Origin of the sequence: Cellulomonas massiliensis JC225 (assembly GCF_000312005.1) — a bacterium.
In the GTDB taxonomy this organism is placed as follows: Bacteria; Actinomycetota; Actinomycetes; order Actinomycetales; family Cellulomonadaceae; genus Cellulomonas; species Cellulomonas massiliensis.
Map to the genome: position 1 here is coordinate 2,931,286 of NZ_HE978588.1, position 42,132 is coordinate 2,973,417.

The following is a 42,132-nucleotide window of genomic DNA, read 5'->3' on the forward strand; positions in this document are numbered from 1 at the left end:
CGGCCACCCCGACACCCGCCGCCGCCGCGCCCATCCGGCGCCGGGTCTCCGCGGCGTCGGGGGCCCTCCAGCAGCACCCGGACGTGCGTGCGCAGCCAGTCGGCGTCGAGCGACGCGTCGTCGACCAGCAGGCCGCCGCCGGCGGCGACGACCGGCCCGGCGTTGAGGCGCTGCTCGCCGTTGCCGATCGGCAGCGGCACGTAGACCGCGGGCAGCCCGAGCGCGGCGAGCTCGCACACCGTCCCGGCCCCCGCGCGGCCGATCACGAGGTCGGCCAGGGCGAGCGCGTGCTCCATCTCGGTGAGGTACTCCCGCACCTGGTAGCGCTCGGCGCCGGGGACCCCGGCGACCGCCTCCCGCACCGCGTCGGCCTTGCCGCGGCCGGCCAGGTGCAGCACCTGGGCGCCCGTGGCGAGCAGGTCCGCCGCGGCGGCGGCCACCGCCGTGTTGATCCGCAGCGCGCCGAGTGAGCCGCCGGTGACGAGCAGCGTCACGCGCTCCGCGTCGAGCCCGAGCTCGCGCGCGGCGAGCGCGCGGCGGCCCGCGGCGTCCGTCCGGCGCTCCTCGACGAGCCGGGCGACCGGCGCCCGCAGGGGCAGCCCCGTGACGACCGCCCCCGGCAGGCGCGTGCCTGGGAAGGTGACGGCCACCGCGTGCGCCCAGCGCGCCCCGAGCCGGTTGGCGAGGCCGGGGCGGGCGTTCTGCTCGTGGATCACCACGGGCACCCCGCGGCGGCGCGCCGCGAGGTAGGCGGGCGTCGAGACGTAGCCGCCGAAGCCGACGACGACGTCCACCCCCTCGTCGATCGCCGCCTCCGCCGCCGCGACCGCGTCGCGGAGCCGGCCGGGCAGGCGCAGGAGGTCGACGGAGGGGCGCCGGGGCAGCGGCACGCGCGGCAGGACGCGCAGGTCCAGGCCGTGCGCCGGCACGAGGTCCGCCTCGAGCCCCTCCGCCGTGCCCAGCACCGTGAGCCGGGCGTGCGGGTGCCGGCGGCGGACCTCGTCCGCGACGGCGAGCAGCGGGTTGACGTGGCCCGCCGTGCCGCCGCCGGCCAGCAGGACGTGCAGCGGCTCAGCCACGGGCCCGCCCGATGACGGCGAGCGAGCGGCGCAGCACCGAGGGCCGCGCGGCGAGCGCCTCGGCCGCCCCCGGCTCGGAGCGCGCGAAGGCCACGACGACGCCGAGCGCCGCCAGCGTCATGATGAGCGCCGACCCTCCGGCGGAGACGAGCGGCAGCGGGACGCCGGTGACGGGCGCGAGGCCGATGACGACGGCGATGTTGATGAGCGCCTGCCCCACGATCCAGAACAGGATCGCGCCGGTGGCGATCTGCACGAACGGGTCGGGGTGGCGGCGGATCACGCGGATCATCGCGAACGCCAGCAGCCCGAACAGCGCCAGCACCAGCACCGTGCCCACCAAGCCCAGCTCCTCACCGAGGATCGCGTAGATGAAGTCGTTGTGCGCCGCGGGCAGGTAGGACCACTTCTCGCGGCTCTGCCCGAGGCCGAGGCCGCCCCACCCGCCGGACGCGAGCCCCCACCCGCCGTGCAGGGTCTGGTAGCAGTCGTCCTGGGGGTTGCAGCTGGAGGAGTCGAGCCACACGGCGATGCGCGCCATGCGGTTCGTCGAGCTCTGCGCGAGGGCCACCGCGGCGGCCGCCGCGAGCACCGCCGCGATCCCGAACAGCCGCAGCGGGACCCCGGCGACGAACAGCGCGCCGGTCACGAGCAGCATGAGGACCAGGCTCGTCCCGAGGTCGTGGCCGTACAGGACGGCGGCGATCGCGAGCCCCGCGACGGGCACCGCCGGGATGAGGGCGTGCTGCCAGCGGTGCAGCAGGCGCTGCTTGCGCGCCAGCACCGCCGCGAGCCACAGCGCGAGCGCCAGCTTGATCGCCTCCGAGGGCTGCGCGGTGACGCCCCCCGGCAGGCAGATCCAGTTCATGTTGCCGCCCGCCGCGGCGCAGCCCAGCCCCAGGAACACGAGCGACTGCGCGACCACCGCCCCGAGCAGCGCGGGCCAGGCGAGCGACTTGTACAGCCGCACCGGCAGGCGCGAGAGCAGGAACGCGATCGGCAGGCCGACGAGCGCGAACTTCGCCTGGTCGAGGAACACCGCGTACGGCGAGTTGCCCTTGTCGAGCGACTCCACGCTCGAGGACGAGAGCACCATGACGAGCCCGACGACGAGCAGGAGGGTGGTCGCTCCGACGAGCACGTAGTAGCTCGTCACGGCGCTGTTCCACTGGCCGAGGGCGGAGCCGCGCCGCGGCTCGTCGGCCGCGGTGAGCTCCCCGGGGGTCGTCGCGGTCACGGTCGTCCCCCTTCTGCTCGCTCCTCGTCCGCCCGCGCCCCTGCCCGCGCGGGCGCCGTCACGCCGTCGCGCCCAGCGCGCGCGCCGCCGCGGCGAACTCCTCGCCGCGCTGCGCGTAGGACCGGAACTGGTCCCACGACGCGCACGCGGGGGCGAGGAGCACCGTGACGGGGCCGCCCTGCTGCTCGAGCGACGCCCGCGCGACGCGGTACGCCTCGGCGACGGCACGGGTCATCACCGTGCCAGTCTCACCGGGCTCGACCTCGGAGACGGGGATCTCGGGTGCGTGTCGGGCGAGCGCGTCGCGCATCGGCTCCTGGTCGACGCCGACGAGGACGACCGCGCGCACCCGGTCGCGCCGGGCCTGCACCAGCTCGTCGAACCGCTGCCCCTTGGCGTCGCCCCCCGCGACCCACACGACGCTGCGCTCGGGGAAGCCGCCGAGGGCCGCCGCGGCCGCGTGCGCGTTGGTGGCCTTCGAGTCGTCGACGAACGCGACGCCCTCGAGCGAGCCGACGACGGCGATGCGGTGCGCCGCCGGGGTGAACGCGCGCAGCCCGTCGCGCACGTCGACCGGCTCGACGCCGTGGGCGAGCGCCAGCGCCGCCGCGGCGAGCGCGTTCTCGACGACGTGCCGGGGCACGCTCCCGTCGGGCCCTGCCGTCGCGGCGAGGTCCGCGAGCGTCGCGAGCTCGGCGGCGTGGGTGTGCCGCAGGCGCGCGAAGCCGCGGTCGACGAGCACGTCCTCGACCAGGCCGACCTGGCCGACGAGCGGGGTGCCGGCGGTGAAGCCCACGGCGACGCAGCCGTCGACCACGTCGGCGTCCCGGACGAGCTGCTCGGTCACCGGGTCCGCGCTGTTGTACACGCACGCGACCTGGGCCCGCTCGAACACGCGCCCCTTCGCCGCGACGTACGCCTCGTAGGAGCCGTGCCAGTCGAGGTGGTCGGGCGCGATGTTGAGCACCGCGGCCGCCTGCGCGGACATCGAGCGGGTGAAGTGCAGCTGCGGCGAGCCGAGCTCGACCGCGAACACGTCCCACTGCGGGTCGGTCGCCATCAGGGTGATCGGCACGCCGACGTTCCCGACCGCCGCGGAGCGGCGGCCGGCCGCCTGCAGGATCGCGTCGAGCATCCCCGTCGTCGTCGTCTTGCCGTTGGTGCCGGTGATCGCCAGCCAGGGCGCCGGGCCGTCGCCGGACGCGCGCGGCACGCGCAGGCGCCAGGCGAGCTCGACCTCGCTCCACACGGGCACGCCACGCTCGCCCGCCGCCACCAGCAGGGGGTGGTGGGGCGGCAGCCCGGGCGAGGCGACGACGAGGTCCGTGCGCGCGAGCGCGTCGCCCGCGAGCAGCTCGTCGGTCGCCATGACCTCGTCGGAGCGGTCGTCGACCGGCACGACGCGCGCCCCCCGTGCGGCCAGCACCTGCTCGGCGGCGCGCCCCGACATCCCGTACCCGGCGACGACGACGCGCGCGCCGTCCAGGTCCTCCTGCGGCCCGGCACCCACGGTCAGCCCGCCACCCACTCGGCGTAGAAGATGCCGACGCCGAGGGCGACGAACAGGCCGGCGATGATCCAGAAGCGGATCACGATGGTGACCTCGCCCCAGCCGCCGAGCTCGAAGTGGTGGTGCAGCGGCGCCATCTTGAACACGCGCCGGCCGGTCAGCTTGAAGAACCCGATCTGGATGACGCTCGAGGCGACCTCCAGCACGAACAGCCCGCCGATGATGACGGCGAGGATCTCGGTCCGGGTGAGGATCGACAGCCCGGCGAGCGCGCCGCCCAGGGCCAGGGAGCCCGTGTCGCCCATGAAGATCTTGGCCGGGCTCGCGTTCCACCACAGGAACCCGAAGCAGGCCCCCGTGATCGCCGCCGCGACGACCGCGAGGTCGAGCGGGTCACGCGTCTCGTAGCAGCTCGGCCCGGCCGACGCGAGGATCTGGCACGACTGGTTGAACTGCCACACGGCCACGACGACGTACGAACCGAAGACGATGAGCGACGTCCCCGTCGCCAGCCCGTCGAGCCCGTCCGTGAGGTTCACCGCGTTCGACCACGCGGTGATGAGGAAGTTGGCCCAGACGACGAACAGGATCAGCCCGATCGTGGCCCCGGCGAACGCCAGGTCGATGTTCGTGTCCCGGATGAACGAGATCCGGGTCGAGGCCGGCGTGCGGAACAGGTCGTTCGGGAACTGCAGCGCCGCGACGGCGAACGTGATGCCGACCAGCCCCTGGCCCACGATCTTCGCGGTCGGCGTCAGGCCCAGGCTGCGCTGACGGGAGATCTTGATGTAGTCGTCGAGGAACCCGACGAGGCCGAGCCCCACGAACAGGAACATGACGAGCAGGCTGGAGACGGACGGCCGGGTCCCCGTGACGAGCAGCGCCCCGAGCCAGCCCACGACGCTCGCCCCGATGATGACGACGCCGCCCATCGTCGGCGTCCCGCGCTTGGTGTAGTGCGCCGTCGGGCCGTCCTGGCGGATGAACTGCCCGTACTGCTTGCGCACCAGCAGGCGGATGAACAGCGGGGTGCCGAACAGGGCCAGGACGACGGCGATGCCGCCGGAGATGAGGACCGCTCTCACCCGGTCACCTCCGCCGCGCCGGTGAGCCGGTCGCCGAGGCGCCACAGCCCCGACCCGAACGACGACTTCACCAGGACGACGTCGCCGGGACGGACCTCCTGCTCCAGGAACGCGGCCGCCGCGTCGACGTCGTCGGCGAGCACGACCTCGTCGCCCCAGCTGCCCTCGTGGTTGGCGCCGTCGCGGATCGCCCGCGCGCCCTCCCCCACGACGACGGTGAGCCCGATGTTGAGCCGGACGACGAGGCGGCCGATCGCGTCGTGCGCCTCGCGCGAGCCCGGGCCGAGCTCGAGCATCTCGCCGAGGACCGCGATCGAGCGCCGGTCGCGGCCCGCCAGCACGGCCAGCGCCTTGAGCGCCGCGCGCATGGAGTCCGGGTTCGCGTTGTAGGAGTCGTCGACGACGGTCACGCCGTCCGGGCGGTCGACGACGTGCATGCGGTGCGGCGACAGCGCGTCGGCCGCCGACAGGCCCGCGGCCACGTCGGCCAAGTCCAGCCCGAGCGCGAGGCAGGTCGTCGCGGCGGCGAGGGCGTTGTGCACGTGGTGCTCGCCGACGAGGCGCAGCTGCACGGGGGCCGTCCGGCCCTGCGCGGCCAGCACGAAGGACGCGCGCCCGGCGCGGTCGAGCGTGACGTCGAGCGCCCGGACGGTCGCCGACGGGCTCGTGCCGAACGTCAGCACCTCGCCCGGTGCGAGGTCCGCCATCGCGAGGACGCGCTGGTCGTCGGCGTTGAGGACGGCGACCCCGTCCGGCAGCAGGCCCTGCACGATCTCCGACTTGGCACGCGCGACGGCCTCGATCCCGCCGAAGCCGCCCAGGTGCGCGTGCCCGACCGCGAGCACGACCGAGACGTCGGGCGGCGCGATCGAGGTCAGGTAGTCGAGGTGGCCGGGACCGCTCGCGCCCATCTCCAGCACGAGGTACTCGGTCTGCTCGTCGGCGCGCAGGACGGTCAGCGGCATGCCGACCTCGTTGTTGAACGAGCGCACCGGCGCGACCGTCGGCCCGGCGGCGGCGCACAGCTGCGCGAGCAGGTCCTTCGTCGTCGTCTTGCCCACCGAGCCCGTCACGCCCACGACCCGCAGCGGCGTGCCGCCCGGCTCGACCGCCGCCTCGCGCAGGCGCGCGAGCACGTCGCGCGCGAGGTCGCCGAGCGCGCGCTGGACGTCGTCGACGACGACGGCGGGCAGCTCGGTGCCGTCGGCCGCGTGCACGGGACGAGCCGCGAGCACGAGCGCGGCGCCGCCCTCGACCGCGGTGGCCGCGTAGTCGTGCCCGTCGACGTGCTCGCCGGGCAGCGCGACGAACAGCCCGCCCCGCTCCACGGCACGGGAGTCCGTGACCACCGCGCCGTGCACGAGCACCGGCTCGTCGCCCTGCGCGCGCAGCGCACCGCCCGTCGCGGCCGCGATCTCGGCCGCCGTCAGCGCGATCACGCGCTCAGCCCGCTCAGACGCTCGTCACGCACGGCCCGCAGGACGTCACGGTCGTTGTAGGGGTGGAACACGCCGGCGATCTCCTGGTGCGGCTCGTGGCCCTTGCCGGTGACGAGGACCGTGTCGGCCTCCTCCGCCATGGCGAGGGCGTCGCGGATGGCCTGCGTGCGCGTGGTGGCCTCGACCACGTCCTGCATCGAGGGCCGGCTGCGGCGCACACCGGACAGGATCTGCCCCCGGATGTCGGCCGGCACCTCGGAGCGCGGGTTCTCGTCCGTGACGATGACGACGTCCGCGAGCCGGCCCGCGATCTCGCCGAGCACGGGTCGCTTGGTGGCCTCACGCTCGCCGTCGGAGCCGAAGACGAGGAACAGGCGCCCGGGGGTCATCGGACGGACCGCCTCGATGGCCAGCACCATGGCGTCGGGCGTGTGCGCGAAGTCGACGAGGCACAGCGGCATGCCGTCGCCGCGCTCGACGACGCGCTCCATCCGGCCCGGCACGTCCCCCGCCTGCGCCACGGCGCCGATCGCCGCGTCCAGCGGCACCCCGGCGGCGTGCGCGAGGACGATCGCCAGCGCGGCGTTCGAGACGTTGAACTGCCCCGGCAGCGGGGCGGTCGCCCCGTGCCGCACGCCGTCCGGCGCGCGGAGCACGAAGGCCGAGCCGGCACCCGAGGGCACGATCGACTCGACGACCCAGTCGGCCGTCGCCGAGGCGTCGGAGCCGACGTACGTCGACACCGTCTCCACCGGGATCGCGGACTCGACGGCCAGCCGCCGCCCCCACTCGTCGTCGACCAGGACGACGCCCCGGCGCGCCTGCTCGGGCTGGAAGAGCCGCTTCTTGTCGCGGAAGTAGCCCTCCATGTCCCCGTGGAAGTCGAGGTGCTCCTTCTGGAGGTTCGTGAAGCCCGCGACGTCGAACACCGTCCCGCGCACGCGCCCGAGCACGAGCGCGTGCGACGAGACCTCCATGGCGACCGAGCCGGCGCCGAGCTCCAGCGCGCGGGCGAGCACCGCCTGCAGGGCCGGCGCCTCGATCGTCGTGCGCTTGGCCGGCAGCGACTCGGTGCCGATCCGCGCCTCGACGGTGCCGAGCAGCACGGTCGTGGGGTGGACGGCGCGCAGCGCTGCGTCGGTGAAGTACGTCGTCGTCGTCTTGCCGTTGGTGCCGGTGACGCCGACCGTGACGAGCCGCTCGGCCGGGTGCCCGTGCACCTGGGCGGCGAGCGGGCCGACCACGGCGCGGGGGTCCGGCGCGACGAGCACGGGGACGCGCGCGGACACGCCCTCGTCGGCGAGCAGGGCGGCCCCGTCGGGGTCGGTGAGCACGGCGGTCGCGCCGGAGTCGACGGCGGTGGCGGCGAACCGGGCGCCGTGGGCCTTCGCACCGGCGAGCGCGGCGAACAGGTCGCCCGGCTCGATGTCGGCGCTGGTCAGGCTCACGCCGGTGACCTCGACCCCGTCGGGCGAGGCTCCGGTGAGGTCCAGCGCGAGCTGGTCAGCGAGGTCGGCGACCCGGTGGGCCGCCGGACGCGTCGGGCGCATCCGGGCAGGCGAGGTCATGGGTGAGAATCTACCCCGGTCCGCCCCGCGCCCCCGCCCGGTCACCACGTCGTCGGGTAGAGCTTGGTGGCCTTGCCCGACGGCGCGACGCCGAGCTCGCCGAGCGTGAAGCCCGCGACGTCGCTGAACACGGGGGCGGCCACGACGCCACCGAAGATCGACGACTCGGGGTTGTGCAGGATCACCGCGACCACGATCTCCGGGTCCTCGGCCGGCACGGCCCCGATGAACGACGCCGTGATGCCCTTGTGGCCGTTGACCCAGTTCTCCGCGGTGCCCGTCTTGCCGGCGACCTGGTACCCGGGGATGGCCGCCTTGCTGCCGGTCCCGTCGTCGACGACCGAGTTGAGCATCTTGAGCACCGTGTCCGCGGTCTTCTCCGACACGACCCGCGTCGTCGCCGGCTTCTCGGCGGGGTGGTAGGTGCCGTCCGGCGACGTCCACCCCGCGATGATGTGCGGCTGGACGCGCACGCCGCCGTTGGCCACCGTCGCGAAGACCTGCGCCGCCTGGATCGCGGTCACCGAGACCGACTGCCCGTAGAGCACGGCCCACTTCGAGCGGCCGTCCCACTCCTGGTAGGGGTTCAGCAGACCCGCCGACTCGGCCGGCAGCTCGATGCCCGTCTCCTGCCCGAAGCCGAACCGCTTGAGCCACTGGTGGCGCTGCTTGACCGTCAGCTGCTCGCCGATGTCGATCGTGCCCACGTTCGACGACCGGGCGAGCACGCCCGTCGCCGTCAGGCGCTCCACCGGGTGGGGCTCCGCGTCGTGGAACGTCTGGTTGTTGTCCGTCGTGATCGTGTCGGGCACCCGGAAGCGCGTCGTCGGGGTGACGAGCCCCTCCTCGAGCGCCGCGCTCATCGTGATGACCTTGCCGGTCGAGCCCGGTTCGAAGACGTCGGACACCGAGCTGGTCAGCGAGCCCGTCGAGGTGCCGGGGTCGTTCGGGTCCACGGTGCCGGAGTCCGCGAGAGCGAGCAGCTCGCCGGTCTTGACCTTCCACACCACGACCGAGCCGGAGTCGGCGCCCGTCTTGTCGAGCGCCTCCTCCAGGTCGGACTGGGCGCGCCACTGCACGTCCGACAGGAGCGTGAGCCGCACGCTGTCCCCGTCCCGCGCGGCCGTGCCCTGCTGGTAGCCGCCGGGGATCGGCTGCGCCTTGGCGCCGCCCTCGTAGACCTCCTCGCCCGGCTTGCCGGCCAGGCGGTCGTCGAGCGTGGCCTCGAGCCCCGCGAGCCCGAGGCCAGCCGAGTTGACGAAGCCCACGACGTTGCCCGCGAGGTTGCCGTTCGGGTACACCCGCTCGGCGACCTTGTCGACGTTGATGCCGTCGAGGCCCAGCGCCCGCACCTCGCGCGCGACCGACGGCTCGACGCCCTTCTTGAGGTACTTGAAGCTGCGGGTGCCGACGAGCAGACCGCCGAGCTCCTTGACGTCCATGTCGAGCACCGGGGCGAGCACCTGCGCCGCGCCCAGCACGCCGTCGGGCCGCTCGCCACGGCCCCGGTACAGGTCGATCCGCTGCTGGTTGACCGAGATGTCGTAGCGCTCGACGGACGAGGCCAGGGCGACGCCGTTCGCGTCGGTGATCGAGCCGCGCGTGCCGAGCAGGCTCACCGACTTCAGCCGCGCGTCCCGCGCCTGCGCCGCGATCGCGCTGCCGTGCAGCCCCTGCACGTACACGAGGCGCCCGGCGAACACGGCCAGGACGACCACCAGCGCGACCGTGACGAACCGCATCCGCGCCCGGGAGCCCGAGCGGGGCGCGGGAGGCGGCACGGTCACGACCCGGCGCGCCGCCGACGTCCGTGCGGGGGGCGCCGCGTTACCGCGGCCGTCCGCCCGTCCGGCGACCGGACCGCCGCGGGTGGGCCGCGCCGCCGGGTCGGTCCGGACGGGAGGCGTCATCCCTTGGTCCCCAGCACCGTGCCGTCCGACAGGCGCACCCAGCCGACGTTCGCCGCGGGCACCAGGCCGAGGGCCTTGGCGGCCTCGGCGAGCTGGTCGGGCGAGGCCTTCGCGTCGAGCTCTGCCATGAGGTCCTTCTGGTCCTGCTGGAGGCGGCCGAGCTCGTTCGAGAGGTCGAACTTCTCGTACGCCGCGGACGCCATCTGGGTGTTGAGGAGCAGCGCCGACAGTAGCGCCGCGCCGAGCACCGCCATGCACGCCACGACGAAGGGCACGCGAGTTCGTGCCTGCTGCGGCGCGCGCACGACGCGCAGCCGCGGCGCGTCGTCCCGGCGGGGGCGCGGCGCCGGCGCCGGCGTCGTCGGGGCGGCAGGGGCTCGGTAGGCGGTGGCGGCGCTCATGCGGCCCTCCTGGTGGTGCGCAGGTGATCGGGGGTGGGTCGCACGCGCTCGGCGGCGCGCAGCCGGACGGACTGGGACCTCGGGTTGCGGGCGAGCTCGGCCTCGTCGGCCTCCTCCGCGCCGTGGGTGACGAGCCGCAGGTACGGCTGGTGCGTGTCGGGCAGGACGGGCAGGTCGACCGGAGCGCTCGGCGTGGCGCCGCGGACGAACGCGCGCTTGACGATGCGGTCCTCGAGCGACTGGTACGCCTCGACGACGATCCGGCCGCCGACGGCCAGCGCCTCGATGGACTCGGGCACCGCCCGCTCGAGCACCTCCAGCTCGGCGTTCACCTCGATGCGCAGCGCCTGGAACGTGCGCTTCGCCGGGTGCCCGCCCGTGCGGCGGGCCGCAGCGGGGATGCTCGCGCGGACGATGTCCACGAGCTCGGCAGTCCGCGTGAGCGGGGCGCGCGTGCGCGCCGCCACGACGTTGCGCGCGATGCGCGGGGCGAAGCGCTCCTCGCCGTACTGCCGCAGGATGCGCACGAGCTCGCGCTCCTCGTAGGTGTTGAGGACCTCCGCGGCGGTCAGGCCGCGGGTCGCGTCCATGCGCATGTCGAGCGGCGCGTCCTGCGCGTAGGCGAAGCCGCGCTCGGCCTCGTCGAGCTGCAGCGACGAGACGCCCAGGTCCATGAGGACGCCCTGCACGTGCGGGTGGCCGAGGCGGTCCAGGACGTCGCGGATCTCGTCGTAGACCGCGTGCACGCCGGTGAACCGCTCGCCGAACGGCGCGAGGCGGCGGCCCGCGAGCTCCAGCGCCTGCGTGTCCCGGTCGAGGCCGACGACCCGGACGTGCGGGAACGCCCGCAGGACGCCCTCCGTGTGGCCGCCCATGCCGAGCGTCGAGTCCACCATCACCGCGTCGGGCGCCTGCAGCGCGGGCGCCAGGAGCTCCAGGACGCGCTCCAGCAGGACGGGCGCGTGCCGCCGCGCGGCGTCGTCCTGCTGGTCCATGCGTCGCTCCCAGGCTGGTGGTCGGGCGGCCCCTCCGCCGTCCGACCAGATCCCCCACCGGCCCTCTGGCACCGGGGAAGTGCGCCAGGAAGGACGGGAGGAGATCTCGCCGGGCGGGAGATCGTGGCCTCGTGCTGCTGTCGTGCTCGTCGTGCTCGTCGGGTCGTGCGGGTGGTGCGGGTCGTGCGGTGCAGGTGGGGAGCTGCGAGGGGCCGGCGGGGAGCCGACAGGGTCTAGAAGGGACCGTTCGGGAAGACCTCCTCGGTGGTGTCCGCGTAGCCGGACTCCTGCTCCTCCAGGTAGGACTCCCAGGCCTGGAGGTCCCAGATCTCCACCCGGGTCCCGGCCCCGATGACCGCGACGTCGCGGTCGAGGCCCGCGTACCGGCGCAGCATCGGGGGGATCGAGATCCGGCCCTGCTTGTCGGGCAGCTCGTCGCTGGCCCCGGACAGGAAGACGCGCAGGTAGTCGCGCGCCTGCTTGCTCGTGACGGGCGCCTGGCGCAGCTGGTCGTGCATGCGCCGGAACTCGTCGATCGGGAGCAGGAAGAGGCACCGCTCCTGCCCTCGGGTCATCACCAGCCCGGGTGCGAGCTGGCCACGGAACTTCGCGGGCAGGATCAGCCGCCCCTTGTCGTCGAGCCGCGGGGTGTAGGTCCCGAGGAACGGCACGGCCGAGCCGAAGAGCGCGGCCGACGTCTCGTTCACCGCGCCTCCTTCCCCACCGGGCCGTGGTGCGGCTCCCCTCCTCACCACGTGCCTCCACGGTACTCCACTTCCCTCCACCGCGCGCCTCCGAAGGGGCGTTTTCACCCGGAAGAACGGCATGAACGTGCAGGTCAGAGGCGGTGGAGGAAGGTGGAGGGAATGTCCGGGCCGGCGTTCGATCGGCGTGTCAGCCGGGCCGCGTCGCAGTCGCGCGCTCGGACAGATCGGCACACACGGGGCGTAACCGGACACGCGTCGGGTGCCGGTGGGGACCTCGGCGCGACACGGGGTGGAGGGAAGTGGGGGGGACGCGGGTGGACGCCTGTCGGCTCGCGCGGCGTGCCGCGACGTGAACCCGCCGCGACACTGTCTCGTAGGGCCCGGCAGGGGCAGGCGGGCGAAGTGTCCGGCGAGCGGTGCCCCGGCGCCGCCCGGGACCGTAGGCTCGGAGGCCACTGCCACGAGGAGGCGCGATGCTGCAGGCTGTCCCGTCGTCGAGCGAGCTCGACGAGCTGGTCTCGACGACGACCCGGATGCGGGAGAGCATCGAGACGGTGGTGACCGGCCGCACCGAGCTGGTCCGCGTGACGCTCGCGGTGCTCCTCGCCGAGGGTCATCTGCTCCTCGAGGACGTGCCCGGCGTCGGCAAGACGACTCTGGCCAAGGCGCTCGCCCGGACGATCGACTGCTCCGTGGGGCGCATCCAGTTCACGCCCGACCTGCTGCCGAGCGACCTCACCGGCGTCAACATCTTCCGCACCCAGACCAGCGAGTTCGAGTTCCGCCCGGGCCCGGTGTTCGCCCACATCGTCATCGGCGACGAGATCAACCGCGCCTCGCCCAAGACGCAGTCCGCGCTGCTCGAGTGCATGCAGGAGGCCCAGGCCACGGTCGACGGCCAGACCTACCCGCTCCCCCGGCCGTTCCTCGTCGTCGCGACGCAGAACCCGGTGGAGATGGAGGGCACGTACCCGCTCCCCGAGGCGCAGCGCGACCGCTTCATGGCGCGCCTCACCGTGGGGTACCCGAGCGTCGAGTCCGAGCTCGCCATGCTGGACAACCAGGAGCAGTCCGACCCGCTGGCGACGCTCAAGCCCGTCACCGACGCGGTGCAGATCGGGACGCTCGTCGACCACGCACGGCGCCTGTACGCCGCACCCGGCGTCAAGCGGTACGTCGTCGACCTCGTCACCGCGACGCGGGAGGACCAGGCCCTGCGGCTCGGCGCCTCCCCCCGCGCCGCGATCCAGCTCCTGCGCGCCGCCAAGGCCTTCGCGGCCATGGAGGGCCGGGACCACGTCCTGCCCGACGACGTGCAGCGGCTCGCGGTCCCGGTGCTCGCCCACCGCCTGCTGCCCAGCACGGAGTCCCGCCTGTCGGGGCGCAGCACCGACGACATCGTGGCCGACGTCGTCGCGCGCGTGCCCCTGCCCGTGCCGACGGGGCACACGAGCCGCTGATGCGCGCGCGTCCGACGGCTCGCGGCTGGGGACTGCTCGCCGCCGGCGTGGTCCTCGTCCAGATCGGCCTCGGTCTGGGCGCGGTCGACCTCGTCCGGCTGGGCCTGCTGCCGGTCGTCGTGGTCGTCGCCGCCTTCGTCGTGGTCTCGCTGCGCGACCCGGCGCGCAGCCGGCACCGCCTGGCGGTCACGCGCGACGTCGTCCCGAACCCGGTGCACGCCCACGAGCAGCTGCACGTGGCCGTGCGGATCCGCGCGCGCGACCGCTCGGCGCGCACCCGGCTCAGCGGCCTGCGGTTCTCGGAGCAGGCGGCCGCGGAGCTGTCCGGCGGCCAGGCCCTGCGCGCGCGCGTGACGCGCGAGCTCGACACCGTGACGGTGAGCTACGGCGTGCAGGCCGCCCGACGGGGTCGCTGGCCCGTCGGCCCGCTCGTCGTCACCCACGGCGACGTGTTCGGCACCGTGCGCACGACCGCGCTGCTCGGCGAGCAGGCCGAGGTGGCCGTCTGGCCCACGGTCGTGCCGCTGCCCGCGCCGAACGACGTGCTCGTGGGCGAGCCGGACCGGGTCGCCCTCGGCGCGCGCTCGCCCTCGACGGACGACGCGGCCCTGCGCGACTACCGCGAGGGCGACGACCTGCGCCGCGTGCACTGGCGCAGCAGCGCCCGCCGCGGCGACCTCGTGGTGCGCTCCGACGAGCGCGCGGGCATGCGTCCGGTCTCGGTGCTCATGGACCTGCCGATGCGCGGGGCGTCGCTGGAGTGGACCATCTCGCTCGCCGCGTCGATGGCTCTCGCCATGCTGGAGTCGGGGCACCCCGTGCGCTGGCTGGGCTCCTCGACGACGCGCGCGGCCGCGACCATCTCCGCCCCCGGCCTGTCCTTCGTGCACGCGCGCAGCGACTCGGCGCGCGCCCGGCTGCTCGACGAGACGATCGACCTGCAGGCCGCCGGCTCGGCGTTCGAGGCGGAGGAGCAGCTCCTCGGGGCGACCCACCTGCTCGAGAACACCGACGCGGGCGGCGAGATCGTCCTGGCCGTGCTCGGGCCGCTCGGGGCGCGGGGCCAGCAGGCGCTCGCGCACGTCGCCGACACCGCCCAGGGCTGGGCGATGGTGCGCACCGACGGCACGTCGCCCCAGGCGGCCCGCGAGGCCGAGGCGACGATCCGGGCGCTGCGCCGCGCGGGGTGGCGCGCATGCGGCGTCACCCCCGGGGAGGACGTGATGCGGTGCTGGCTGCGACTGCTCGGGTCCGCCCGATGAGCGCGGCGGCGCCCCTGCGCGGCTGGCGCGCGGCCCTCGCCACCGGGCTGCTCGCGGCGGCGACCTGCGCGAGCGTGTTCGCGCTGCGCAACCTGCTCGCGCCCGGCGCGTGGGCCGTCGTCACGTGCCTGGCGGTCATCGGTCTCGCCGCGGTGCTCGCGGGGGTCCGCGCGGCCACGCGTGCCCTGCTCGCGCCGACCGCCGTCGGGCTGGTCGTCGCGGCCGCGGCGGTCCTCGTCCGCTACGGGGCGCCGCCGGGCCGCGTGCAGCTCGTGCCGGACCTCGGGTCCTGGGAGCGGACGACCGCCCTGTGGGGCGAGGCCGTGACGGCCATCAACGACTCGACCGTGCCGATGACCGTCACCCGGTCCACCGAGCTCGTCGTCGTGGTCGGCGCGCTGCTCGTGCTGCTCGCGGCCGACCTCACCGTCGCGCTCGGCCACCCCGCGTGGTCCGGGCTGGCGCTCGTCACGCTCTGGCTCCCGACCGTCCTGCTCGGCTTCCCGGCGCCCGCGCTCGCCGCCGGCGTCGCGGGCCTGTGCTACCTGCTCGTGCTCGCCGTCTCGTCCGCGCCGGCGGCCACCCGGGGAGCGGCGCGGGCGGACCGCTCACGCGTCGCCCTCGGCTCGTCCGCTGCCGTGGTGGTCCTCACCCTCGCGCTCGCGCCGATCGTCGCGCTCGTCCCGAGCTGGTCCGCGTGGGGCCTGCCCACGTTCGGCCAGGGTGCGGTCGGGCCGGTCGCCATCGACACGAGCCTCGACATGCGCCAGAGCCTGGGCAACCAGACCGGCCAGGTCGTGCTGCGCTACCGCGTCTCCGGGATCGGCGAGGACGAGCCGGCGGCGGACGACGCCACGCCCGCGCCGAGCGCCTCCGCGACCGCCGGGAGCCGGGCCGTCACGGCCGCCACGCTGGGGCCGCTGCGCGCCACCACGCTCACCGAGTTCGACGGACGCGAGTGGCGGCCGACGCCCTCGGTCGAGACGGTGCCCGTCGACACGGACGCCACGCTGCTGGGCCCGGGCGCCAGCCTCGGCCGCGAGCCGCGCGAGTCCACCGGGGCGACCCTCGCCCGCGTCGCCGTGCGCGTCGAGGCGCTCTCCGACCGCCGGCTGCCCGTCCCGACGTTCCCGCGCACGCTCGACGCGCCCGGCGCCTGGCAGTACGACTCGGCGCTGGACGCCGTCACGGGCTCCGCGCCGACGCGCTCGGGCATGCGGTACACGATGGTGACGGAGATCCCCTCGCTCACCGCCGACGACCTGGAGGGCGCCGCGATCGGCGACCCGGGCGACCAGGGCGCCTCGCTGGCCCTGCCCGCGACGGAGCACGCGCAGGACGTCGCCGCACGAGCGCGCGAGATCGCCGACGGCGCGGCGACGCCCTACGCGCAGGCGATGAACCTGCAGACCTACCTGCGCTCGACCACGAACTTCACCTACGACACCCGGGTCGCGCCCTCGCGCAGCGGTGACGCCGTCTGGGACTTCCTGCAGTCGCGACGCGGCTACTGCGTGCAGTTCGCCACGACGATGGCGGTGATGGCCCGCACCCTCGGCATCCCCTCGCGCGTGGGCGTCGGCTTCCTGCCGGGCGACACCGCCGAGGACGGCTCGCGCGTCGTCACCGGCAAGGAGGCCCACGCCTGGCCCGAGCTGTACTTCGAGGACTTCGGGTGGGTCCGGTTCGAGCCGACGCCCGCCGTGCAGACCGGTGCGCCGCCCGCGTGGAGCGACCCCTTCGCGAACGTCTCGGCTCCCGAGGACGTCGACGACAACCGCGCTCCGCAGGGTGCTCCGACCTCGGGGGCGACCTCCGCCCCCGAGGAGGACCCGCAGGGCCCGACGCCCGGCGCGCAGGCGGAGGAGTCGTCGTGGTGGCCGATCGGCATCACGGCCGCGGCGGTGCTGGTCGTCGCGGGGCTCGCGGCGCTCGTGCTGGTGCGGCGGCGCTCGCGCCAGGCGCTCGAGCTCACGCCCGAGCAGGCCTGGGCGCGCCTGCGCGCGCGGCTCGCCGCGAAGGGCGTCACCTGGACCGACGCGACCACGCCGCGCGACTCGGTCGCGCGCGTGCGCGAGCGGGTGGAGGAGAGCACCGGCGTCGCCCTCGACGACGAGGCGGTGTCCGCGCTGCGCGCCATCGCGACCGCGGTCGAGGTCGAGCGGTACTCGCCGCGCGAGCCTCGGCTGGAGCCGGGCGCGCTCGCCGGCTGGGTGGACGTGGTGGTCCGCACCGTGGACGAGGCGAGGCGGACGAAGCAGCCGCGGCCGGAGGCGCCCACGCCGGTCGGCTAAGCGTCGGGTGCGTCGTCGGCGGCTCGTCGGCGCGGAGCGCCCGCGCGGCGTGGGTGGTGAGCCCGGGCGCGCGCCCGCGTTGAGGCGCAACGGCCAGCCGCGGACCGCCGTGAGAGGGGCTCGCGCCTACCGGGCGCTCGTCCACCACGCGTGGTGCGGACGGAGAGCCGAGGTGGATCAGGCGCCGCCCTCGCGCCGGCGGTCCCACCGCTCCTCGAGGCGCGACATGAAACCGCGGTGCGTGCTCTTCTGGCGCGCAGCCGCGGGACGGACCTGCCCGTCGGCCTGGACCACGCCCTGCGGTCCCTCCCGGCGCCGCGGGTTGGCGAACGCGAAGGCCACGGCGGCGAACATGACGACGAAGCCGATCACCCCGAGCAGCGGGAGGCTCTGAGCCGCGCCGACCACGAGGAGCAGGAGCCCGACGACCGCGCCGAGGCCGGCGACGACATACCGGCTGACGGATCGTCGACCCCGCTGGGTCAGCGTGTTGGCGAGCCGCGGGTCGTCAGACGTGAGCGCTCGCTCCATCTGCTCGAGGACGCGCTGCTCGTACTCGGAGAGAGGCATCCCGACTCCCATGTCCTGAGGTGTGCCGTGTTCCAGGTTCAGGATAGATCCGCGGGAACGAAGGTGGTAGTCGAGCGCGTCCCGTCCGGCCGGACGTCACCCGCCCCAGCGCTGATCGCCGACCGTCCGAACCGCTCGCGCACGCGGTCCATGGCGATCTCGGCCTCGCGTCGCGCGTCGTCCCGCTCCAGCACCGCCTCGTCGAGCGTCGGCTGCCGCACCGCCTGCGCCGCGCTGCCGAGGCCCTCGACACGCACGCCCACGAGCCGGACGGGCAGTCCCTCGAGGTCCACGCCCGCGAGCAGGTCCCGCGCGTGGAGGTAGATCTCCCGGCCGACGTCCGTCGGGCTGTCCAGCGTTCGCGACCGGGTCAGCGTGCGGAAGTCGCTCGAGCGCACCTTCAGCGTCACGGTCCGGCCCATGAGCGAGCGCGAGCGCAGGCGCGAGGCGCAGCGGTCGGCGAGCTCCCGCACCTTCGCCTCGACCACCGTGAGGTCGTCGACGTCGGTGACGAACGTCTCCTCCGCGCCGATCGAGCGCTCCTCCCGCGTGGGCTCGACCGGGCGCGGGTCCCGCCCCCACGACAGGTCGTGCAGGTGGCGGCCTGCTGCCCGCCCGACGGCGCGCTCGACGACCTGCACGTCGTTGTGCGCCAGCTCCGCCACCGTGCGGATGCCCCAGCGCTCGAGGGCCTGCTGCGTGCGCTCACCCACGCCCCACAGCGCGCCGACGGGGAGCACGTGGAGGAACTCCACGGTCGCCGCCTTCGGCACCAGCAGGACGCCGTCGGGCTTCGCGTGCCCCGACGCGAGCTTGGCGACGAACTTGGTGGCGCCGATGCCGACCGAGCACGTGATGCCGTACCGGGCCTGCACCTGCCGCCGGATCTCGGCGGCGATCGCTGTCGGCGGGCCGAGCCGTCGGCGCGCCCCGCTCACGTCGAGGAACGCCTCGTCCACCGAGACCTGCTCGAGGAGCGAAGTCACCGAGCCGAGGATCTCCATGACGCCGGCCGACACCTCGCGGTACGCGTGGTGGTCCGGCGGCACGACGACCGCCTGCGGGCACAGCCGCAGGGCCGCCGCCATGGGCATCGCCGAGTGCACGCCGTACGCGCGCGCCTCATAGGTCGCCGCCAGCACCACGCCGCGCTGCGCGCCGCCGACGATGACCGGCAGCCCGCGCAGCTGCGGGCGCCGCGCGAGCTCGACGGACGCGAAGAAGGCGTCCATGTCCACGTGCAGGATCGAGCAGCCGTCCTCCTGGGTGCCCCAGTCGCGCCGCGCCGCGTCCGACCGCGGGCCTCGGCTCACGGCGCGCTCACGAGGCGCGCCGCTCGACCTCGACGGCACGGGTCGCGTCGGACTCGAGCAGCCGGCGCGCCTCGTCGAGGAAGTCCTCGGCCGCGCACAGCGTGCTCTCGGCCCGGGCGTCGTCGACCGCGTCGAACCGCCCCGCCTCCACGGCCGACCGCAGCGCGGCGCCGTCGGCGAAGAACTGGCCCCACGCGGCGAGCGCCGGCTCGACGCGCTCGAGCATGCCCCAGACGGTGCGCGGGGCCCCGCGCCCGGCCGGGCGGCCACGGTGAGCGACCACCGCGGCGGCCGCGCGCAGCGCGGCGAGGTGGGCGTGCGAGAACCGCTCCCAGGCCTCCGGGGAGAACTGCGCGGCGAGCAGCTCGGCGTCGGCGCGGCCCAGGAGGTCGTGCACGCGACCGGACAGCGGGGCGCTGCGGACCGTCGTCACCATCGTCACCGCCTCCTTCGTCCCCGCCCCGTCGGGCGCCGTCGTCGTCCCACCATCATCGAACACCTGTTCGAACGATGCAAGCCCTCCGGCCCGTCGATCGCTCCCACCGGCAGGGACGGCTCCGGCGCTCTCGCGAGCCGCCGTGCCGCTCCGGCACACCGCGAGGCACGGTGCGTACCGTGGCCGGGTGACCCGATCCTCCCACCGCCCACCGACACGACCGGGAACGGGGCGGACGGGCCCCCGGTGGCCGTCGGGGCCGGTGGAGGTCCCGACCGGCACGGTGGAGGTGGTCCCGGACCCCGACGACCCGGACGGCGTCACGCTGCTCGTCAACGGCGTGCCGAGCTCCTACCTGGACCTGGCGGACCCGCGCGTCCTGGTCTTCGAGTACATGCAGCAGATGGCCGCCGTGGTCGAGCGGCTCCCCGAGGGCCCCCTCGACGTCGTGCACCTGGGGGCCGGTGCCTGCGCGCTCCCCCGTGCGCTCGACGCGGCCCGGCCAGGTTCGCACCAGCTCGCCGTCGAGCTGGACCCGGCGCTCCCCGAGCTCGTGCGGGGCTGGTTCGACCTCCCGCGCTCCCCCGCCCTGCGGGTGCGCACCGGCGACGCCCGCGCCGTCGTCGAGCAGCTCGGGGCGCAGCGCGCGGACGTCGTCGTGCGGGACGTCTTCGCCGGGGACCGCACCCCCGCCCACGTGTGCACCCTCGAGATGGCCCGCGAGGTGCGGCGCGTGCTGCGCGTCGGCGGGGTGTACCTCGTCAACTGCGCCGACCGCGCGCCGCTCACGCTCGCGCGCTCCGAGGCGGCGACGCTGCGGGAGCTGTTCGCCGACGTCGCGGTCGTCGCCGAGCCCGGGCTGCTCCGGGGGCGGGGCTACGGGAACGTGGTGCTGGCCGCCACGGACGACCCCGCGCTGCTGGCCGACCCGGCGCTGGGGCGCGCGGTGCGCTCGCTGCCCGCCCCGGCCCGCCTGCTGCACGGCGACGAGCTGGTTCGCTTCGCGGCCGCCGGCGTCGTGCTGCGCGACCCGTCCTGACGTGCGCTCCCGCCGCGGACCAGCACGCGGACGGGGCCGGCACCCTCGGGTGCCGGCCCCGTCACGAGGTCGTGGTGCCGCCGCTCAGAGCGGGCGGACGCTCGCGGCCTGCGGGCCCTTGGCCCCCTGCGTGATCTCGAACTCGACGCGCTGGCCCTCCTCGAGGGTGCGGTAGCCCTGGACCTCGATCGCCGAGTAGTGGACGAAGACGTCGGCGCCGCCGTCGTCCTGGGCGATGAACCCGAAGCCCTTCTCGGCGTTGAACCACTTCACAGCGCCCTGTGCCATGTGCCTGCTTCCTTCGTGTACGGCCGACGAGGCGACGGGTGGACCCGCGCCGCAGCGCAGCGACCGGCGCACCCGGAGCGGCCTCGTCGGGCCGCGGGCAGGCCGCGGCTCGATGGCGACGGCGCCGGGGTGCGTGCACTCGCTGCACCGGGTGCATCGTGGCACCGCCGTGGTGACCCGCGCCACGTCCTCGACACTCCCCCGTGCCGGGATTCGACAACGATTGGGTAAAGGACGCCCGCCGCGTCACCCGAACGGGCGCTTCGGCGCCGGTCCGCGTCAGCGCGTCTCGTCGTCGCCCTGCTCGGCCAGGAACCGCTCGAACTCCGCGCCCAGCTCGTCGGCGGTGGGCAGGTCGGTCGAGCCCGCGAGCAGGCTCTGCCGGCCGATCGAGCGGGTGAACGCGTCGTACTGCTCCTCGAGCGCCTTGACGACGGCACCCACCTCCTCGGAGCCGCGCACCTGCCGCTCGATCTCCTCCGACGCGTCGCGCGCCGCGGGCTCGAGCGCCGCCACGCGCAGGTCGAGCCCGGTCGCCCGCTCGATGCCCTCGAGCGCGGCCATGCTCGCCTGCGGGTACGCCGACTGCGCGAGGTAGTGCGGGACGTGCACGGCGAAGCTCATCGCGTCGTGCCCCGACTCCCCGAGGCGCAGCTCGAGCAGCGCGCTCGCGCTGGCCGGCACCTGCACCGTGCCGAACCACGAGGTGTGGTCGGCGACGAGCTCGGCGCGGGTCGCGGACGCGGTCACCGACACCGGGCGGGTGTGCGGGATGCCCATCGGGATGCCGTGCACGCCGACGGTGAGGGGCACGTCGAAGAGCTCGACGATCTGCCGCACCGCCGCGACGTACCGCTCCCACTGGACGTCCGGCTCCACGCCGTGGAGCAGCAGGAACGGCACCCCTGCGCCGTCCTCGACCACGTCGACCACGAGCTCGGGGTCCGCGTACGACGTCCACGTCGTGGAGTCGAACGTCATGGCGGGCCGGCGGGAGCGGTAGTCGACCAGCTGGTCGACGTCGAACGTCACGAGCCGCGACGACGGCAGCGCGTCGCCGAGGTGCTCGGCGGCCAGCTGGCCGGCGCTCCCCGCGTCGACGAACCCGCGCACCGCGTGGATCAGGACCGGCCCCTGACCGTCGCCGGTGCGGGCCCGGACCGCGGCCGCCGCCAGCGCGTCCACCTCGTAGATCTCGCTCGGGTCCAGCATGGTGCTCCTCGTCCGTCCGACCGTGCGCCCTGCTCGGGCGTCGCTGCCGTGGTCAACGCCCGACGAGCCGGGATGCTTCCCGTGCGCGGTCCCGCCGTCTCAGCGCGTGGGCAGCCGCACGACCTCGACGAAGAACTCGTCGATCTGGCGCACCACGTCGATGAAGCGGTCGAAGTCGACGGGCTTGGTCACGTAGGCGTTGGCGTGCAGCGAGTAGCTGCGCACGACGTCCTCCTCCGCCTCCGACGTGGTCAGCACGACCACGGGGATCGCGCGGAGCGCGGCGTCCGCCTTGAGAGCCTGCAGCACCTCGCGGCCGTCCATCCGCGGGAGGTTGAGGTCGAGCAGGACGAGGTCCGGCGTCGGCGCGTCGGCGTACTCGCCCTCCTTGCGCAGGAACGCCATGGCGCTCACGCCGTCGGCGACGACCGAGAGCCGGTTCGCGACCTTGTGGTCCTCGAACGCCTCGCGCGTCATGAGCACGTCGCCCGGGTCGTCCTCGACCAGGAGCACGTCGATGGGCTTGCGGCCTTCAGGCACGGCTGTCTCCGTTCTCCCCCGCGGGGGCCTGCGGGTCCGTGGCGGGCAGGGTCCAGCGGATGCTGGTGCCCTCCCCGTCCGGCGGGTCGATCCAGATCCGACCGCCGTGGAACTCGACGATCTTCTTGCACAGGGCCAGGCCGATGCCGGTGCCCTCGTAGACGTCCTTGGCGTGCAGGCGCTGGAAGATGACGAAGACGCGCTCGGCGTACTGCTCGTCGATCCCGATGCCGTTGTCGCGGCAGCGCACGACCCACTCGTCGCCGTCGCGCTCCGCCGACAGGTGGACCTGCGGCACCCGGTCGGGGTGGCGGAACTTGACCGCGTTGCCGACCAGGTTCTGCAGCAGCTGGACGAGCAGCGGCCGCTCCCCGCGCACCACGGGCAGCTCGTCGTGCGTCACCTGGGCGCCCGTCTCCGCGACGGCCTCCTCGAGGTTGTCGAGCGCCTGGGCGAGCGCGTCGTCGAGGGGGACGTCGGTGAGCTCGCCGGACACCCGGCCGACGCGGCTGAAGCCCAGCAGGTCCTGGATGAGCCGCTGCATCCGCTTCGCGCCGTCGACCGCGAACTCGATGTACTGGTCCGCGCGCTCGTCGAGCTGCCCGCCGTACCGCTTCTGGAGCAGCTGCGTGAAGCTGGCGACCTTGCGCAGCGGCTCCTGCAGGTCGTGGGACGCCACGTACGCGAACTGCTCGAGGTCGCGGTTGCTGCGCTCGAGCTCCTCGGTCTGCTCGGAGAGCCGGGCGTGCGCGTCCTGGATCTCGGCGCGCGAGCGCTCGACCTCCTCGACCTGCGCGACCAGCGTCGTCCGCATGGACTCCACGTCGTGCGCCACGCTCGCGATCTCCCCGGGGCCGGTCGCGACCACCGGGTGGCGCAGGTCGCCCGACGCGACGGCGCGCGCGTCGGCCGCGAGGGAGTCGAGCGGCTCGACGACCCACCGGCGCAGCGCGACCCACAGCGCGACGCCGAGCGCGACGGCCGCGGCGACCAGCAGCACGACGGTCCAGGTGGCGACCGACATCCACGTCGCCAGCTCGCGCACCGCCGCGCCGCGGCGCTCGCGCAGCAGGTCGATGTAGACCTGCGCGTCCGCGCGCGTGGCGTCGAACAGGCGCCTGCCGGCCTCGACCGTCGACGTCGAGACGGACGACGTGCCGTCGGCCTGGACCGACGCGATGACGGGGGCGGCGAACTCGTCGAACCAGACCTGCGCCGAGTCGGCGGCGTCCTGGGCCGCGCCGGCGAGCGCGGCGTCGCCACTGGTGCGCTCGCGCTCCGCCAGGGTCTCGAACGAGATCTCGTCGACCGCGCGCTGGTACGGCTCGAGCGTCACCGTGTCGCCCGTGAGCGCGTAGCCGCGCACGGCGGTCTCGGCGTCGACGAGGTGGACGAGCGCGGAGTCGGCCGCCGTGATGGCGTCGAAGTAGGTGCGGGTGACCGCGTCCTGCCGGTCGACCAGGCGGGCGAGCACCACGCCCGTGCCGGCGACCACGAGGCCGAGCGCGAGCCCGGACGTCACGAGCAGGACGAGCAGGCGGCGCCGCAGGGTGGACGGGCGGCGGGTCTCGCTCGACGTCACGCGCCCCACCCCACGACGACGAGCGCGGCGTCGTCGACCAGGTCGCCGCCGTGCAGCGCCCGCACGTCCTGGACGACCTGCGTGACGAGGCCGTCGTCGCGGCCGCTGCCCGCACGCACGGCCAGGGCGTCGTCGACCACGCGCACCAGCCCCGGCTTGCCCAGGCGCTCGGTGCTGCCCGCGAACGTCGCCTCGACGAGGCCGTCGGTGTACAGCAGGACGCGCCACCGCTCCCCGAGCTCCAGGCGCTGCGCGGGCCAGCCGCCGTCGACGGGGATCCCGAGCGCGCGGCCGCGCCGCTCGGCCGGGATCACGCGCGTCGGCGGCCCGACGACGAAGGGGGCGGGGTGGCCGGCGAGGTACAGGTCCGCCGACGTGCGCTCCGCCGCGACCTCCAGCATCGCGACGGTGGTGAACACCTCCGGCCGCGCCCGCTCGGAGACGAGGACGCGCTCGAGCAGGCCGAACAGCTCCGGCGTGGCGGTGCCGGCCAGCACGAGCGTGCGCCACGCGGTGCGGAGGGTCGCGCCCAGGGCGGCCTCGTCGGGCCCGTGCCCGCAGACGTCGCCCACGAGCGCGAGGACGGAGCCGTCCGCGCGCTCGACGACGTCGTAGAAGTCGCCGCCCAGCAGGCCGTCGCGGCCGGCGCGGTACCCCACCTGGACCTCGAGCAGCGGGTCCTGCACCGCCGGGACCGGCAGCAGGGCCCGCTCGAACCGCAGGTTCTCCTCGGCGCGGACCAGGCTGCGGTACAGCGCGCGGTCGGTCTCCTCGAGGCGGCGACGCTGCGTCGCGTACCGGACCGACCGCGCGAGCTGGTCGCCGTCGACCTCGCCCTTGACGAGGTAGTCCTGGGCACCGGCGGCGAGGGCCTGCAGGCCGGCTCCCGTGTCCGCGAGGCCGGTGAGCACCACGACGGCGCGGGCCCCGGCGGCGAGCATGCGCTCGACGACGCCGATCCCGGTCGCGTCGGGCAGCCCGAGGTCGAGCAGGACGCAGTCGCAGTCGGCGCGGCGCACCGCCTCGTCCAGCGTGCGGACCCAGTCGAGCTCGAACACGATCCCCGCGTCCTCGAGGTTCTCCCGGACCAGCAGCGCGTCACCGGGGTCGTCCTCGACGAGGAGGATGCGCAGGGGCCCGTCCCCGGGCACCGGGCGGACGCCGGCGGCGGTCGGCTCGAGGGACGACGCGGGGCGTGCCGCCTCAGGCGCTGGCTGGCTCACGGGTCTCCTCTCGGTCCGGCGCAACCGCAGCGTACGGGCAACCGTGCCGCTCGTCGCAGTCGAGAGCCCACGTCAGGCGGTATGTCCGGACCGCCACCCGGACGCCGGTCCCCCCGGCGGACCCCGCAGGCGGATAATGGACGGCCGCCGCGCGGGCACGTGCCCGACGGCCGGCGGGGCGACGGACCGACGGGAGCGCACGTGCAGGTGAACGAGGACGGACGACCGGCCGAGCAGCGGGTCGTCGACGCGCTGTACGGGCGGCTCGACGAGCAGCGGGCCGCGACGCGGGACCGGCTGGCCCAGGTGCGCCGCGCGGGGCCCTCGGGGTCGCCGCAGAACCGCAGCGAGCGGGACGCCTTCGCGACGCTGTACGAGGACCGGCTCGCGCAGCTCGAGGCGGTCGAGGACCGCCTCGTCTTCGGCCGGCTCGACCTCGACGACGGCGACCGGCGCTACATCGGTCGCATCGGCCTCACCGACGAGGACCAGTCGGTGCTGCTCACGGACTGGCGCGCACCGGCCGCCCAGGCGTTCTACCGGGCGACCGCGGCGCACCCGGACGGCGTCGTGCGCCGCCGTCACCTCGTCACCCGCGGCCGGACGGTGACGGGCGTCGAGGACGAGGTGCTGGACCTCGACCTGCTGAGCGCGGAGGACGCCGACGAGCGCCTCGCGGGGCTGTCCGGCGAGGGCGCCCTGCTCGCCGCGCTCCGGGCCGGGCGCACCGGTCGCATGGGCGACATCGTCGCGACCATCCAGGCCGAGCAGGACCGCATCATCCGCTCCGAGCTGTCCGGCGCTCTCGTCGTCCAGGGCGGGCCCGGGACCGGCAAGACCGCGGTCGCGCTGCACCGCGCCGCGTACCTCCTGTACGCGCACCGGCGCACGCTCGAGCGCTCCGGCGTGCTGCTCGTCGGCCCGAGCCGGACATTCCTGCGGTACATCGACCAGGTGCTGCCGTCGCTCGGCGAGACCGGTGTCGTGACGACGACGGTCGCGCAGCTCGTGCCGGGCGTCGCCGCGACGGGGACCGAGGACGAGCGCGTCGCCGAGATCAAGGGCCGCGCAGTCATGGCGCAGGTCGTCGAGAGGGCTGTGCGCGACCGGCAGCGCGTGCCCGCCGAGCCCGTCCGGGTGCGGGTCGAGGGCCGGACCGTGGTCATCACCCCGCAGGACGTCGCCGCGGCCATGGGCCGCGCGCGGCGCCAGCACCGGCCGCACAACCTCGCGCGCGTGACGTTCGTGCGGGACATGCTCGGCCGCCTCGCCCAGCAGTACGTGGACCAGCTCGGCTGGGAGGTGCCCGCCGACGAGCGGGGCGAGATCCTCGAGGAGCTGCGTTCGCACCGCGACGTGCGCGTCGCGCTCAACCTCGCGTGGATGCCCCTCACGCCCGAGAAGCTGGTCGCCGACCTGTGGTCGAAGCCGCACCGGCTGGAGCGCGCCGCCCCGCAGCTGTCCGCGCGCGACCGCGCGCTGCTGCGGCGCGACCCGGACGCCGGGTGGACGCCGGCGGACGTCCCGCTGCTCGACGAGGCCGCGGAGCTGCTCGGCGAGGACGACCAGGTCGCGCGCGCGCAGGCCCGCGCGGACGAGCGCCGACGGGCCGAGGAGGTCGCCTACGCGCGGCAGGTCCTGGAGTCGAGCGGCAGCAGCGGCCTGGTCTCGGCCGAGCTGCTGGCGGACCGGTTCTCGGCGTCGGGACCCCGCCTGACGACGGCGGAGCGCGCGGCGGCGGACCGCACCTGGACGTACGGCCACGTGGTGGTCGACGAGGCGCAGGAGCTCTCGGCGATGGCCTGGCGCGCGCTGCTGCGCCGGGTGCCCACGCGGTCCCTGACGATCGTCGGGGACGTGGCCCAGACGAGCGCCGCCGCGGGGTCGCGGAGCTGGGCGCGCACGCTCGACCCGGTGCTGCGCGGCTCGTGGCGGCTCGAGGAGCTCACGGTCAACTACCGCACGCCGGCGTCGGTCGCCGACGCCGCGCGGCGGGTCGCCCAGGCGGCGGGGCTGCCGGTCAGCCGCCTGACGTCGGCGCGGGAGGTCCCCGAGGCGCTCGTCCTCGAGGGGACCACCGAGCCGGAGCTCGCGACACTGGCCGCCCGGACCGCCGCCAAGGCGGTGGCCGAGGTGACGACGTCCGAGGGCGCCGGGCGCGTGGCGGTCGTCGCGGTCGGCGGCCGCGTGCCGGGCCTCCTGGCGGCGCTGGCGGACGCGGGCGTGGAGGTGGCGGCGGGGTCCGGCACCGACGCCGCCGACCTCGACGCTCCGCTGGTCGTCCTCACGCCCGTGGAGACGAAGGGGCTCGAGTTCGACGTGGTCGTGCTCGTCGAGCCGCGCGAGGTGGGGGACGGCGGGGCGGGCGACCTGTACGTGGCGATGACGCGACCGACGCTGCGGCTGCACGTCGTGCACGCCGGGGACCTGCCCGCCGGTCTGTGAGGCGCGGCGGCGGCCGCGTGGCCGGTCGCCGCCGTGTCCGGCTTTCGGACGAGCGTGTGCCCGCACCGTGAGAAGGCGCACCATGGTCCGGTGCTGAAGGCTCTGCTCCTCGAAAACCTGCACCCCCGGGCCCGCGAGATCCTCGAGGCCTCCGGGTTCGACGTCACGACCCGGACGGGCGCGCTGGACGAGCACGAGCTCGTCGAGGCGCTCCAGGGCGTGCAGTGGCTGGGCATCCGCTCCAAGACCCACGTGTCCGCCGAGGTGCTCGCGCAGGCGCACGACCTCGTCGCGATCGGGGCCTACTGCATCGGCACCAACCAGATCGACCTGCGCGCGGCCGCCGCGCGCGGCGTCACCGTCTTCAACGCGCCCTACTCGAACACGCGCTCGGTCGTCGAGATCGCCATCGCGGAGATCATCGCGCTCACGCGCCGCCTGACCGAGTTCGACCGGGCGATGCACGACGGCGTGTGGAACAAGTCCGCCGTCGGCGCGCACGAGATCCGCGGCCGCACGCTCGGCATCATCGGCTACGGCAACATCGGCACCCAGCTCTCGGTGCTCGCCGAGAACCTGGGCATGTCCGTCGTGTTCTACGACACCCAGGAGAAGCTCGCGCTCGGCAACGCGCGCCGCATGGACACCCTCGACGAGCTGCTCGAGGCGTCCGACGTCGTCACGCTGCACGTCGACGGCCGCGCCGGCAACGCCGGTCTGTTCGGCGCGAAGCAGATCGCCCGCATGCGGCCCGGCGCCCTCCTGCTCAACCTCTCCCGCGGCTTCGTCGTCGACCCCGCCGCCGTCCGGGACGCGATCGTGTCCGGACACCTCTCGGGCGCCGCGATCGACGTCTTCCCGGTGGAGCCCAAGCGCAAGGGCGACCCGTTCGAGTCCGAGCTGCGCGGCCTGCCGAACGTCATCCTGACGCCCCACACCGGTGGCTCGACGGAGGAGGCCCAGGAGGCGATCGCGCAGTTCGTCTCGACGAAGGCCCGCGACTACTTCACCACCGGGACCACGACGCTGTCCGTCAACATCCCGGGGCTCACGCTCGACCAGCGGCCCGGCGTGCACCGGCTCGCCTGGATCCACCGCAACGTCCCCGGCGTCCTCGCGGCGGTCAACGCGACGCTCGCCGAGCACGATGTCAACATCGAGAGCCAGATCCTCGGCACCTGGGGCGAGTACGGCTACGTCGTGACCGACACCGCGACCCCCGTGGAGGACGCTGCGGTGCGCGCGCTGGAGTCCCGCCCCGAGTCGGTCCGGCTGCGCGTGCTGTCCTGACCCTCACCGCCCGACCACGACGCAGGGCCGGCACCCGTCGGGGTGCCGGCCCTGCGTCGTGCCAGGGGTGCGCGCGCGCACCGGTCGGTCAGGCCGACCCGCTCTTGCGCTGGAACCGGCGCTGCGCCGGCCCGTTGGTCTCCGAGCCGTGCACGGCACCGGTGTTCGCCGAGGCGTCCGTCGTGCGGTGCGCCTGCGCCTTCTTGCGCTCGAGGGCCTCGCGGAACCTCGCCTTGGCGTCCTCGCTCACGGCGGGCGGTCCGTCCTGCTGCGCCATCGGGGCCTCCTTCGTCGCGGCCGGGTCCGGCCCGGCGTCGGGCGTGCCGACGTCGGCCGGCACGTCGTCCCAGCCTGGACGACGCGGGCGCCGCGCGCCAACCCATTGCCCCGGCCGAGGAGCCGACGGGCCGGTGGCGGGCGACGAGCCCCGGCTCGGTACGGTCGAGGCATGAGCGACCCGTCTCCCGGCCCCGTCGTCCCGGGCAGCCTGCCCCAGCGCCGCGCCGGCGGCCTCTCGCTGCCCGTCCTCTCGCTCGGGCTCTGGCAGAACTTCGGCCACGGCGTGCCCTTCGCGGACCAGCGCCGGCTCGTCCTGCACGCGGTCGAGCGGGGTGTCACGCACCTCGACCTGGCCAACAACTACGGCCCCCCGTCGTTCGCCGCCGAGGAGTCGCTCGGGCGGCTGCTCGCCACCGACCTCCGGCACGTGCGGGAGCAGCTGCTCGTCACCACCAAGGCGGGGTACGGCGCGTGGGCGGGCCCGTACGGCGAGTTCGGCTCCGCGAAGTACCTCACCGCGTCGCTCGACGAGTCGCTGCGCAGCCTCGGCCTCGACGCCGTCGACGTCTTCTACAGCCACCGCTACGACGCGCGCACGCCGCTCGAGGAGACCATCGGGGCGCTGGGCCGCGCGCTCGACGCCGGCAAGGCGCGTCTCGTCGGCATCTCGTCGTACTCCGCGCGACGCACCGCCGAGGCGCTGGAGGTGGCGCGCGGCCTCGGCGTGCACCTCGCCGTCCACCAGCCGTCCTACTCGATGGTGAACCGGTGGGTCGAGGAGCCCGGCGACGACGGGCGCTCCCTGCTCGACGTCGCGGCCGGGGCCGGGATGGCCGTCGTCGCGTTCAGCCCGCTCGCCCAGGGGCTCCTGGGCGGGCGCTACTCCCACGGCATCCCCGACGACTCGCGTGCCGCGCGCGGGGGCCCGATGCGCCCCGAGTGGCTCACCGACGAGACGCTCGCGCACGTGTCCGCGCTCGAGGCGGTCGCGCGCGAGGGCGGGCGCACGCTCGCCCAGCTCGCGCTCGCCTGGGTGCTGCGCGACCCGCGGGTGACCACGGTGCTGGTCGGGGCGCGGACGACGGAGCAGCTGGACGACAGCCTGCGGGTGGCCGACGGGCCGGCCCTGTCGGAGGAGGAGCTGGCGACCATCGAGCCGCACGCCGTCGACGCGGGCATCAACCTCTGGGCGTCGCGGTCGAGCGACCTCTGAGTCGCCGCGCGCGCCGCGACCCGGCACCCGGCCCGGGCGCCCGGCCCGGCGTGGGGTCAGGCGTTCGCGCCCGACTCCTGCGGCTCCGACCCCGCGGGCTCCGGCGGCGCGTCCCGCTCGGCACGCAGCACAGTGATGGCCGCCTCGAAGTCCTCGAGCGACTCGAACGCCTGGTACACGCTCGCGAACCGCAGGTAGGCCACCTCGTCGAGGTCCCGCAGCGGGCCGAGGATCGCGAGCCCGATCTCGTAGGCGTCGATCTCGGCGGAGCCCGAGGACCGCAGCGTCTCCTCGACCTTCTGCGCCAGGAGCGCGAGGTCGTCCTCGCTCACGGGGCGCCCCTGGCAGGCCTTCCGCACGCCGCCGGCGATCTTCTCGCGGCTGAACGGCTCGGTGGCGCCGGAGCGCTTCACGACGGACAGGCTGGTCGTCTCGACGGTGGTGAACCGGCGGTTGCACGCCGGGCACTGCCGACGGCGGCGGATCGAGGCGCCGTCGTCGGAGGTCCGGGAGTCGACGACCCGGGAGTCGGGGTGGCGGCAGAAGGGGCAGTGCACGGTGTTCCTCCGCTGGGTCCGTGGGCCGGAGCCCTCGTCGAGGGCGCGCGCGCACCGACGGACGACCAGGCGACGCTAGGCCACCGGTGCGCGACAGGCAAGGCGACGGACGGCCCGCCCGAGCGGCCGACGGCGCGCGGAGGAGCCGTCGGACCGGATGCGGGTCGCACGAGGGCGGCCGCCGCGAACGGCGGCCGCCCTCGTCGGGACGCCCCCGTCCCCGCGCAGACGACTCGCCTCGGCTGCGCACGCGATGCAGCGGTCGGGACGACGGCGGACCGTCGGCGACCACTCCCCCGAGCGAACCCCCCAGCCCGTTCGAGGTAAGGCAAACCTATCCTTACGATCGCGCACCCGGCAACACCCCGGGCGGGACCGGTCAGCCGCGCGGCAGCGCGATCGTCTGGCCGGCCATGAGCTGGTCGCTCGAGAGCCCGTTGAGCCGGACCAGCTGGCCGACCGTGCTGTTCACCGACTCTCCCGCAGGCGTCACGGTGGCCGCGATGTCCCACAGCGTCTCGCCCGGCGCCACGACGTGCTCGACCACGGCAGGGGTCCGCGCCGGGTCGCCCGCGGCCAGGGCGCGGCCGCCCATCAGCCCGACGAGCCCGACGAGCGCGAGCGCCAGCACGATGAGCACGGCGCGCCCGCGGGCCGTCAGACGCAGCTCGCCGGCCGGGGCGCGCCGGGCCTCGTGCGCGCTCCCGCCGCGGGTCCGTGCGTCGCGTGCCGGCACGACCCGACCGATCCCCGGTGCCACCGCCATCGCGCTCATCTCGACCACTCCTCGCCGGCGCCCCTCGGCGCCTCTCCGTCGTCTCGTCCGTCGAACACCTGTTCGTCGAACGCCTGTACGGATGTCTACCAGCAGGCTCCGACATCGTCCAGAGACACGCTCGAACAGATGTTTGAAACGGCAGGCCACCGGCCCTAGGCTGGCGGCGCACGCACAGCGCACCACGGACCACTGACACGGCACGCGACCTGCGAGGACGCGGACCGCCGCCACCGGGACGGGCTGCGGACGCACGGCGCACGGGCAGAGCGGGACGACGCACGCACGGGAGGACACGCAGTGACCGACGGACGGGACACCAGGGGCGACGCCGAGGCCGCCGACGAGCTCGCGACCGTGCACGCGCTCCCCGACGGCGCCGCCGGCCCCGACGGGCTGACGAGCCGCCAGCGGCTCGTCCTCGAGACCATCCGCTCGTCCGTCGAGAGCCGCGGCTACCCGCCGAGCATGCGCGAGATCGGCGAGGCGGTCGGTCTCACCAGCCCGTCGAGCGTCAAGCACCAGCTCACGGCCCTGGAGCGCAAGGGCTACCTGCGCCGCGACCCGAACCGCCCGCGCGCCATCGAGGTCGTCCATCCCGACGACTCGCGCGGCGTGAGCGCCTGGCCGCCCGTCGTCGCCCTGGCGGACGCCGACGCGCCCGAGAACGACCAGCGGCCGAGCCCTTCCTACGTGCCCGTCGTCGGCCGGATCGCCGCCGGTGGGCCGATCCTCGCGGAGCAGGTCGTGGAGGACGTCTTCCCGCTCCCCCGCCAGCTCGTCGGCGAGGGGGACCTGTTCCTGCTCAAGGTCAGCGGCGACTCCATGGTGGAGGCCGCCATCTGCGACGGCGACTGGGTGGTCGTGCGGCGCCAGCCGGTGGCCGAGAACGGCGAGATCGTCGCGGCCATGCTCGACGGCGAGGCGACCGTCAAGACGCTCAAGCGGACGGACGGCCACGTCTGGCTCCTGCCGCAGAACGCGGCCTACGCCCCCATCCCCGGGGACGACGCCACCATCCTGGGGCGCGTCGTCAGCGTGCTGCGCAGCCTCTGACGGACCTGGGCCGCCCGCACGCGGGGGCGGCCCGCGAGCGATGTGCCGAGGGCTCCCGGTCCGGCGGACCCGGGAGCCCTCGGCCCTCGTCGGACGGCTCAGAAGCCGAAGGACCTCGCGACCTCGCGCAGCGCGTCCGCCGACCGGTGCAGGCCCGAGAGCTCGTCGACCGACATCGGGATCGGCAGGCGGTCACCGGCGCCGAAGCTCCCCACGAGCGTGGGCACCGACAGGCACACGTCGCTGATGCCGTGGTAGTCGTCGAGCAGGGACGAGATGGGCAGGATGCGCCGCTCGTCCTTGAGGACCGCCTCGATGATGCGCGAGCCGGCCAGCGCGATCGCGTAGTTCGTGGCGCCCTTGCCCTCGATGATCCGGTAGGCCGACTCGACGACCTCCCGCGCGATCCGGTCCCGCACCTCCCGGGTGAGCGGCCCGCTGCCGTGCAGGCCCTGCCAGTCCAGCAGCGGCACGGAGCCGATCGTCGCCGAGCTCCACAGCGGGAGCTCGGTGTCGCCGTGCTCCCCCGCGATGTACGCGTGCACGTTCTGGACCGCGACCCCGGTGTGCTGGGCGACGAGGTACCGCAGGCGCGAGGAGTCCAGGACGGTGCCCGAGCCGAAGAGCTGGTTCGGAGGCAGGCCCGAGATCTTGAGCGCCGCGTAGGTGACGATGTCGACGGGGTTGGTGACCATCACGTACGTCGCGTCCGGCGCGACCGCCACGAGCTCGGGGAGCACCTTCTTGACGAGGCCGATCGTCGCCTCCGCGAGCTCGATGCGCGTCTGGCCCGGGCGCTGCTTGGCACCCGCGGTGAACATGACGACGTCCGCGTCGGCGCACACCGCGATGTCGTCGGAGCCCACGACGTCCGCCATGGGCATGAACTGCACGCCGTGGCCGAGGTCCAGCGCCTCCGCCTCCACCTTCGCGGTGTTGATGTCGTACAGCGCGACGGTCCGGGCGGCGCCACGCATGAGCGCGGCGTACGCCATCGTCGCGCCGACGGCGCCCGCGCCCACGATCGCGAGCTTCGAGGTGCGGCGCACCCGGCGGTCGGAGGCGCCGAGGCCCTCCTCGTCGATGTCGGTGCCGTCGGTCATGCCGCGCCTCCCCGTCGTGCTCAGCCTCGTCGGTCCAGGTCCGGGCGCCGCGTGCGGCGCCGGACCCTCGAAGGCTAGGCGGTCTGGACCCGTGGCCGCGACCGCCCGAGGCACAGGCTCAGCCGGCCAGCCGCTCGAGCGCCGCCGTCGCGACCGCGAGGTCGGTCGTGCGCCAGAAGTCCGGCATCGAGCGCAGGAGGTACTCGCCGTACCGCGCGGTCGCCAGCCGCGGGTCGAGGACGGCCACGACGCCCCGGTCGTCGGTCGTGCGGACGAGCCGGCCCGCGCCCTGGGCGAGCAGCAGCGCGGCGTGCGTGGCCGCGACCGCCATGAAGCCGTTGCCGCCGGACGCGGCGACCGCGTCGGAGCGCGCCGAGCGCACCGGGTCGTCCGGACGGGGGAACGGGATGCGGTCGATCACGACGAGCCGGCAGGTGGCCCCCGGCACGTCGACGCCCTGCCAGAGCGAGAGGGTGCCGAACAGGCACGTGGGCTCGTCCGCGGCGAACCGCGCGACGAGCGTCGGGAGCTGGTCGTCGCCCTGCAGCAGCACGGGCACGTCGAGCCGTTCGCGCATCGCGACGGCGGCGGCCTGGGCGGCGCGGCGGGAGGAGAACAGGCCGAGCGTGCGCCCGCCGGCCGCGCGCACCAGCGCCTCGATCTCGTCGAGCTGGGCCTCCGTCGCGGGCTCCCGACCGGGCGGGGGCAGCCGCCGCGCGATGTAGCAGATGCCCTGGCGGCGGTAGTCGAACGGGCTGCCGACGTCCAGGCCGCGCCACCGCAGCGAGCCGGGCGCCGCGGTGGCCGCCGACGGAGCGGCCTCCGGCTGCTCGGCGACCGGGCCGTCGGCGGCCCCGCGCTCGAGCCCGACGGACCGGGCGACCGGTTCGAACGACCCGCCGAGCGCGAGCGTCGCCGACGTGAGCACCGCCGAGCGCCCCTCGAGCAGGTGCGTCCGGACCAGGCCGTGGACCGCGAGCGGCGCCGCGTGCAGGCGGGTCAGGGTGCTGCCGCGCCGGTCCTCGGACCGGGCGCACCACAGCACGTCCCGCCCGTCGTCGTCCGCGGTCATGCGCTCGGCGACCTCGAACAGCGCGAGCATCGCCGCCGCGGCCATCTTGAGGCCGCCCTCCTCGCCCTTGGGCTTCGCGCCGTCCGGCTTGAGCGCGGTGAGCAGCGTCCGGGCCGCGTCGCGCACGGCGGCGACCGCCGTGTGCGCGTGGGGCGGCAGGCCGTCGCGGAACCGGCCCTCCGGCATCTCGACGAGCACACCGGCGAGCGCGCCGGCCGCCGAGTCGAGGTCGGTCGTGGGGATGCCGCCGTGCCGGCGCGCCAGGCGCGCCGCGTGCTCGATCGTCGCGACCGACAGCTCGGCGGTCGCCTGCGCGGTCACCCGGTCGACGAGCTCGTGCGCCTCGTCGACGACGAGGGCCTGGTGCTCCGGCAGCACGTTCGGGGACCCGGTCGCCGCGATGCCGAGCATCGCGTGGTTCGTCACGACGACGTCGGCCTCGCGTGCCCGACCCCGCGCACGTTCGGGGAAGCACTCCGCGAGGTGCGGGCACGCCGAGCCGAGGCACTCCAGCGACGTCACGGAGACCTGCCGCCACGCGCGGTCGCCCACCCCCGGCACGAGGTCGTCCCGGTCGCCGGAGTCCGTCTCGGCGGCCCACTCGCGCAGCCGGACCACCTGCTCGCCGAGGCTCTCGTCGAGCGTCCCGGCGGGCCCGGGGTGCTCCGCCGCCCCGGGCCGCTCCGGCAGGTCGAACAGGGCGCCCGGCTCGTCGTCGGGGTAGCCGCCCTCGACCTTGTGCAGGCACAGGTAGTTGTGCCAGCCCTTGAGGAGGGCGATCGTCGGCGTGCGCGGCAGGTGGGGGGCGAGCGCCGTGGCGGTGAGCGGGAGGTCGCGCGTCACGACCTGCCGCTGGAGCGCGAGGGTCGCCGTCGAGACGACGACGCGCTCGTCCTCCAGCACCGCGTGGCGGACGGCCGGGACGAGGTACCCGAGGGACTTGCCCGTCCCGGTGCCGGCCTGGACGAGCAGGTGCTCACCCGTGGCGAAGGTCTGCGCGACCTCGTCGGCCATCCGGTGCTGACCGTCGCGCCGTGCGCCGCCGAGCGCGGCGACCGCCACGTCGAGCAGCTCCCCGACCGCGACGGCGTCGCGCGCCGGCGCCGCTGCCGGCGCGGCGTCCCCGCCGCTCTCGGCGGCCGGGTCGGCGTCGCGGCTCAGGGGTCGGGCGGGCACCGCGTCAGCCTAGGCGAGCCGCGGTGCCCGACGGGCCGGCGTCAGGCGCTCCGGACGGCGGCGGCGCGCAGCTCCGCCGCCAGGGCCTCGTCCACGCGGGCCCGCAGCTCGGTGCCCGCGTCCGTGTGCCGCTCGTGGTCGATGTCACCGTGCTCGTGCACGCGGCTGACCAGGTCCCCCCGGTGGTACGGCACGACGACGTCGACCTCGACGCCGGGACGCGGCAGCTGGTCGGCGATGAGCTCCTGCAGCTGCGCGATGCCCTCGCCGGAGTGGGCGGAGACCACGATGGAGTGCAGCTCGCGCGAGCGCAGCCGGGCGATCGCCTCGGGGTCGGCCACGTCCGCCTTGTTGAGCACGACGATCTCCGGCACGTCCATCGCCCCGGGGATGTCGGCGAACACGTGGCGGACCGCCGCGATCTGGCCCTCCGGGTCGGGGTGCGACGCGTCCACGACGTGCAGGATGAGGTCCGCGTCGGCGACCTCCTCCAGCGTGGAGCGGAACGCCTCGACGAGCTGGTGGGGCAGCGCCCGGACGAACCCGACCGTGTCGGCGAGCGTGTAGACGCGCCCGTCGCTCGTCTCCGCGCGCCGGACCGTGGGGTCCAGGGTCGCGAACAGCGCGTTCTCGACGAGCACGCCGGCGTTCGTCAGCCGGTTGAGCAGCGACGACTTGCCGGCGTTGGTGTAGCCCGCGATCGCGACCGAGGGGATCGCGTGCCGGCGGCGCGACGAGCGCTTCGTACGGCGTGCGGGCTCCATGGCGGCGATCTCGCGGCGCAGCTTCGCCATCCGGTTGCGGATGCGGCGGCGGTCCAGCTCGATCTTCGTCTCGCCGGGACCGCGCGAGCCCATGCCGGCCCCGGCGCCGCCGACCTGGCCACCGGCCTGCCGGGACATCGACTCGCCCCACCCGCGCAGGCGCGGCAGGAGGTACTCGAGCTGCGCGAGCTCCACCTGCGCCTTGCCCTCCCGGGACTTGGCGTGCTGGGCGAAGATGTCGAGGATCAGGGCCGTCCGGTCGACGACCTTGACGCGGACGATGTCCTCCAGCGAGCGGCGCTGCGACGGGGCGAGCTCGCCGTCGACGACGACGGTGTCGGCGCCCACGGCGGCCACGACGGACGCGAGCTCGGCCGCCTTGCCGGAGCCCAGGTACGTGCCGGGGTCCGGCTTGGCCCGCCGCTGCAGGAGCCCCTCGAGCACCTGCGAGCCGGCCGTCTCGGCCAGCGCGGCGAGCTCCCGCAAGGACACCTCGGCGTCCGCCGCCGTGCCGCCGGACCACAGCCCGACGAGCACGACGCGCTCGAGGCGCAGGGCGCGGTACTCGACCTCGGTGACGTCCTCGAGCTCGGTCGACAGGCCGGCGACGCGGCGCAGCGACGTGCGCTCCTCGAGGTCGAGCTGGTCGCCGTCGTAGGTGGAGTGGACGGTGCCACCGGAGTGCAGCGCGGTGCCGGCGCGGGCGAGCACCCGCGCGACGACGTCGTCGGCCACCTCCTGCGGCGTGCGGGCGTCGGCGCCCGGGTTCTCGCGGGGGGTGCTCGGCTGGTTCACACGGTTCCTCTCGGTGCACGGTCGGCTCGGGCCGACGGTCGGGGCACTGCTGCCCGACCTCCAGGTTGACACGCGCTCGCCGCGCGGTCGACCGGTTTCGCCGAGGGCCGAGGGCTCGCGGACGGCTCGGTGACCGCGCGTCGGTGCCCCGGCGATAGGGTCGCGCGCGTGACGCACGACCACTACTTCACCGCCGAGCCGGCGTCCGCCGACGAGCGGCGGACGGTCGACGTCGAGCTCGCCGGCCGCCGGCTGGTCGTCGAGACCGCGGGCGGCGTGTTCTCGCCCGACCACGTCGACCTCGGCACCCAGGTGCTGCTCCGCAGCGTGCCGGCGCCGCCGACCGACGGCGACCTGCTCGACCTCGGGTGCGGCTGGGGCCCGGTCGCGCTGGAGCTCGCGCTGCGCAGCCCGCGGGCCCGCGTGTGGGCGGTCGACGTCAACCGGCGGGCGCTCGACCTGGTGGGTCGCAACGCGTCCCGGGCGGGGCTCACGGGCGTGCGGGCGGTCGAGCCCGACGACGTCCCCGACGACGTGCGGTTCGCGACGATCTGGTCCAACCCGCCGATCCGGGTCGGCAAGGAGGCGCTGCACGCGCTGCTCCTGCGCTGGCTGCCGCGCCTGGAGCCCGGCGGCACCGCGTGGCTCGTCGTGGGGCGCAACCTCGGCGCCGACTCCCTGCAGCGGTGGCTGGCGGAGCAGCTGCCCGAGCACCGCGTCGAGCGCGCCGCGAGCGCCAAGGGCTTCCGCGTGCTCGGGGTCACGTCGCCCTGACGGCGCCTCGTCGCCGACGCGTCGGCGGCGCGCCCTAGGGTGGACGACCGTGCCGCAGCCCCAGCCCTCGACCGACCTCGCGCAGGCGCGTGCCGCGTGGCGGGCGCTGCGGCCCACCACCTGGGGCATGTTCGCCCTGACCTTCATGGCGGCCTTCGAGTCGCTCGCCGTGACGACCGTGATGCCCACGGTCGCCGAGCGGCTCGACGGCACGCAGCTCTACGCGTTCGCGTTCGCGGGCCCCGTCGCCGCCGGCGTCGTCGGCATGGTGGCCGCCGGCCGCTGGGCCGACCGGGCAGGCCCCGGCCGCCCGCTGGTCGTCGCGGCGGCGACGTTCGCGGCGGGCCTCGTCGTCGCCGGGCTCGCGCCGACGATGGCGGTGCTCGTCGCCGGCCGCCTGGTCCAGGGGCTCGGCGGCGGCGCGCTGTCGGTCGTGCTCTACGTCGTCGTCGGCCGGCTGTACCCCGCGGTCGTCCAGCCGCGCGTGTTCGCGGGCTTCTCGGCCGCATGGGTGCTGCCGTCCATGGTCGGTCCGCCGCTGGCCGGGCTCGTCGCGCAGCACGCGGGCTGGCGCTGGGTGTTCCTCGGCGTCGCCCTGCTCACCGTGCCCGTCGCGGCGGTCGTGCTGCCGGCGGTGCTGCGCATCGGCCCGCCGCCCGAGGCGTCGGACGCGCCCGCGGCGGCCGGCGACCGCCTCGCCTGGGCGGTCCTCGCGGCGGGTGGGGTGCTCGGCCTCAACCTCGCCGCGCAGGCGCGGGTCCCCTGGTCGCTCGTCCTGGCGGCCGCGGCGGCCGCCGTGTCGCTCGCCGCCCTGCGACCGCTCGTCCCCCGCGGCACCCTGCGGCTCGCGACCGGCCTGCCCGCGGTCATCGGCACCCGCGGCCTTGTCGCCGGCGCGTTCTTCGGCGCCGAGGTCTACCTGCCGTTCCTGCTCATCGAGCGGTACGGCTTCGCCCCGACCACCGCCGGGGTGACCCTCACCGCGGCCGCGATCGCGTGGGCGTCGGCGTCCTGGGTGCAGGGCCGGCTGGGCGATCGCCTCCCGCACGCGCGGGCGATCCGGGTCGGGACGGCGCTCGTCGCGGTCGCGGTGACCGGGACGGCGGTCGGCGCGTGGCTGCACCTGCCGGCCGCGGTCGTCATCGTCGCGTGGGCGGTGTGCGGCGCCGGCATGGGCCTGACCTACGCCCGGCAGACGGTCCTCGTGCTGGCCTTCTCGGCCCCCGGGACGCAGGGGACGAACAGCTCGGCGCTCACCACCACCGACTCGCTGGGCGCCGCGCTGTCGCTGGCGGTGACCGGCCTCGTGTTCAACATCTCCCACGCGTTCGCGCCGACGCTGGCCGTGACCGCCGTGCTCGCGGTCGCGGCCGCTCTCGCGGCGACGAGGATCCGGCAGCCCGCTGGCTCGCGTCAGGCGGACGCCGCGGCGACCGCCGCGCGCAGCTGAGCGAGCGTCGGCACCCCCGCCGCCTGCACCCGCACCCGTCCGCGGGCGTCCAGCACGAGCACCGTCGGCGTCGACGTCACGCCGAGCCGCTCCCCCAGCGCCAGGTGGTCGGCGACGTCGAGGTCGACCGCGGTCACGCCCGTCGCCGTGGCCACCGCGCGCTCGACCACCGCGCGCGTCGCCCGGCACGGCATGCAGAAGGCGCTGGAGAGCTGGACGACGGTCGCCGACGCGCCCAGCGGCGCCCCGATCTCGTCGGGCGTCAGCACCTGCTCGGCCACGGGGCTCACGACCGGACGAGCGCCGTCACGTCGACTGTCGCGTCCGCGACGAGCACGGCCGGGCCGGCCAGCTCGACGTGGCCGTCCGGCAGGGCGGTGACGCGCACGGTCCCCCCGGGCACGTCGACGAGCCACACGTCGGGCGCGCCCGACCCGGCCCACGAGCGCACCGCGAGCGCGGCCGCGCACGCGCCGGTCCCGCACGAGCGGGTCTCGCCGACGCCGCGCTCGTGCACGCGCATCCGCACGCGCCCGACCGGCCCGTCGTCGAGCCGCTCCTCGCCGAGCGGGACGACGAGCTCCACGTTCGTGCCGTGCGGGGGCACGGGCACCACGTCGGGGGCCGTCGTGAGGTCGGCCGCCGCGAGCTCGGACTCGTCGGCGAGCGCGAGCACCGTGTGCGGGTTGCCCACGTCGACGCCCAGGGCCGGCCGCGTGACCGGCAGGCCGCGCACCGTCACCTCGGCGTCGAACCCGTCGGCGAGCGCCTGCGCGCCGCCCGGCAGCGTCCAGCGGCCCATGTCGACGGCGTACCAGGCGTCGTCGTCGACGCCGGCGGGCACCGGCACGCGGCGCACGCGGCGCACGCCCGCGCGCGTGCCGAGCGCGAGCTCGCCCGTGCCGTCCCACAGGCCCAGCCGCTCGAGGAAGGCCGCGAACACCCGCACCCCGTTGCCGCACATCTCCGCAACGGAGCCGTCGGCGTTGCGGTAGTCCATGAACCAGCGGGCGGCGGGCTCCTGCGCGAGGACGTCCGCACCCTCCGGCAGCCGCTCGCTCGCCACCACGCGGATCACGCCGTCGCCGCCGACGCCCGCGCGGCGGTCCGCGAGCGCACGCACCAGCGGGGCGGACAGGTCGAGGGCGCCCGACCGGTCGTCGAGCAGGACGAAGTCGTTCTGCGTCCCGTGGCCCTTGCTGACCGGCAGCGTCGCGCGCGGCACCGTCGCGACGGCGGGCGCGGGGGCGGCGGGGACGGTGGAGGTCACGACCCCAGGGTACGTCGCGCCTGCGGGCCGCCGGGGGCCGGGTCCAGCGTGCCGGCGTCAGCCCGGGCGACGAGCTCCAGCGCCCGCTCGACGAGGTGCGGGTCCCGCGCGTCCAGCCAGTGCACCCTCGGGTCGCGCCCGAACCAGCCCATCTGCTTGCGCGCGAGCCGGCGCGTCCCTGCGGTCGTCGCCGCGCGCGCCTCGTCCGGCGTGCAGCGGCCCTCCAGGGCGTCGATCGCCTGCGCGTAGCCGACGGCCCGCGCGGCCGTCCGCCCGATGCCGTGGTCCAGCAGCGCGCGGACCTCCTCGATGAGACCCTGCTCCCACATGCGGTCCGTCCGTCGCTCGATCCGCTCGTCGAGCACGGCGCGGTCGCAGTCGAGGCCGATCTGGACGGCAGGGACCTCGTACACGTGCTGCGGCAGCGACGAGGAGTAGGGACGGCCCGTCAGCGCGATGACCTCCAGCGCGCGGACGATCCGGCGCGCGTTGCGCGGGCCGATGCCCGCCGCCGCGACGGGGTCCGCCGCCGCCAGCTCCTCGTGCAGCCGGCGGGAGCCCTCGCGCTCGACCCGCTCCTCGAGCGCGGCGCGCACGTCCGGGTCCGTCCCGGGGAACTCCATCCGGTCCAGCAGCGCCCGCACGTACAGCCCCGAGCCGCCCACGGCGACCGCCCGGCGGCCGCGGGAGTCGACGTCGGCCAGCGCGGCGCGCGCCCGCGCCTGATAGTCCGCGACCGTCGCGTCCTCGGTCGGGTCCAGCACGTCGAGGAGGTGGTGCGGCACACCACGCCGCTCGTCGGGCCGCAGCTTGGCGGTGCCGACGTCCATGCCGCGGTAGAGCTGGAGCGCGTCGGCGTTGACCACCTCGCCCCCGAGCGCGAGGGCGAGCTCGAGCCCGAGGTCGGACTTGCCGGTCGCGGTCGGCCCCACGACGGCCACGACGAGCGCGCTCACCGGGCCG

Annotated in this window: 37 protein-coding genes; 10 read left to right on the forward strand and 27 right to left on the reverse strand. The window is 75.5% G+C overall.

The genetic code is table 11. The annotated features are described in order from the left end of the window. From HGCM_RS18355 to mraZ, 10 genes are all read right to left on the reverse strand, one after another. Positions 1 to 1,079: UDP-N-acetylglucosamine--N-acetylmuramyl-(pentapeptide) pyrophosphoryl-undecaprenol N-acetylglucosamine transferase (locus tag HGCM_RS18355; protein WP_147573266.1), on the reverse strand; the 1,079-nt coding region annotated here is incomplete at its 3' end. Beyond that, entirely contained in the window at positions 1,072 to 2,316 is a 1,245-nt protein-coding gene (ftsW, locus tag HGCM_RS13850) for a putative lipid II flippase FtsW (RefSeq protein WP_019137429.1), read from the reverse strand. The genes ftsW and HGCM_RS18355, both read right to left, overlap by 8 nt. 58 nt (positions 2,317 to 2,374) lie before the next feature. Then, complete coding sequence (gene murD / locus HGCM_RS13855; protein WP_147573268.1) at positions 2,375 to 3,766, reverse strand: UDP-N-acetylmuramoyl-L-alanine--D-glutamate ligase; 1,392 nt, start codon at positions 3,764 to 3,766, stop codon at positions 2,375 to 2,377. 62 nt (positions 3,767 to 3,828) lie between these two features. Further along, positions 3,829 to 4,911 carry a phospho-N-acetylmuramoyl-pentapeptide-transferase gene (gene mraY / locus HGCM_RS13860; protein WP_019137431.1) on the reverse strand — a complete coding sequence of 361 codons (1,083 nt, stop codon included), beginning with the start codon at positions 4,909 to 4,911 and terminating at the stop codon, positions 3,829 to 3,831. Then, positions 4,908 to 6,350, reverse strand: a complete 1,443-nt coding sequence (locus HGCM_RS13865) for a UDP-N-acetylmuramoyl-tripeptide--D-alanyl-D-alanine ligase (protein ID WP_019137432.1) — start codon at positions 6,348 to 6,350, stop codon at positions 4,908 to 4,910. The genes mraY and HGCM_RS13865 overlap by 4 nt, the downstream gene beginning before the upstream one ends. Continuing rightward, positions 6,347 to 7,918 carry a UDP-N-acetylmuramoyl-L-alanyl-D-glutamate--2,6-diaminopimelate ligase gene (locus HGCM_RS13870; RefSeq protein ID WP_019137433.1) on the reverse strand — a complete coding sequence of 524 codons (1,572 nt, stop codon included), beginning with the start codon at positions 7,916 to 7,918 and terminating at the stop codon, positions 6,347 to 6,349. The genes HGCM_RS13865 and HGCM_RS13870 overlap by 4 nt, the downstream gene beginning before the upstream one ends. Before the next feature lie 41 nt (positions 7,919 to 7,959). Next, positions 7,960 to 9,699, reverse strand: a complete 1,740-nt coding sequence (locus tag HGCM_RS13875; RefSeq protein WP_246119462.1) for a peptidoglycan D,D-transpeptidase FtsI family protein — start codon at positions 9,697 to 9,699, stop codon at positions 7,960 to 7,962. Positions 9,700 to 9,824: 125 nt separating this feature from the next. After that, positions 9,825 to 10,229, reverse strand: a complete 405-nt coding sequence (ftsL, locus tag HGCM_RS13880; protein ID WP_019137435.1) for a cell division protein FtsL — start codon at positions 10,227 to 10,229, stop codon at positions 9,825 to 9,827. Further along, positions 10,226 to 11,224 (reverse strand): 16S rRNA (cytosine(1402)-N(4))-methyltransferase RsmH, encoded by a 999-nt coding sequence (gene rsmH / locus HGCM_RS13885; protein WP_019137436.1) that lies wholly within the window; start codon positions 11,222 to 11,224, stop codon positions 10,226 to 10,228. The genes ftsL and rsmH overlap by 4 nt, the downstream gene beginning before the upstream one ends. Before the next feature lie 233 nt (positions 11,225 to 11,457). After that, positions 11,458 to 11,931: a division/cell wall cluster transcriptional repressor MraZ gene (gene mraZ / locus HGCM_RS13890; protein ID WP_019137437.1), complete on the reverse strand. Its 474-nt coding sequence runs from the start codon at positions 11,929 to 11,931 to the stop codon at positions 11,458 to 11,460. 473 nt (positions 11,932 to 12,404) lie between these two features. On the opposite strand from mraZ, the gene HGCM_RS18360 reads away from it, so the two are divergent. Genes HGCM_RS18360 through HGCM_RS13905 form a run of 3 tightly spaced genes read left to right on the forward strand, consistent with a single transcriptional unit; the run spans position 12,405 to position 16,947 of the window. Continuing rightward, the gene (locus HGCM_RS18360; protein ID WP_019137438.1) at positions 12,405 to 13,391 is read left to right on the forward strand and encodes an AAA family ATPase; all 987 of its coding nucleotides are present in this window, start codon (positions 12,405 to 12,407) and stop codon (positions 13,389 to 13,391) included. Beyond that, positions 13,391 to 14,653, forward strand: a complete 1,263-nt coding sequence (locus HGCM_RS13900) for a DUF58 domain-containing protein (RefSeq protein WP_019137439.1) — start codon at positions 13,391 to 13,393, stop codon at positions 14,651 to 14,653. The genes HGCM_RS18360 and HGCM_RS13900 overlap by 1 nt, the downstream gene beginning before the upstream one ends. Further along, positions 14,650 to 16,947, forward strand: a complete 2,298-nt coding sequence (locus HGCM_RS13905; RefSeq protein WP_147572853.1) for a transglutaminase TgpA family protein — start codon at positions 14,650 to 14,652, stop codon at positions 16,945 to 16,947. Before HGCM_RS13900 ends, HGCM_RS13905 begins: the two co-directional genes overlap by 4 nt. A gap of 177 nt (positions 16,948 to 17,124) precedes the next feature. Here the strand turns inward: HGCM_RS13905 and HGCM_RS13910 are convergent, their stop codons facing one another. The 3 genes from HGCM_RS13910 to HGCM_RS13920 are packed head-to-tail and all read right to left on the reverse strand — an operon-like array spanning position 17,125 to position 19,266. Next, positions 17,125 to 17,517, reverse strand: a complete 393-nt coding sequence (locus HGCM_RS13910) for an SCO2097 family morphological protein (RefSeq protein ID WP_019137441.1) — start codon at positions 17,515 to 17,517, stop codon at positions 17,125 to 17,127. A 38-nt stretch (positions 17,518 to 17,555) separates the two neighbouring features. Beyond that, positions 17,556 to 18,830 carry a DNA polymerase IV gene (locus HGCM_RS13915; RefSeq protein WP_040399874.1) on the reverse strand — a complete coding sequence of 425 codons (1,275 nt, stop codon included), beginning with the start codon at positions 18,828 to 18,830 and terminating at the stop codon, positions 17,556 to 17,558. A 7-nt stretch (positions 18,831 to 18,837) separates the two neighbouring features. Next, a complete protein-coding gene (locus HGCM_RS13920) occupies positions 18,838 to 19,266 on the reverse strand; it encodes an SAV_6107 family HEPN domain-containing protein (protein ID WP_147572855.1) in 429 nt (142 codons plus the stop codon). Between the two features lie 262 nt (positions 19,267 to 19,528). Between HGCM_RS13920 and HGCM_RS13925 the strand changes: the two genes are divergently transcribed. After that, positions 19,529 to 20,305, forward strand: a complete 777-nt coding sequence (locus HGCM_RS13925; protein ID WP_019137444.1) for a spermidine synthase — start codon at positions 19,529 to 19,531, stop codon at positions 20,303 to 20,305. Positions 20,306 to 20,389: 84 nt separating this feature from the next. Here the strand turns inward: HGCM_RS13925 and HGCM_RS13930 are convergent, their stop codons facing one another. From HGCM_RS13930 to HGCM_RS13950, 5 genes are all read right to left on the reverse strand, one after another. Continuing rightward, positions 20,390 to 20,593 (reverse strand): cold-shock protein, encoded by a 204-nt coding sequence (locus HGCM_RS13930; RefSeq protein ID WP_019137445.1) that lies wholly within the window; start codon positions 20,591 to 20,593, stop codon positions 20,390 to 20,392. Positions 20,594 to 20,872: 279 nt separating this feature from the next. Further along, a complete protein-coding gene (locus tag HGCM_RS13935) occupies positions 20,873 to 21,805 on the reverse strand; it encodes a proteasome assembly chaperone family protein (RefSeq protein ID WP_019137446.1) in 933 nt (310 codons plus the stop codon). A gap of 99 nt (positions 21,806 to 21,904) precedes the next feature. After that, positions 21,905 to 22,345, reverse strand: a complete 441-nt coding sequence (locus tag HGCM_RS13940; protein WP_019137447.1) for a response regulator — start codon at positions 22,343 to 22,345, stop codon at positions 21,905 to 21,907. Next, complete coding sequence (locus HGCM_RS13945) at positions 22,338 to 23,927, reverse strand: sensor histidine kinase (protein ID WP_040399875.1); 1,590 nt, start codon at positions 23,925 to 23,927, stop codon at positions 22,338 to 22,340. Before HGCM_RS13945 ends, HGCM_RS13940 begins: the two co-directional genes overlap by 8 nt. Then, positions 23,924 to 25,150, reverse strand: coding sequence for a PP2C family protein-serine/threonine phosphatase (locus HGCM_RS13950; protein ID WP_019137449.1), 1,227 nt, complete (start codon positions 25,148 to 25,150; stop codon positions 23,924 to 23,926). The genes HGCM_RS13945 and HGCM_RS13950 overlap by 4 nt, the downstream gene beginning before the upstream one ends. A 201-nt stretch (positions 25,151 to 25,351) precedes the next feature. Here HGCM_RS13950 and HGCM_RS13955 point away from each other — a divergent pair, with 201 nt between their 5' ends. After that, the gene (locus HGCM_RS13955) at positions 25,352 to 27,595 is read left to right on the forward strand and encodes an AAA family ATPase (RefSeq protein ID WP_040399876.1); all 2,244 of its coding nucleotides are present in this window, start codon (positions 25,352 to 25,354) and stop codon (positions 27,593 to 27,595) included. A 90-nt stretch (positions 27,596 to 27,685) separates the two neighbouring features. Continuing rightward, positions 27,686 to 28,885, forward strand: a complete 1,200-nt coding sequence (serA, locus tag HGCM_RS13960) for a phosphoglycerate dehydrogenase (protein ID WP_019137451.1) — start codon at positions 27,686 to 27,688, stop codon at positions 28,883 to 28,885. 88 nt (positions 28,886 to 28,973) lie between these two features. Here serA and HGCM_RS13965 read toward each other — a convergent pair whose 3' ends face one another. Beyond that, the gene (locus HGCM_RS13965) at positions 28,974 to 29,162 is read right to left on the reverse strand and encodes a DUF5302 domain-containing protein (RefSeq protein WP_026075483.1); all 189 of its coding nucleotides are present in this window, start codon (positions 29,160 to 29,162) and stop codon (positions 28,974 to 28,976) included. Positions 29,163 to 29,333: 171 nt separating this feature from the next. On the opposite strand from HGCM_RS13965, the gene HGCM_RS13970 reads away from it, so the two are divergent. After that, positions 29,334 to 30,377 carry an aldo/keto reductase gene (locus HGCM_RS13970; protein WP_019137453.1) on the forward strand — a complete coding sequence of 348 codons (1,044 nt, stop codon included), beginning with the start codon at positions 29,334 to 29,336 and terminating at the stop codon, positions 30,375 to 30,377. Positions 30,378 to 30,433: 56 nt separating this feature from the next. Here the strand turns inward: HGCM_RS13970 and nrdR are convergent, their stop codons facing one another. Both nrdR and HGCM_RS18365 read right to left on the reverse strand, forming a co-directional pair. After that, positions 30,434 to 30,934 carry a transcriptional regulator NrdR gene (nrdR, locus tag HGCM_RS13975; protein ID WP_019137454.1) on the reverse strand — a complete coding sequence of 167 codons (501 nt, stop codon included), beginning with the start codon at positions 30,932 to 30,934 and terminating at the stop codon, positions 30,434 to 30,436. Positions 30,935 to 31,313: 379 nt separating this feature from the next. Further along, on the reverse strand, positions 31,314 to 31,709 hold the full coding sequence (locus HGCM_RS18365) for a LysM peptidoglycan-binding domain-containing protein (protein ID WP_147572859.1): 396 nt from the start codon (positions 31,707 to 31,709) through the stop codon (positions 31,314 to 31,316). A gap of 300 nt (positions 31,710 to 32,009) precedes the next feature. Between HGCM_RS18365 and lexA the strand changes: the two genes are divergently transcribed. Continuing rightward, entirely contained in the window at positions 32,010 to 32,765 is a 756-nt protein-coding gene (gene lexA / locus HGCM_RS13985) for a transcriptional repressor LexA (RefSeq protein WP_019137456.1), read from the forward strand. A gap of 98 nt (positions 32,766 to 32,863) precedes the next feature. On the opposite strand, the gene HGCM_RS13990 is transcribed toward lexA, so the two are convergent. From HGCM_RS13990 to hflX, 3 genes are all read right to left on the reverse strand, one after another. Next, positions 32,864 to 33,868 carry an L-lactate dehydrogenase gene (locus tag HGCM_RS13990; protein ID WP_019137457.1) on the reverse strand — a complete coding sequence of 335 codons (1,005 nt, stop codon included), beginning with the start codon at positions 33,866 to 33,868 and terminating at the stop codon, positions 32,864 to 32,866. Positions 33,869 to 33,986: 118 nt separating this feature from the next. After that, positions 33,987 to 36,116 (reverse strand): ATP-dependent DNA helicase, encoded by a 2,130-nt coding sequence (locus HGCM_RS13995; RefSeq protein ID WP_019137458.1) that lies wholly within the window; start codon positions 36,114 to 36,116, stop codon positions 33,987 to 33,989. 41 nt (positions 36,117 to 36,157) lie between these two features. Next, positions 36,158 to 37,675 (reverse strand): GTPase HflX, encoded by a 1,518-nt coding sequence (hflX, locus tag HGCM_RS14000; protein ID WP_019137459.1) that lies wholly within the window; start codon positions 37,673 to 37,675, stop codon positions 36,158 to 36,160. A 168-nt stretch (positions 37,676 to 37,843) separates the two neighbouring features. Between hflX and HGCM_RS14005 the strand changes: the two genes are divergently transcribed. After that, positions 37,844 to 38,449, forward strand: a complete 606-nt coding sequence (locus HGCM_RS14005) for a class I SAM-dependent methyltransferase (RefSeq protein ID WP_019137460.1) — start codon at positions 37,844 to 37,846, stop codon at positions 38,447 to 38,449. A 49-nt stretch (positions 38,450 to 38,498) separates the two neighbouring features. Next, complete coding sequence (locus HGCM_RS18370; RefSeq protein ID WP_019137461.1) at positions 38,499 to 39,899, forward strand: MFS transporter; 1,401 nt, start codon at positions 38,499 to 38,501, stop codon at positions 39,897 to 39,899. Here the strand turns inward: HGCM_RS18370 and HGCM_RS14015 are convergent. From HGCM_RS14015 to miaA, 3 genes are read right to left on the reverse strand one after another with little or no spacing between them, the layout of a single operon-like run. Continuing rightward, positions 39,863 to 40,189, reverse strand: a complete 327-nt coding sequence (locus HGCM_RS14015; RefSeq protein WP_147572864.1) for a thioredoxin family protein — start codon at positions 40,187 to 40,189, stop codon at positions 39,863 to 39,865. The genes HGCM_RS18370 and HGCM_RS14015 overlap by 37 nt on opposite strands. Next, positions 40,186 to 41,169, reverse strand: a complete 984-nt coding sequence (gene dapF / locus HGCM_RS14020) for a diaminopimelate epimerase (protein WP_019137463.1) — start codon at positions 41,167 to 41,169, stop codon at positions 40,186 to 40,188. Before dapF ends, HGCM_RS14015 begins: the two co-directional genes overlap by 4 nt. Next, positions 41,166 to 42,125 carry a tRNA (adenosine(37)-N6)-dimethylallyltransferase MiaA gene (gene miaA, locus HGCM_RS14025; protein WP_019137464.1) on the reverse strand — a complete coding sequence of 320 codons (960 nt, stop codon included), beginning with the start codon at positions 42,123 to 42,125 and terminating at the stop codon, positions 41,166 to 41,168. The genes dapF and miaA overlap by 4 nt, the downstream gene beginning before the upstream one ends. Between the last annotated feature and the right edge of the window lie 7 nt (positions 42,126 to 42,132).

What these genes read in the sequence shown, in the direction of transcription:
- HGCM_RS13905 (WP_147572853.1), top strand. Translation starts at nt 14,650, where the DNA reads ATGAGCGCGGCGGCGCCCCTGCGCGGCTGGCGCGCGGCCCTCGCCACC.
- HGCM_RS13965 (WP_026075483.1), bottom strand. Translation starts at nt 29,162, where the DNA reads ATGGCGCAGCAGGACGGACCGCCCGCCGTGAGCGAGGACGCCAAGGCG.
- HGCM_RS13935 (WP_019137446.1), bottom strand. Translation starts at nt 21,805, where the DNA reads ATGCTGGACCCGAGCGAGATCTACGAGGTGGACGCGCTGGCGGCGGCC.
- murD (WP_147573268.1), bottom strand. Translation starts at nt 3,766, where the DNA reads ATGTCGGGGCGCGCCGCCGAGCAGGTGCTGGCCGCACGGGGGGCGCGC.
- HGCM_RS13930 (WP_019137445.1), bottom strand. Translation starts at nt 20,593, where the DNA reads ATGGCACAGGGCGCTGTGAAGTGGTTCAACGCCGAGAAGGGCTTCGGG.
- HGCM_RS13920 (WP_147572855.1), bottom strand. Translation starts at nt 19,266, where the DNA reads ATGGTGACGACGGTCCGCAGCGCCCCGCTGTCCGGTCGCGTGCACGAC.
- HGCM_RS18360 (WP_019137438.1), top strand. Translation starts at nt 12,405, where the DNA reads ATGCTGCAGGCTGTCCCGTCGTCGAGCGAGCTCGACGAGCTGGTCTCG.
- rsmH (WP_019137436.1), bottom strand. Translation starts at nt 11,224, where the DNA reads ATGGACCAGCAGGACGACGCCGCGCGGCGGCACGCGCCCGTCCTGCTG.
- HGCM_RS13910 (WP_019137441.1), bottom strand. Translation starts at nt 17,517, where the DNA reads ATGCCTCTCTCCGAGTACGAGCAGCGCGTCCTCGAGCAGATGGAGCGA.
- HGCM_RS13870 (WP_019137433.1), bottom strand. Translation starts at nt 7,918, where the DNA reads ATGACCTCGCCTGCCCGGATGCGCCCGACGCGTCCGGCGGCCCACCGG.
- HGCM_RS18365 (WP_147572859.1), bottom strand. Translation starts at nt 31,709, where the DNA reads ATGAGCGCGATGGCGGTGGCACCGGGGATCGGTCGGGTCGTGCCGGCA.
- HGCM_RS13970 (WP_019137453.1), top strand. Translation starts at nt 29,334, where the DNA reads ATGAGCGACCCGTCTCCCGGCCCCGTCGTCCCGGGCAGCCTGCCCCAG.
- HGCM_RS13900 (WP_019137439.1), top strand. Translation starts at nt 13,391, where the DNA reads ATGCGCGCGCGTCCGACGGCTCGCGGCTGGGGACTGCTCGCCGCCGGC.
- HGCM_RS13990 (WP_019137457.1), bottom strand. Translation starts at nt 33,868, where the DNA reads ATGACCGACGGCACCGACATCGACGAGGAGGGCCTCGGCGCCTCCGAC.
- ftsL (WP_019137435.1), bottom strand. Translation starts at nt 10,229, where the DNA reads ATGAGCGCCGCCACCGCCTACCGAGCCCCTGCCGCCCCGACGACGCCG.